54 protein-coding genes and 1 other annotated feature (2 of these 55 running past the window's edge) are annotated in these 56,307 nt (G+C 59.7%); of the genes, 26 read left to right on the forward strand and 28 right to left on the reverse strand.

The genetic code is table 11. The annotated features are described in order from the left end of the window. Window positions 1–151, reverse strand: partial view of a hypothetical protein gene (locus tag QRN60_RS05040; protein ID WP_020813537.1) — the beginning only. It extends 362 nt beyond the left edge of the window; the window shows 151 of its 513 coding nt (coding positions 1–151); it begins with the start codon at window positions 149–151; its stop codon lies beyond the left edge, outside the window. Beyond that, window positions 148–708, reverse strand: coding sequence for a CGNR zinc finger domain-containing protein (locus QRN60_RS05045; protein ID WP_020813538.1), 561 nt, complete (start codon window positions 706–708; stop codon window positions 148–150). The genes QRN60_RS05040 and QRN60_RS05045 overlap by 4 nt, the downstream gene beginning before the upstream one ends. A gap of 52 nt (window positions 709–760) precedes the next feature. Here QRN60_RS05045 and QRN60_RS05050 point away from each other — a divergent pair, with 52 nt between their 5' ends. Then, window positions 761–1,657: a branched-chain amino acid ABC transporter permease gene (locus tag QRN60_RS05050; RefSeq protein ID WP_129564847.1), complete on the forward strand. Its 897-nt coding sequence runs from the start codon at window positions 761–763 to the stop codon at window positions 1,655–1,657. A 608-nt stretch (window positions 1,658–2,265) separates the two neighbouring features. Here the strand turns inward: QRN60_RS05050 and QRN60_RS05055 are convergent. The 5 genes from QRN60_RS05055 to QRN60_RS05075 all read right to left on the reverse strand — a co-directional run bounded on the left by QRN60_RS05055 (window position 2,266) and on the right by QRN60_RS05075 (window position 6,501). After that, on the reverse strand, window positions 2,266–2,721 hold the full coding sequence (locus QRN60_RS05055) for a molybdenum cofactor biosynthesis protein MoaE (protein ID WP_107675351.1): 456 nt from the start codon (window positions 2,719–2,721) through the stop codon (window positions 2,266–2,268). 4 nt (window positions 2,722–2,725) lie between these two features. Then, window positions 2,726–2,980, reverse strand: a complete 255-nt coding sequence (gene moaD / locus QRN60_RS05060) for a molybdopterin converting factor subunit 1 (protein WP_031234579.1) — start codon at window positions 2,978–2,980, stop codon at window positions 2,726–2,728. Continuing rightward, complete coding sequence (gene pgsA / locus QRN60_RS05065; protein WP_003502124.1) at window positions 2,980–3,567, reverse strand: CDP-diacylglycerol--glycerol-3-phosphate 3-phosphatidyltransferase; 588 nt, start codon at window positions 3,565–3,567, stop codon at window positions 2,980–2,982. Before pgsA ends, moaD begins: the two co-directional genes overlap by 1 nt. Window positions 3,568–3,670: 103 nt before the next feature. Then, on the reverse strand, window positions 3,671–5,716 hold the full coding sequence (gene uvrC, locus QRN60_RS05070) for an excinuclease ABC subunit UvrC (RefSeq protein ID WP_060726133.1): 2,046 nt from the start codon (window positions 5,714–5,716) through the stop codon (window positions 3,671–3,673). After that, entirely contained in the window at window positions 5,713–6,501 is a 789-nt protein-coding gene (locus QRN60_RS05075) for an SDR family oxidoreductase (RefSeq protein WP_003502126.1), read from the reverse strand. The genes uvrC and QRN60_RS05075 overlap by 4 nt, the downstream gene beginning before the upstream one ends. 348 nt (window positions 6,502–6,849) lie before the next feature. Between QRN60_RS05075 and QRN60_RS05080 the strand changes: the two genes are divergently transcribed. After that, a complete protein-coding gene (locus tag QRN60_RS05080) occupies window positions 6,850–7,506 on the forward strand; it encodes an outer membrane protein (protein ID WP_003502127.1) in 657 nt (218 codons plus the stop codon). A 116-nt stretch (window positions 7,507–7,622) separates the two neighbouring features. Here QRN60_RS05080 and QRN60_RS05085 read toward each other — a convergent pair whose 3' ends face one another. Both QRN60_RS05085 and QRN60_RS05090 read right to left on the reverse strand, forming a co-directional pair. Further along, the gene (locus QRN60_RS05085) at window positions 7,623–8,219 is read right to left on the reverse strand and encodes a glutathione S-transferase (RefSeq protein WP_003502128.1); all 597 of its coding nucleotides are present in this window, start codon (window positions 8,217–8,219) and stop codon (window positions 7,623–7,625) included. A 112-nt stretch (window positions 8,220–8,331) separates the two neighbouring features. After that, on the reverse strand, window positions 8,332–9,090 hold the full coding sequence (locus tag QRN60_RS05090) for a ribonuclease T2 family protein (protein ID WP_129564846.1): 759 nt from the start codon (window positions 9,088–9,090) through the stop codon (window positions 8,332–8,334). Between the two features lie 187 nt (window positions 9,091–9,277). On the opposite strand from QRN60_RS05090, the gene QRN60_RS05095 reads away from it, so the two are divergent. Further along, window positions 9,278–10,225, forward strand: coding sequence for a lysylphosphatidylglycerol synthase domain-containing protein (locus QRN60_RS05095; RefSeq protein WP_080866056.1), 948 nt, complete (start codon window positions 9,278–9,280; stop codon window positions 10,223–10,225). A gap of 3 nt (window positions 10,226–10,228) precedes the next feature. Here QRN60_RS05095 and QRN60_RS05100 read toward each other — a convergent pair whose 3' ends face one another. Next, entirely contained in the window at window positions 10,229–11,092 is an 864-nt protein-coding gene (locus QRN60_RS05100; RefSeq protein WP_111792513.1) for a 23S rRNA (adenine(2030)-N(6))-methyltransferase RlmJ, read from the reverse strand. A 41-nt stretch (window positions 11,093–11,133) separates the two neighbouring features. Here QRN60_RS05100 and QRN60_RS05105 point away from each other — a divergent pair, with 41 nt between their 5' ends. After that, the gene (locus tag QRN60_RS05105) at window positions 11,134–13,356 is read left to right on the forward strand and encodes a molybdopterin-containing oxidoreductase family protein (RefSeq protein WP_003502137.1); all 2,223 of its coding nucleotides are present in this window, start codon (window positions 11,134–11,136) and stop codon (window positions 13,354–13,356) included. Between the two features lie 55 nt (window positions 13,357–13,411). Then, the gene (locus tag QRN60_RS05110) at window positions 13,412–14,029 is read left to right on the forward strand and encodes an NUDIX domain-containing protein (protein ID WP_060724048.1); all 618 of its coding nucleotides are present in this window, start codon (window positions 13,412–13,414) and stop codon (window positions 14,027–14,029) included. Window positions 14,030–14,036: 7 nt separating this feature from the next. On the opposite strand, the gene QRN60_RS05115 is transcribed toward QRN60_RS05110, so the two are convergent. The 6 genes from QRN60_RS05115 to QRN60_RS05140 all read right to left on the reverse strand — a co-directional run bounded on the left by QRN60_RS05115 (window position 14,037) and on the right by QRN60_RS05140 (window position 18,515). Continuing rightward, window positions 14,037–14,435 (reverse strand): type II toxin-antitoxin system VapC family toxin, encoded by a 399-nt coding sequence (locus QRN60_RS05115; protein WP_111792512.1) that lies wholly within the window; start codon window positions 14,433–14,435, stop codon window positions 14,037–14,039. Further along, window positions 14,435–14,674 (reverse strand): type II toxin-antitoxin system Phd/YefM family antitoxin, encoded by a 240-nt coding sequence (locus QRN60_RS05120; protein WP_165000581.1) that lies wholly within the window; start codon window positions 14,672–14,674, stop codon window positions 14,435–14,437. The genes QRN60_RS05115 and QRN60_RS05120 overlap by 1 nt, the downstream gene beginning before the upstream one ends. A gap of 111 nt (window positions 14,675–14,785) precedes the next feature. Beyond that, entirely contained in the window at window positions 14,786–15,721 is a 936-nt protein-coding gene (locus QRN60_RS05125; protein ID WP_003502145.1) for an omptin family outer membrane protease, read from the reverse strand. Window positions 15,722–15,852: 131 nt separating this feature from the next. After that, the gene (purN, locus tag QRN60_RS05130) at window positions 15,853–16,527 is read right to left on the reverse strand and encodes a phosphoribosylglycinamide formyltransferase (RefSeq protein WP_003502154.1); all 675 of its coding nucleotides are present in this window, start codon (window positions 16,525–16,527) and stop codon (window positions 15,853–15,855) included. After that, on the reverse strand, window positions 16,524–17,597 hold the full coding sequence (gene purM / locus QRN60_RS05135) for a phosphoribosylformylglycinamidine cyclo-ligase (protein WP_129564845.1): 1,074 nt from the start codon (window positions 17,595–17,597) through the stop codon (window positions 16,524–16,526). The genes purN and purM overlap by 4 nt, the downstream gene beginning before the upstream one ends. Window positions 17,598–17,720: 123 nt before the next feature. Then, complete coding sequence (locus QRN60_RS05140) at window positions 17,721–18,515, reverse strand: class I SAM-dependent DNA methyltransferase (protein WP_112977988.1); 795 nt, start codon at window positions 18,513–18,515, stop codon at window positions 17,721–17,723. A 242-nt stretch (window positions 18,516–18,757) separates the two neighbouring features. On the opposite strand from QRN60_RS05140, the gene QRN60_RS05145 reads away from it, so the two are divergent. From QRN60_RS05145 to ppx, 4 genes are read left to right on the forward strand one after another with little or no spacing between them, the layout of a single operon-like run. Further along, on the forward strand, window positions 18,758–19,915 hold the full coding sequence (locus tag QRN60_RS05145) for an AI-2E family transporter (protein WP_035212361.1): 1,158 nt from the start codon (window positions 18,758–18,760) through the stop codon (window positions 19,913–19,915). A 2-nt stretch (window positions 19,916–19,917) separates the two neighbouring features. Further along, complete coding sequence (hdaA, locus tag QRN60_RS05150) at window positions 19,918–20,646, forward strand: DnaA regulatory inactivator HdaA (RefSeq protein ID WP_129564844.1); 729 nt, start codon at window positions 19,918–19,920, stop codon at window positions 20,644–20,646. After that, the gene (locus QRN60_RS05155) at window positions 20,643–22,946 is read left to right on the forward strand and encodes an RNA degradosome polyphosphate kinase (RefSeq protein ID WP_404977916.1); all 2,304 of its coding nucleotides are present in this window, start codon (window positions 20,643–20,645) and stop codon (window positions 22,944–22,946) included. The genes hdaA and QRN60_RS05155 overlap by 4 nt, the downstream gene beginning before the upstream one ends. Beyond that, window positions 22,943–24,466, forward strand: a complete 1,524-nt coding sequence (gene ppx / locus QRN60_RS05160; RefSeq protein WP_111780896.1) for an exopolyphosphatase — start codon at window positions 22,943–22,945, stop codon at window positions 24,464–24,466. Before QRN60_RS05155 ends, ppx begins: the two co-directional genes overlap by 4 nt. A gap of 31 nt (window positions 24,467–24,497) precedes the next feature. Here ppx and QRN60_RS05165 read toward each other — a convergent pair whose 3' ends face one another. From QRN60_RS05165 to QRN60_RS05200, 8 genes are all read right to left on the reverse strand, one after another. Continuing rightward, window positions 24,498–25,130 (reverse strand): DapH/DapD/GlmU-related protein, encoded by a 633-nt coding sequence (locus QRN60_RS05165; protein ID WP_111792507.1) that lies wholly within the window; start codon window positions 25,128–25,130, stop codon window positions 24,498–24,500. Window positions 25,131–25,280: 150 nt separating this feature from the next. After that, complete coding sequence (locus tag QRN60_RS05170) at window positions 25,281–25,628, reverse strand: hypothetical protein (protein WP_003502168.1); 348 nt, start codon at window positions 25,626–25,628, stop codon at window positions 25,281–25,283. 171 nt (window positions 25,629–25,799) lie between these two features. Further along, window positions 25,800–26,147 carry a YunG family protein gene (locus tag QRN60_RS05175; protein ID WP_129564842.1) on the reverse strand — a complete coding sequence of 116 codons (348 nt, stop codon included), beginning with the start codon at window positions 26,145–26,147 and terminating at the stop codon, window positions 25,800–25,802. Between the two features lie 138 nt (window positions 26,148–26,285). Then, window positions 26,286–27,644: an esterase-like activity of phytase family protein gene (locus QRN60_RS05180; RefSeq protein WP_111780894.1), complete on the reverse strand. Its 1,359-nt coding sequence runs from the start codon at window positions 27,642–27,644 to the stop codon at window positions 26,286–26,288. Between the two features lie 154 nt (window positions 27,645–27,798). Further along, a complete protein-coding gene (locus tag QRN60_RS05185) occupies window positions 27,799–28,827 on the reverse strand; it encodes an adenylate/guanylate cyclase domain-containing protein (protein WP_003502174.1) in 1,029 nt (342 codons plus the stop codon). A 184-nt stretch (window positions 28,828–29,011) separates the two neighbouring features. Beyond that, window positions 29,012–29,617, reverse strand: a complete 606-nt coding sequence (locus tag QRN60_RS05190; RefSeq protein WP_162690389.1) for a hypothetical protein — start codon at window positions 29,615–29,617, stop codon at window positions 29,012–29,014. An 81-nt stretch (window positions 29,618–29,698) separates the two neighbouring features. Then, a complete protein-coding gene (gene rnd / locus QRN60_RS05195; RefSeq protein ID WP_003502177.1) occupies window positions 29,699–30,859 on the reverse strand; it encodes a ribonuclease D in 1,161 nt (386 codons plus the stop codon). Window positions 30,860–30,941: 82 nt separating this feature from the next. Further along, a complete protein-coding gene (locus tag QRN60_RS05200; RefSeq protein WP_020810429.1) occupies window positions 30,942–32,213 on the reverse strand; it encodes an MFS transporter in 1,272 nt (423 codons plus the stop codon). Between the two features lie 191 nt (window positions 32,214–32,404). On the opposite strand from QRN60_RS05200, the gene aspS reads away from it, so the two are divergent. From aspS to QRN60_RS05220, 4 genes are all read left to right on the forward strand, one after another. Continuing rightward, the gene (aspS, locus tag QRN60_RS05205) at window positions 32,405–34,192 is read left to right on the forward strand and encodes an aspartate--tRNA ligase (RefSeq protein ID WP_129564841.1); all 1,788 of its coding nucleotides are present in this window, start codon (window positions 32,405–32,407) and stop codon (window positions 34,190–34,192) included. A gap of 1 nt (window position 34,193) precedes the next feature. Continuing rightward, the gene (locus tag QRN60_RS05210; RefSeq protein ID WP_003502188.1) at window positions 34,194–34,670 is read left to right on the forward strand and encodes an FUSC family protein; all 477 of its coding nucleotides are present in this window, start codon (window positions 34,194–34,196) and stop codon (window positions 34,668–34,670) included. Window positions 34,671–34,773: 103 nt separating this feature from the next. Continuing rightward, window positions 34,774–36,879 (forward strand): methyl-accepting chemotaxis protein, encoded by a 2,106-nt coding sequence (locus tag QRN60_RS05215; protein WP_129564840.1) that lies wholly within the window; start codon window positions 34,774–34,776, stop codon window positions 36,877–36,879. Between the two features lie 77 nt (window positions 36,880–36,956). Continuing rightward, window positions 36,957–37,012, forward strand: a sequence feature (sul1 is cis-regulatory element that is thought to sense ions involved in sulfur or methionine metabolism; They are found in Alphaproteobacteria). Window positions 37,013–37,086: 74 nt separating this feature from the next. Continuing rightward, window positions 37,087–38,568: a SulP family inorganic anion transporter gene (locus QRN60_RS05220; RefSeq protein WP_111834288.1), complete on the forward strand. Its 1,482-nt coding sequence runs from the start codon at window positions 37,087–37,089 to the stop codon at window positions 38,566–38,568. 40 nt (window positions 38,569–38,608) lie between these two features. On the opposite strand, the gene QRN60_RS05225 is transcribed toward QRN60_RS05220, so the two are convergent. After that, window positions 38,609–39,799, reverse strand: coding sequence for an aq_1923 C-terminal domain (locus QRN60_RS05225; RefSeq protein WP_003502195.1), 1,191 nt, complete (start codon window positions 39,797–39,799; stop codon window positions 38,609–38,611). 229 nt (window positions 39,800–40,028) lie between these two features. Here QRN60_RS05225 and parC point away from each other — a divergent pair, with 229 nt between their 5' ends. Next, entirely contained in the window at window positions 40,029–42,281 is a 2,253-nt protein-coding gene (parC, locus tag QRN60_RS05230) for a DNA topoisomerase IV subunit A (protein WP_129564839.1), read from the forward strand. 97 nt (window positions 42,282–42,378) lie between these two features. On the opposite strand, the gene QRN60_RS05235 is transcribed toward parC, so the two are convergent. From QRN60_RS05235 to hemB, 3 genes are all read right to left on the reverse strand, one after another. After that, a complete protein-coding gene (locus tag QRN60_RS05235; protein WP_003502198.1) occupies window positions 42,379–43,137 on the reverse strand; it encodes an arginyltransferase in 759 nt (252 codons plus the stop codon). A gap of 177 nt (window positions 43,138–43,314) precedes the next feature. Then, entirely contained in the window at window positions 43,315–43,773 is a 459-nt protein-coding gene (locus QRN60_RS05240) for an RDD family protein (protein ID WP_129564838.1), read from the reverse strand. 97 nt (window positions 43,774–43,870) lie between these two features. Further along, on the reverse strand, window positions 43,871–44,884 hold the full coding sequence (gene hemB / locus QRN60_RS05245) for a porphobilinogen synthase (RefSeq protein ID WP_087743753.1): 1,014 nt from the start codon (window positions 44,882–44,884) through the stop codon (window positions 43,871–43,873). Between the two features lie 174 nt (window positions 44,885–45,058). Here hemB and QRN60_RS05250 point away from each other — a divergent pair, with 174 nt between their 5' ends. From QRN60_RS05250 to QRN60_RS05305, 12 genes are all read left to right on the forward strand, one after another. After that, window positions 45,059–45,496, forward strand: a complete 438-nt coding sequence (locus QRN60_RS05250; RefSeq protein WP_003502204.1) for a DUF6163 family protein — start codon at window positions 45,059–45,061, stop codon at window positions 45,494–45,496. 234 nt (window positions 45,497–45,730) lie between these two features. Beyond that, window positions 45,731–46,240: a transcriptional regulator LdtR gene (gene ldtR / locus QRN60_RS05255; RefSeq protein ID WP_026363448.1), complete on the forward strand. Its 510-nt coding sequence runs from the start codon at window positions 45,731–45,733 to the stop codon at window positions 46,238–46,240. A 374-nt stretch (window positions 46,241–46,614) separates the two neighbouring features. Then, window positions 46,615–47,946, forward strand: coding sequence for a L,D-transpeptidase family protein (locus tag QRN60_RS05260; protein WP_129564837.1), 1,332 nt, complete (start codon window positions 46,615–46,617; stop codon window positions 47,944–47,946). Between the two features lie 391 nt (window positions 47,947–48,337). Then, window positions 48,338–49,627 carry a serine hydroxymethyltransferase gene (gene glyA / locus QRN60_RS05265; RefSeq protein WP_003512506.1) on the forward strand — a complete coding sequence of 430 codons (1,290 nt, stop codon included), beginning with the start codon at window positions 48,338–48,340 and terminating at the stop codon, window positions 49,625–49,627. A gap of 12 nt (window positions 49,628–49,639) precedes the next feature. Further along, complete coding sequence (gene nrdR, locus QRN60_RS05270; protein ID WP_003502218.1) at window positions 49,640–50,119, forward strand: transcriptional regulator NrdR; 480 nt, start codon at window positions 49,640–49,642, stop codon at window positions 50,117–50,119. A 2-nt stretch (window positions 50,120–50,121) separates the two neighbouring features. Then, window positions 50,122–51,366 (forward strand): bifunctional diaminohydroxyphosphoribosylaminopyrimidine deaminase/5-amino-6-(5-phosphoribosylamino)uracil reductase RibD, encoded by a 1,245-nt coding sequence (gene ribD, locus QRN60_RS05275; RefSeq protein ID WP_060724064.1) that lies wholly within the window; start codon window positions 50,122–50,124, stop codon window positions 51,364–51,366. Continuing rightward, window positions 51,366–51,977 (forward strand): riboflavin synthase, encoded by a 612-nt coding sequence (locus QRN60_RS05280; protein WP_003502222.1) that lies wholly within the window; start codon window positions 51,366–51,368, stop codon window positions 51,975–51,977. Before ribD ends, QRN60_RS05280 begins: the two co-directional genes overlap by 1 nt. Before the next feature lie 203 nt (window positions 51,978–52,180). After that, window positions 52,181–52,813 (forward strand): LysE family translocator, encoded by a 633-nt coding sequence (locus QRN60_RS05285; RefSeq protein WP_020810359.1) that lies wholly within the window; start codon window positions 52,181–52,183, stop codon window positions 52,811–52,813. Between the two features lie 177 nt (window positions 52,814–52,990). Further along, window positions 52,991–53,437, forward strand: coding sequence for a 6,7-dimethyl-8-ribityllumazine synthase (gene ribH / locus QRN60_RS05290; RefSeq protein ID WP_003502225.1), 447 nt, complete (start codon window positions 52,991–52,993; stop codon window positions 53,435–53,437). 4 nt (window positions 53,438–53,441) lie between these two features. Next, window positions 53,442–53,939 (forward strand): transcription antitermination factor NusB, encoded by a 498-nt coding sequence (gene nusB / locus QRN60_RS05295; RefSeq protein ID WP_031233928.1) that lies wholly within the window; start codon window positions 53,442–53,444, stop codon window positions 53,937–53,939. A 21-nt stretch (window positions 53,940–53,960) separates the two neighbouring features. Next, complete coding sequence (locus QRN60_RS05300; RefSeq protein ID WP_003502229.1) at window positions 53,961–55,184, forward strand: MFS transporter; 1,224 nt, start codon at window positions 53,961–53,963, stop codon at window positions 55,182–55,184. Window positions 55,185–55,402: 218 nt separating this feature from the next. Next, window positions 55,403–56,307: the beginning of a sodium-translocating pyrophosphatase gene (locus QRN60_RS05305; RefSeq protein WP_087743764.1), read on the forward strand. It continues 1,234 nt past the right edge of the window; 905 of the gene's 2,139 nt are visible here — the first part of the coding sequence; it begins with the start codon at window positions 55,403–55,405; its stop codon lies off the right edge, out of view.

Below are 56,307 nucleotides of genomic sequence, written 5' to 3' on the forward strand. Positions count from 1 at the left end.
GGGTCACCAGATAGGTGGCGATGGCCACGCGGTAGTTAAACACAAACATCCGGCCGGAAATCTTCGCCACCTCACGCGGTTCGTCCCGTTGGCAGCCGGAAAGGGCGAGCATCCCTGCAATCGCCAGCAATGGAAGGGCGATTCCTTTCATGTCCGCGCCTCCTTTTTCCGGTGATAGTGCCGGTTGGCTTTCTGCCGGTTGCCGCACACCGCCATATCGCACCAGATGCGGCTCTTGTTCTTGCTGCGATCGATAAACAGCCAGCCGCAATTGCCGCAGATGCGCAGCCGTTCCTGCGTCTCGCCCGCAAGTAGCGAGAGGGCGGAATGGGCGGTGGCATTGCCGAGGCTTTCGGCAAGCGGAAACGTCCGCAGCGCCGTGCCGCAGGCGAAAAGAAGCCCGGCCAGTTTGCCGTCGCCATCGCCGCTGCCGCTGATGGACGTGCGGAAATAATCGTCGACAGCCTCGCGAAGCTCTAGAAAAATCGGCCGCCTTTCCGCTTCGGGGGCGATGAGCGTGGGAAACCTGTGGCGCTCCGCACCGAGCCTTGTCGCCGCTTCGGCAAAGGCAGCGATCTGCGCCGGCACAGCAAAACGGTCGACTGATTTTGCCGCCTCCGAGCGCAGGATCACGCTATTGGCGACATCCAGCGCCAATGCGCCGCCTGCGAAACGATGTTCTGTCCAGCGAAAGGTCATATCGCACATTATAACTGTCAAAACAGGTTTTAACAGTTATAATAATGGCGGGAGGACGCGCTTGGCCTATTTCCTGCAACAATTGCTGAATGCCGTGCCGGTCGCCTCGCTTTATGCGGTTCTGGCCTTTGGCTATGCCATCGCCTTTTCGGTCACCAGACGCGCCGATGTCACCTATGGCGCCATATTCGCCTTTGCCGGTCAGACCTGCCTGCTGTTTGCCGATTTCGGCTGGAACCGGCTGTGGCTGGTTCTGCCGGCAACACTTGCGCTCGGGGCAGGGGCGGGTGTGTTCGGTGGGCTATGGGCGGCGGGTTTTGTCGGCAGGGCGGTGATGCGGCCGCTGGCGAAAGCCTCTCCCAATGCGGTGACCGTCGCCTCGGTCGGCGTGCTGATCGCCCTCACGGAAAGCGCGAGGCTGGTCGCCGACACAAGGCAGTTATGGCTGCCGCCGCTTCTGTCTGAGCCGGTGCGTTTCTGGGCCGACGGGGGATTTGCCGTAACCCTGACACCGATGCAGATGCTGAACACGGCGGCGTTCTGCCTGCTCATTCTCGCGGGGTCGTTTTATCTCAGCCGTTCCGCATTCGGCAGGCGTTGGAAGGCGGTGTCGGACGATGCTTTTGCCGCCGCTTTATGCGGGGTGAATGCGGGCAGGATATTTCTGCTGTCCTATTGCGCGGCGGGCCTCATCGCCGCCATCGCCGGTGTGCTGGCCACTTTTTATTACGGCACCATGGATTTCGGGGCCGGTCTGGTCTTTGGACTGAAGGTGGTGCTGATTTCAGCGGCGGGCGGTTATGCCAGCCCGTTCATCTGCGGCCTTGGGGCCGCCGCCGTTGGTTTTGCGGAAACTTTCTGGGTCGGTTACGGCCCGGCCGCCTGGCGCGATGCAGCGGTTCTGGCGATGCTGGTTGGCTGGCTGATTGTCATGCGCAGCAATCGCGGCGTAATTTGATTGCCACACTTTGGGGGGCCGAAATTTAAAATCCCGGCCCCTTTTTCTATCAGGCCAACTGGGTAAGTTTCCAGATAACCGCTTTTCCAGCATAGGGCGGCATGATATTGCCGCGGGCTATAGGAGCTGTGGTCGACGGTGTTCCGATCACAGTCCAGACACCACTCTCAGGGCATTTCTGCCCAGTCGATGCAGTCGTTCCGATTGGCATAGCTGTTTCTCCTTTCTCCCGCCGACTTGACTTTTCAGTCACAAAAGAACAGCATGCCAAGGCTTACTCAAGCACTCGGACTCAGAGGCGGCGGGACCGCTTCGCTGTTCATCGGGCGAGTCGATTTCGACTCGACTCGTCCGAATTTCATATTCCTACCGAGCGCCCATCTGGTCAATTCTTGGTTCTTCGATGTTTTCCACATGTTAGTGGAAAACAGAACTGGCGAATCGTTGGCTCAGCAGATAATTAATTGCCGCATGTCTATATTTAGATGTCGCGGGTAAAATGTGACATATATGTTGTGTGCGCGCAAGACCGATTCTCGCTGCGTTACCATGCAATAAATCCTGTGAATAACTGTTATCCACAGCTTATGCACACGTTATTGGCTACTTTACCGCCACCTGTCCTTCGCCGTATCGTCGGTTGTCTTTGCTGCAACCCAGTCGCCCGTCGAGCCATCCTTGCCATGTTCCTTTTTCCAGAACGGAGCGGATGTCTTGAGATAGTCCATCACGAAATTGGCGCCGTCGAAGGCCGCCTGTCGATGAGACGAGGTTGCAATGACGAGGACGATATTTTCGCCGGTGGCGATCTTGCCGTGGCGATGGATGGCGGTGAGGCCAAGCAGGCCGAAACGCTCCATGGCAAGTTTGGCAATGCGGGTTATTTCCGCTTCCGCCATGCCGGGATAATGTTCTAGCTCCAGCGCCGCGAGTGTGCCGCCATCATCCCGGCAGAGCCCGGTGAAGGCCACCACCGCGCCGATGCTCCTGTCACTTTCCGTCAGCCGGCGGGTTTCTTCCGCAGCATCGAAATCCTGTGCCTGGACGCGGACTGTCGGCTGCATCCGCTCATCCCCCCGTCATCGGTGGGAAAATGCCGATCTCGCGTGCGCCGACAATGCTTTCGTCATGCTCGACATGTTCCTGATTGACGGCAACACGGATCACATTGGGAAACTCGAAGGCGGCTTCGTAATTTTCGCCGCGTGTCGCAAGCCAGGCGATCAGCTCGCCGGCCGTGGTGACGGAGGAGGGGATATCCAGCTCTTCTTCATCCGTGCCGATCTTCTCGCGCACCCAGGCGAAATAAACGATCCGTGCCATCATTCTTCGTCCACGATGTGCTTGAGGCCGGCCTTGAAATAATCATAACCGGTATACATGGTGAGTGCCGCGGCGAGCCAGAGAAGCGTAATTCCCATCTCGGTCGTGTAGGGTAGAACCTTGTCGCCCGCAGGACCCGCAAGCAGAAAGGCGATGGCCACCATCTGGATGGTGGTCTTCCATTTGGCGATGCGGGTAACGGGAACACTGACCTTCAGTGCTGCCAGATATTCGCGCAGGCCGGAGACCAGAATTTCACGGCAGAGAATGGTGATGGCCGCCCAGAGCGACCAGCCGGCAATGGTGCCATCAGCCGCCATCAGGAGCAGCACGGAGGCGACCAGCAGCTTGTCGGCAATCGGATCCAGCATGCGGCCGATATTCGACGTCTGGTTCCAGATACGCGCCAGATAACCATCGAGGAAATCGGTCAGCGAGGCGATGATGAACAGCCACAGAGCCGTCCAGCGCGCGAAATCCGAGCTTTCCAGCTTTCCTTCGATGAAAAAGCAAAGAACAATGACAGGAACCGCGAGGATGCGGCCATAGGTGAGAAGGTTGGGAATGCTGTATGCGCGCGAAGCCATGGGAAACCTGTCAGTCTAAGATCAGCTGCCTTGATGCCGCCGCTAGGGCATAGCGTCAACATGTGATTATGTTTTTTTAGCAGTTCGCCACGACGTCGCGGTATCAATCACTGCCGCTCTCGTGGAAGTGATTATAGATTTGTCGCGCCACCGTCTCGGAAATACCGCTGACAGCCATCAAATCGTTGAGACCGGCGCGGGAAACCGCCTTGGCCGTGCCGAAATGCTGCAGCAGGGAGCGTTTGCGGCCCGGCCCGATTCCCGAAATTTCATCCAGCGGATTGCGCACCATTTCCTTCTTGCGCCGCGCCCGGTGCGAGCCGATGGCAAAACGGTGCGCCTCGTCGCGCATGCGCTGGATGAAATAAAGCACGGGATCGCGCGGCGGCAGCGAGAAGTCGCTGCGCCCGTCCGCGAAGAAGCGTTCGCGGCCCGCTTCGCGGTCGACACCCTTGGCGACGCCGATGGCCGTCACACAGTCGCGAATGCCGAGTTCGTCGAGAATGGCGCGCACCGCCGTCATCTGGCCTTGGCCGCCGTCGATCAGGATCACATCCGGCCAGGCGGGGAAGGGCATGTCGGCCGCTTCCTCCGGTGTCGGTGTCCGTTCGCGGTCAGGCTTGCCTTCTTCCTTCAGGAGACGGGAAAAACGGCGGGTCATCACCTCGCGCATCATGCCGAAGTCATCGCCGGGGGTGATGTCGGTCGATTTGATGTTGAACTTGCGGTACTGGTTCTTCACGAAACCTTCCGGTCCCGCCACCACCATGCCGCCCACGGCATTGGTGCCCATGATATGCGAGTTGTCGTAAATCTCGATCCGTCGCGGCACATAGGAAAGGCCGAAGGTTTCCGCAAAACCCTTCAGCAGCCGCGCCTGGGACGAGGTTTCCGCCAGCTTGCGGCCATGCGCCTCGCGGGCATTGGCAAGCACGTGGTCGGTAATGTCCTTCTTCTCACCGCGTTGCGGCACGCTGATCGTGACCTTGTGCCCCGCCTTTTCACCGAGAGCGGCGGCCAGCAGTTCCTGCTCCTCCACCGTTTCGGAAAGCAGGATCTGTTTCGGCACGGGCTTGTCGTCGTAAAACTGCGCCAGAAATGCGTTGAGAATTTCCGAGCCGGGCAGGGAAGGATCGGCCTTCGGGAAATAGGCGCGGTTGCCCCAGTTCTGGCCGGTGCGGAAAAAGAATACCTGAATGCAGGAGATGCCGCCCTCATGGTGGATGGCGAAAACATCCGCTTCCTCGATGCCAGCCGGGTTGATGCCCTGATGGCTCTGGACATGGGAAAGTGCGGCCAGCCGGTCGCGATAGACGGCGGCGCGCTCGAAATCGAGGTCTTCGGCCGCCTCGTTCATCTGCCGCGCAATCGCGGTCTTGACGCTCTGGCTCTTGCCGGACAGGAAATCCTTGGCTTCCTTGACGAGTTCCGCATACCCCTGATCGCTGACCTCATGCGTGCAGGGGCCGGAACAGCGCTTGATCTGGTAAAGAAGACAGGGGCGCGTGCGGGTCTCGAACACGCTGTCGGTGCAGGTGCGGATCAAAAAGGCGCGCTGCAGTGAATTGATCGTGCGGCCGACCGCGCCAGCCGACGCAAAGGGGCCGAAATAGTCGCCCTTGCGCGCCCGGGCGCCACGGTGTTTGAAAATCGCCGGTGCGCGGTTGTCGGCGGTGATGAGAATATAGGGAAACGATTTGTCGTCTCGCAAAAGCACATTAAAGCGCGGCCGCAAACGCTTGATCAGATTCGCTTCCAGCAGAAGCGCTTCCGTCTCCGTGCGGGTGGTGACGAATTCCATATGGGTGGTGAAACGCACCATCTGGGCGATGCGGTTGGAATGCACGCGGCCCTGCGCGTAATTGCCGACGCGCTTCTTCAGCGAGCGCGCCTTGCCGACGTAAAGCACGTCGCCCGCATCGTTGAACATGCGATAGACACCCGGCGAGTTCGGCAGGTGTTTGACGAATTCGCCGATCAGATCCATGCCCTTCAGGCCGGATTCGTTTTTCCAGCCTGCATTCCAGTCCATGCCGGCAACGTCGCGCGGAGCCTCGGCCGCTTCCGGTGCGGCAAGGTTTGCATCGTCGTCTTCGTCGTCGGTTTCATCGAAGAGAATACCGCCATCAGGCAGCTTCTTTCCGTTCATTCATTTATCTCCGCCACGTCAGGGGTTTCCCAGCCGAGGTGCTGGCCGCCGTCGAGCGCGATCATTTGTCCGGTGACCGACGGCGTGTCGAAAAGAAAGCGAATCGTCCGCCCGAACTCATCCGGTGCGGGACCTCGCTTTAATATAAGGCCGTCGATCTGCGCCTGAAAGTCCTCGGGCGTCTGTCTTTCGCTTTTGAAGGTAGGACCCGGCCCGATGGCATTGACCCGCACGCGCGGTGCGAAGCTCTGCGCCATCGTCCGCGTGGCCGTCCACAGGGCGGATTTAGAAAGTGTGTAGGAATAAAAACGCGGCGTGAGGGCAAGCACGCGCTGGTCGATGATATTGACGATCAGCCCGGAATTGTCGGCAGGCAATTGTTCGACAAAGGCGGCGGCGATGAGTGAAGGGGCCCGCACATGCACGGCGAAATGCGCGTCGAAGATCGCGGGATCGGGTTTATCCGCCGAGTCGTCCAGAAAAACCGATGCATTATTGATAACGACGCCGATAGGTCCCAGCGCCGAAGAGGCCTGTTCGATGAGCCCAGAAGTGGGCCCGGACTGTGTCAGATCCGCCTGGACGGCAACGGCTTTGCCGCCTTTTTGCCTTATTTCGTTAGCGAATTCCTCGGCCTGCGCCATCGATTCATTGGCATGGACGGCGATCGCGAAGCCATGGGCGGCCAGATCGGTGGCGATTGCCCGCCCAAGCCGGCGGGCGGCCCCCGTTATCAAGACTGTCTTCGGTATATTTTCTTTCACGGCGGACCTGCATTTGCTCATCTCAGCCCTATTTGCTGGATATAAATGCAAATCGCAAGCTGTCCGTCAGCCCCAAAAGAATTGGGCGATTTTTTATTCACAATGCAATTTCGGTTTAATTTGAATATAACTAAGTTTAAAGGCGATCTATTGCTGGTTAGGCTTCTGTTAGGGTTAATAAAACCCTTGTGGCAATTAGGCAACGTCTAATTCTAGTCACGCCTCTGCCCCAAACAATTCACATTTTGGCTCTTTGATCTCCGCATTCTCCCATCAAGTTCAGTTTCCAGAGGGGCGATTAACCCGACGAATTATGCCGCGTCTGAAAACAATGTTTTGAGTGCAGAGCGGTCCTGAAAGGAGAATAGCATGCGTATTTTCGTAGCAACCCTTATGGCTTCGACCATGGCAGCCGCCGGCTTTTCGGCTGCTCACGCCGCTGACGCCGTAAATGAAGTGCCGCAGGCACCGGTGTCCTACGACCAGCCCGCACCGGTCAAGGATTGGTCCGGCGCTTACCTCGGTGGTACGGTCAACTATGACTGGGGCCGTTTCAGCTCCAGCAATGACGGCCGTGACGCCAAGGGCTTCGGCGGCGGTCTGTACGGTGGTTACAACATGCAGAGCGGCCAGATCGTTTACGGCGCCGAAGCAGACGTCAACCTCGGCGACGAGAAGGGTTCTGCCGGTACGGTTGCCGGTAACGCCATCGAAGGCAAGCAGGGCGTCAACGGCTCGCTGCGCGGCCGCGTTGGTTACGACATGAACCCGTTCCTGCTTTACGGTACGGCTGGTCTTGCTGTCTCCGACAACAAGGTACGTGACGCGACCTCCAAGGACAGCGCCACCGCTCTCGGTTACACCGTCGGTGCCGGTGTAGAAGCCATGGTGACCGACAACATCACCGCACGTCTGGAATATCGCTACAGCGACTACCAGAAGAAGGACTACGGTCTCGACTCCGGCGCGTTCTCGCGTGGTTTCGACGATCACTCGGTCAAGGCCGGTATCGGCGTCAAGTTCTGATCCTTTTCGGATCGGTTAAAGAAAAGCCGGGGTTTACGCCCCGGCTTTTTTGTTTTGCGGCATACCGCCGAAATAAATGCCCGGCGATCAGGCCGGGCATTGTTCTTTCGCTAACCTCAGGCGGCGGCCTTCATTTCCGTGTAGGCTTCGAAACGCTTGCCGAAGGTTTCAGGCCAAGCGGCCAGCGCATCGCGCCCTTCGGCCCATTCGCCGGCAAAACGCAGGTCGAGATAACCGATCATCGCCGCAAGGGCGAAATGGCCGCCATGCAGCTTCTTGCCGGTTTTGGGCAGGTTGGCGTTGAGGTAATCAAGTCCACGGGCCACCTTGCTCCACTGCTTGTCGATCCAGGGCTGATGGATCTTGTCTTCCGGGCGAAAACGGCGCTCGTAAACGATGGCAAGCAGGCAATCCATGATGCCGTCGCACAGCGCCTCCAGAATTTCTACATCCGTGCGCTTGCCGTTCTTTTTCGGGTAGAGCTTGCCGCCTGAAAGACGGTCGAGATAGTGCATGATCGCCACGCTGTCATAGACCGAGCCGCCTCCATCCAGAAGCAGGACGGGAATCTTGCCGAGCGGATTGTTGTCCATCAGCGTTGCGGGCTCGGCATTGGTGTCGACGCGTACCGAGGTGATGTCGATGCCGAGATGGCGGGCGGCCATGCGCACCTTGGCGGAGTAGGGGGAGGCAGGCGAGTAAAGCAGTTCCATGGTCAGGTCCTATGGGTTGTCGTCTGGGGACTGGAGTATTCAGTAAAACTGGATAGCGGTTTTATGTCTGGAAAATGTGTACAGACGAGAAATAGAGCGCATTCGACGCGCTCTAGCGAATGGGGATGATTTCTGCGGCGTTGGCGCGGCAGCCCTTGCGGTCAAGCTCGGGGCAATCGCGGAACGTCATGTCCCTGTTGAGGCAGATGCGCACTTCCTCAAGGCGTTTGCCGTCGCAGCTGATGGAGATGCCACGTTTCGACAGGCCCGGATTGGCGTCGGTGAAAGCGTTTTCTATGGCGTCGGCGGACAGTGTGGAGGCCGCGGCGCCCGAGGCGATCTTTTCCGGCAGCCGGACGGCCTCGAAGGCGGCCCGCGTTGCCGAGAAATAATCCCTCTGCGACAGGCCGGAGCAGGAGCCGTGCTTGCGCCACTGGTGGCCGATCAGGCCCATGGACGGCATGATATCGAACATACTGCGGCCGATCGCGTCAGGAACACGCTCAGGCTCGCTGCTTTGGCAGAATTCGGGATAGCCGTTTTCGTTCTGCGGCCAAAGCCCGTGCACGACGAAACCGTAACGCCTGTCGCTGCCGCATTGCTGACGGTTACCCGAGCCTTCGGAACTGGCGCAGAAGGCCGGAGACCAGGACAAGGAAAGCACGTAGAAATCGAAACCCGTTCCGCGAGGTGCCGGATTACTGCCCGTATTTCTCCGTGGTGTCTCTTGCTGCGGGCGTCCCGCGGATTGCGGTGAGGCTTGCGCCTGCTGATCGTTCACGGGTCCTTTCGGGGCGGGTTTTTCCTGTGCAAACCACAGCGCCGCAAGCGATAGAAGACCCAAGGCGATGAAACCTGCGTAACGTTTCATTCCGTGCACGTTCCCCGGAAACTGGACCAGTTCATACCGCCGTCGGGCGACGATCCGGTCTTACATAAATTTGTGAACGAGGCAAACCGGCAAAAAGGTTGAAAGCTTCGCCGCATAACGAATAGAGTCGAACGAATCTTCCGCAAAAGACGGAAACAGGGCTGGGGGTAATAGGCGGCATGACCGCATGAAATTCAAGAAATACATCTGGCCCGTCGTTGGTTTTGCGACGATCGGTTTTTCCGCCTGGTTGCTCTTTCACGAATTGCGTGGTCTGTCGCTCGATGATCTCTGGGACAGCCTGAAAGCCATTCGCGTGCGGGACTGGCTGTGTTCGGGTCTTGCGACCCTGCTGGCCTATGCCGCGCTTGCCGGTTACGACCGCATCGCCCTGCAGCATCTTGGCCGCAAGGTGAACTGGTTCTTCATCACGCTCACCTCTTTCACCACCTATGCGTTGTCCCACAATGTAGGGGCCTCGGTGTTTTCGGGAGCGGTGGTGCGATACAGGGCTTATACGTCCAAGGGACTGAGTGTCGCGGAAGTGGGCGTCCTCGTGGGGCTCTGCTCCTTCACCTTCCTCATCGGCACGATCATGCTCATCGGCATGGTGCTGCTTTACGAGCCCGACATCACCGAACGGTTTACCGGAATCCTGCCCGTCGAAGCCTCCACGACCACGGGCGTCCTGCTGCTCCTTGTTGTCGGGCTTTATGTTCTCGGCAGCCTGCTCAGGCTGAAGCCCCTGAAAATCGGCTCTTTCGTGCTGCCTTACCCCGCGCCGAAGCTTGTTGCGCAACAACTCGTCATCGGCCCAATCGAGTTGATCGGCGCGGCGGGCATCATCTATTTCGCGCTGCCGGAAGCCGGAAATCCCGGTTATATGGTTATTCTCGGCATATTTCTGGTTTCCTTCTCGGCGGCGCTCATCTCGCACGCGCCGGGCGGACTGGGGGTGCTGGAGCTGGTCTTCGTCACCGGCCTGCCGGATATGAACCCGGCGGATGTGATCGCGGCGCTGCTGGTCTTCCGGCTGTTCTATCTCATCATCCCCTTCATCATGGCGCTGTTCGTGATCCTGTTCTTCGAACGATCACAGCTTGCGGCGGCGCAGAAAAGGGAAGGGTTGAGATAGCCCTCAGTTTTCTTCCGGCTTTTCCTCGCCGCGCAGCCAGAACGCGCGCTGCGAGGCGAACCTGTCCTGCGCCAGCGTTGTCTTCAGGTAAGGCAGCAGCGTGTGCAACTCGTCCTTCAGCGTATAGGGCGGATTGACGATGATGAGGCCTGAGCCGCTCAGGCCGTCCAGCCGGTCGCTTCTGACTGACAGTTCCGCGCACAGCATCTTCGGAATGTCGAAGGATTGCAGCCGCTCATGGAAGTCCTTGATCGGCGCGCCTTTCTTCAGGGGATACCACAGGCAATAGGTGCCGGTGGAAAAACGCCGATAGGCCTTGTTCAGGCCATCGGCCAGACGCTGATATTCATTCTCAAGCTCGAACGGCGGATCAACGAGGATGAGGCCGCGCTTTTCCTTCGGCGGCAGATGCGCGCCGAGCGACAGCCAGCCATCCAGCTCGGTGACGCGAACCTGATAATCGCCCTCGAAGAGCCGTGCCAGAGCGCGGCTGTCATCCGGGTGCAGTTCCATGGCCGAAAGCCGGTCCTGCGGGCGAAACAGCATGCGTGCGAGTTTCGGCGAACCGGGATAAAATTTCACGCCGCCTTCCGGGTTCAGTTCCTTCACGGCGTCAAGATAGGGCTCCAGCAATTCGGCAATGGGGGCGGGCAGATCACCCTCCATCAGCTTGCCGATGCCGGTCTGCCATTCGCCCGTCTTCTGCGCCTCTTCCGAGGTCAGGTCGTAAAGACCGATGCCGGCATGGGTGTCCAGCACCCGAAATGCCTTGTCCTTGTTCTGCAGGTAGCGCACGAGGCGGGCAAGAACGGCATGTTTGAGGACATCCGCGAAATTGCCGGCGTGATAGATGTGGCGGTAGTTCATGGATATGTCTCGCTTGCGGCTTGTCGGGGTGAATGGTCAGGATGAATATTCTTGATGGACGTCACTTCGGCCTTTTTGCCGCATCGTTGATGCAATATACAAAAGACATGAACGTTGCGACCCCGATTTCCGCTGAAAAAGCCGCCCCGAAGCCCGAAGTCCGTATTGGACACACGGTCTGCCCGCATGACTGTCCGAGCGCCTGCGCGCTGGAGGTCGACATCAATGCCGATGGCCGGATCGGCCGCGTGCGCGGGGCCAACGCCAATACTTACACCGCCGGCGTGATCTGCGCCAAGGTGGCGCGTTATTCCGAGCGCATCTATCATCCCGGCCGATTGCTGACCCCGAAGCGCCGCAAGGGCGCGAAGGGCGCGGGCGACTGGCAGGAAATTTCCTGGGACGCGGCTCTGGACGAGGTGGCGGACGCTTTCGTCAAGGCTGAAGCGCGGTATGGTGCCGAAGCCATCTGGCCCTATTTCTACGCCGGCACCATGGGGCAGGTGCAGCGCGATTCCATTGAGCGGCTGCGCCACGCCAAGAAATATTCCGGCTTCTTCGGATCGATCTGCACCAACATGGCCTGGACCGGCTACGTGATGGGCACGGGCGCACTGCGTGGCCCCGATCCACGCGAAATCGCCAAGGCCGATGTCGTCGTCATCTGGGGCACCAACGCGGTCGCCACGCAGGTTAATGTCATGACCCATGCGGTGAAAGCCCGCAAGGAGCGCGGCGCGAAGATCGTCGTGGTCGATATCTACGACAATCCGACCATGAAACAGGCGGATATGCGCCTCGTTGTCCGCCCCGGCACGGACGCGGCGCTCGCCTGCGCCGTGATGCACATCGCCTTCCGCGACGGTTACGCCGATCGTGATTATATGGCGCGTTTCGCCGATGATCCGGCCGGGCTTGAGGCGCATCTGAAGGCGAAGACGCCGCAATGGGCATCGGAAATCACCGGTCTTTCCGTCGACGAGATCGAGGATTTCGCCCGGCTGGTCGGCACCACGAAAAAGACCTTCTTCCGGCTTGGATATGGTTTTGCCCGCCAGCGCAACGGCGCTGTCGCCATGCATGCGGCCCTTTCCATCGCCACCGTCCTCGGCTCCTGGCAATATGAGGGCGGCGGCGCTTTCCACAATAATGGCGATATCTTCCGGCTCAACAAGTCGGAGCTGATGGGCAGTTCTTATGCCGACCCCGAGGTGCGCCAGCTCGACCAGTCGCAGATCGGCCGCGTGCTGACGGGGGACGCGGAAGCGCTGCGCCACGGCGGCCCGGTGATGGCGCTGCTGATCCAGAACACCAATCCCGTCAATGTCGCGCCCGAACAGCGGCTGGTGAAACAGGGTTTCCTGCGCGACGATCTCTTCGTCGCCGTGCATGAGCAATTCATGACCGAAACGGCTGAGGTGGCCGATATCGTGCTGCCTGCCACGATGTTCCTTGAACATGACGACATCTACCGCGCCGGCGGCCAGAACCACATTCTGCTTGGTCCGAAACTGGTGGAGCCGCCCGAAACGGTGCGCACCAATCTCTTTGTCATCGAAGAACTGGCGAAACGTCTCGATGTCGACCATATGCCGGGCTTTGGCCTTTCGGCCCGTGATCATGTCGACCGTATGCTCAAAGTCAGCGGCTGGGGCGATTTCGACACGCTGGCGGAAGAAAAATGGATCGATGCGCAGCCCTCCTTCGAGGTGGCGCACTATCTCGAAGGTTTCGGTTACGGTGACGGCAAATTCCGTTTTAGCCCCGAATGGGCGACCGGGCCATCTCCGAACAAGCCGCCGAAAAACATCGGCGTCATGGGGCCGGTCTCGCAATTTCCGAAATTCCCGGATCAGGTCGACGTCATCGAAACCGTGGATGGCGATCATCCGTTCCGGCTGGCGACATCGCCGGCGCGGAATTTCCTGAACTCCACCTTCGCGGAAACGAAGACCTCCGTGCAGAAGGAAGGCCGCCCGGAATTGATGATCTGTCCCGAGGATGCCGCCACCAGCGGTATCGCCGATGGCGACGTCGTCCGCATCGGCAATGGCCGCGGTGAAGTGCGGCTCCACGCGAAAATCGTGGAGGGAGCAAGACCGGGTGTGCTGATTGCCGAAGGGCTGTGGCCCAACAAGGCGCATCTGGATGGCGAGGGCATCAATGTGCTGACCGGCGCCGATGCCGTTGCGCCTTATGGCGGCGCGGCATTCCACGACAACAAGGTGTGGCTCCGCCGCGAAGATGAGAGCCGCGAGGCTTGATATCGCGCCGCAACACGGGCAGGCTGAAATCCCACGACAGGCAAGGACATATCCGGTGACACAGACGCAGGCGAAAAACGTTCCGGCCGACACGGACGCGGGCAGAATCCGGCTGGTGGAAAAGGAAACGGTGTGGAAGGGCTTCGTGCATATGCAGAAGCTCGTTTTCGACCAGCGCATGCCTGATGGTAAAACGATCCGCATTGTCCGGGAAGTCCACGACCACGGCAGCGCGGCCGCCATTCTCCTTTACGACCCGAAGCGCGACAGCGTGGTGCTGGTTCGCCAGTTTCGCCCCGCCGCCTTCGTGAACGGCGATCCAAGCTTCATGATCGAAGTGCCGGCAGGGCTCCTCGATGATGACGATGCGGCGCATGCCATCCGCCGTGAGGCAATGGAAGAATCCGGCTACGCGGTCGAAAAGGTCGATTACCTCTTCGATATGTATGCCAGCCCCGGCACGCTGACGGAAAAGGTCAGCCTCTTCGTTGCCCGTATCGATCTCGACGTGCAGGCCGGCAGCGGCGGCGGGCTGGAGGACGAAGGCGAGGATCTGGAGGTTCTGACCTACGGACTGGACGAGGCCTTCGCGATGATCGCATCGGGTGAAATCACCGATTCCAAGACGATCATTCTCCTGCAATGGGCGATGTTGAACCGCGCCCGGCTTTGACCAAATCCTAAACGAACTCGACGTTTTCCAGCTTTGCGGCAGCCGCGAGCTTCCTGTTTTGTGTTGCCAGAGGCGCGTTGCGCGAAATCGCGAGCGACAGATAGGCGGCGTCATAAGCGGAAAGGGCGTGTTTTTGCGCCAGGCGAATGATCGACACATGATCGGCGCTTGATGAAAGCGTAATCGGCAGGCTGGCAAAACGCATTAGAATTGCAAAGATGTCATCCGCTGAAATACGCTTTCGGCGTTCGGCCGAAAGTAGTATGTTGCGCAGCTCGTGCGACAGAAGATCGGGTGCGAAAGCGTCCTGTGTTTCCAGCCGCGCAAGAGCCTCTTCGGCAACTGCGCCGTCCTCGTCAGGCAGGAACCACGCCGCTACAACCGAGGCGTCCACAACGATGGCCATTACCCGCGGCCTTCCTCTTTCCACGTTCTGATTTCATCTGCCGTCGTCTTGGTTCTTTGCGACCGCTCTGCGCGTATCGCGGCGATGAGCCTTTGGCGGGATTGGTTGTCTATCGCCTTGACGAGGCGCGCCACAGGCTCATTTCCACGCGCAATAACGACCTCTTCTCCCGCCTCGACCTTGGCCAGAAGCTCCGAAAGGTGTGTTTTGGCTTCACCGACTTTGATCGTAATCGTCATGGCAGCCATGGCCTCGCTCATATCCCGATCATATTAAGAGCGCCACGGAAGTTGGTCAAGTGGTTGGCCAAGTGCGTCGGATCGATCTCTTTTCGACTGTCGCCCTCGAAATCAGAAGCGCCCTTTGACGCCCATCCCCACGAAAATCGACTGCAAGTCACCGCCGCCGGCATTCTTTTCCGATGACAGGTTGCCTGCGCCCGCACCGCTATAGTGGGTGTCTCCGCGTCCGAGGCTGGTATAGTCATACGCGCCGTCGAGATAGATCGAGGCATTCTCGGTCAGGTCATAGGCGACGCCCGCTTTCACCCCGAACATACCGGCAACGTCGAATTTGTCGGTGAAGCGCATATCGCGCAGCCAGTGATCGTCCGTCGCCTTGCCGTAGACCATGGCGCCACCTTCGAGGCCAACGTTGAGCGACCAGTTGCCGAACCTCTGGCCGCCCGTCAGGTTGCCGTAGAAGACAGGGATTTGCTGGCGATAGGTGATTCCCTTGAGGCCATCCTTGAATTTGCCCGAGAGATCACGGGGGGAGAAAACGCTGTAAACGGCGTTGCCGCCATAGGCCGACCATTGCACATCCGTATAACGAAAGCCGACGCCGGCGCTGAGATATTGCTGCGGATCGTCCAGCAACATGCGATTGAGTTCGAGGTTTCCCGAAAAATAATGGTCGAGCCGCGTGTCGTCATGCTGAGAACGGTGGCTCCAATTGTCCTTGGAGCTGTCTCTGGAAAAAGGCCAGACCCAGTCATAGTCGGTCATGTAGCCATCGCCTTCAAAGCCGACGCGGCCTTCCGCCTTGACGCGCCAGCCGGGCGCAAGTTCAAGCCCGAGCGAGCCGCGCAATGCCACGGCGTTTTTGGTTTCCCATTCGAGTTCGCTCAGCTTGCGGCCACCGATATGGACGGTTTCCGTTGCTCGAAGATTGAGAACACCGGCATCAACTGAGGCTGTAATGCCACTTTGCTCAGCCGCGACAGGCAGGCTGGCGCCCGCCAGCAGAACAACCGAAAGCGGCAGGGAAAATCTCGAAAATGGCATAATCGCTCCTGAATGACCGGAGGACCCGAAATAAGGGCCGCTGCGAGCATTAAAGGTGATTATGGTAAATGATCGGTTTATTTTTGCAAAAATACCAATTCAGGTATTTTTGTACTTTAGGAATAACTCTATCAGGAGGCGGAAATGAGGTTGGAATACTCAGTTCTACTTTCACTGCCGGTGAAGACCGCCTTGCCGTCTTCCATTCGCACCTTGCCTTCGGCAAGCTGCTTCAGGGTCAGCGGATAGAGCTGGTGCTCTACGGTCAGGATCCGTGCCGCGAGGGTGTCGGCCGTATCGCCGAAAACAACCGGTACCGCACCCTGCGCGATGGTCGGGCCTTCATCCATGCCTTCGGTGACGAAATGCACGGTGCAGCCGGAAATCTTCATGCCGCTGTCGATGGCGCGCTGATGGGTGTGCAGGCCGGGGAAAAGCGGCAGAAGGGAAGGGTGGATATTGATGATGCGGCCTTCATAGGGGGCAATGAAATCCCCCGATATCAGTCGCATGTAACCGGCAAGGCAGATGATATCAGGCGCAATCTCGCCAAGTGCGGCCAGTATGGCGCCCTCATGCTCCGCCTTGCTGGGATAAGTCTTGCGTTCGAAGACCAGCGTCGGAATACCGAGATCCCGTGCCTTTTCCAGCCCGCCCGCAGATGCCTTGTCCGAAATCACGCAGACGATTTCCGCCGGAAAATCCACCGCCTGGCAGGCCTTGGCCAGCGACACCATGTTGGAGCCGCTGCCGGAAATGAAAACGACGACGCGTTTGCGGCCGGACGAGAAGGCGGCGCTCATCATAGGCCGAGAGTGCCCTTGTAGATCGTACCGTGTGCACCTTCTTCACGGGCGACCATGCGGCCGAGCGGGAAAACGGTTTCACCTTCCGCCGTCAGGGCGTCGGTGACCTTCTCGGCATTTTCAGCCGAAACGACCACAATCATGCCGACGCCGCAATTGAAGGTGCGCAGCATTTCCTTCGGCTCGACGCCGCCGGTTTTTGCGAGCCACGAGAAGACGGCCGGAACCTTGATCGCGTTGAGATCAATCTCGGCGGCGAGATGCTTGGGCAGAACGCGCGGAATGTTTTCGGGGAAACCACCGCCGGTGATGTGTGCCAGCGCCTTCAGTGCGCCGGTCTCGCGGATCGCCTTCAAAAGCGGCTTCACATAGATGCGGGTCGGCGTCAGCAGCGCTTCGCCAAGCTTCTTGCCATCCGCGAAGGGGGCAGGGGCGTCCCAGCCAAGACCGGAAACCGATACGATCTTGCGTACCAGCGAAAAGCCGTTCGAATGAACACCGGAGGAAGAGAGCCCGAGAATGACGTCGCCTTCGGAAATATCGCCAGCGGGCAGAAGCTGTCCGCGTTCGGCAGCACCTACGGCAAAACCCGCGAGATCGTAGTCGCCATCGGAATACATGCCGGGCATTTCAGCGGTTTCTCCGCCGATCAGCGCGCAGCCGGATTCGCGGCAACCGGCGGCAATGCCGGAAACGATGGCGGCGCCCTGATCCGGGTCCAGCTTGCCGGTTGCGAAATAATCGAGGAAGAACAGCGGTTCTGCGCCTTGGACAACGAGATCGTTGACGCACATGGCGACGAGATCAATGCCGACGGTGTCGTGGTAGTCAGCGTCGATGGCGATCTTCAGCTTGGTGCCGACGCCGTCATTGGCGGCCACCAGAACCGGATCGGTGAAGCCTGCGGCCTTCAGATCGAACAGGCCGCCGAAGCCGCCGATTTCGCCATCCGCGCCGGGACGCCGCGTCGAACGCACCGCCGGTTTGATCTTTTCGACCATCAGGTTGCCGGCGTCGATATCCACACCTGCATCACTATAGGTAAGACCGTTCTTGCCCGACTGGCTCATGGCTCTCGTCTCCGCTGGTTCCTTTGGCGTCGCCATTCGCACGGGACGGGGCCTGATGCAAGGGTTTGAGTGGCAAAAGCTCCGGTTTTTAACGGCTTTGGCGGGGCTTGCCGGATTGAGTGCTCACGATGGCTGCGGAGCGGCGCGACAGACGAGATTGAGCAGGCCGTCATTGGAGGTATCGGAATTTTCCTCTATCGGCCGACCGTTTTCGCCATAACGCGCGACGATCTCAAAGCCTGCCGCTTCCAGTTGCCGGGTCTGGGCGGCAAGGTCGATGAAATAAAACAGGCCGCTCCAGCGGTGCGCCTGATCCGCGAGAATTGCATATTCCGGCGTCCGCCTTGTCTGAGGCTGCAGGCGCAGATAGTTGATCCAGCTTTGCGGATGCAGCGAATTCACCACCTCGCGCGGGTGCCAGGAACGCCGATGCAGCGGCATGCCGCCAGCCCGCTTCCATTGCCGATTATGAAACGAAAAGATGAAGTAACCGCCCGGTGACAGAATGCTTCGGACGGCATTGATGATGGCAAGCCGGTCCTCATGGCCGAAGGCGCTTAAGATGGCGAGCGCGCCGAGCACGCAATCGAAACGCCCCGCGCCGAATTGGTCGATCGCCCGCACATCCATGTCCAGAAACGTGGCAGCGGGAAAATTGCGCCGCGCAAGCGCAAGCATGGGCTGCGAGCGGTCGATACCGATATATTCACCCACCAGCGGCAGAAGCGGCTTCGTCGTTCGGCCGGTGCCGACGCCGAGATCCAGCAGCCGCTTGCCCGCATAGGCATGGCGGAACTGATCGAGAATGATGCGTTCAGCGGGGTAAAGCTGCTGATTGTCGTACCATTCGGCAACTTCGGGATTATCGAAGAGACCGGCATTATAGTCCGCGATGCCATTTTCACTGGTACTTTGCATCGTGCCTCCGGCCACCGGGCGTGAAGGGGCGACGCTGGCCCGCCCGGCAATATTTGATAGTTGTCTAATATTTTCCGCCGGTCAACCTGCCGTTGCGAGGGGTTGACCGGAAATGAGGGATTTTATCGCTGTGCGGGCAGTCTCCTTCTGCGGTCGCGCCAAAGCGCCGGTCTTGACCATGTGCACATGCCCATCCTATCTCCATCATGGGCAGTGACGGTACGGCGACAAAGGATAAACGGATGCAACCCCATGTGAGTGGTATGAACCTGCGTCGGCAGGTGTTTTTCTGGATCGGCGTGCTTGCCGTCTTTATCCTTTTCCTGATGGTCTTCAGCTCCATTCTCCTGCCTTTCGTGGCGGGCATGGCGCTTGCCTATTTTCTCGATCCGGTGGCCGACTGGCTGGAGCGGCGCGGTTTGAGCCGGTTGATGGCGACCGTCGTCATCCTCGTCTCCTTCGTGCTGATCTTCGCGCTGTCGCTCATCATCATCATTCCGCTGATTGCCGCTCAGGCCTCGGAATTCATCACGCGCATTCCGCAATATATTTCGTCGCTGCAGCAGCTGATCGCCGGCGCGGATACCAACCTCCTGCCGGATTGGGTGAGCAGCCAGATCAACTCGGTAAAGGAGAACTTTTCAAAGCTCCTGACGGAGGGCGCGGGCTTCATCGGCACGCTTTTGACGCAGATATGGAACTCCGGCAAATCGCTGGTCGATGTCATGTCGCTGCTGGTCGTCACGCCCGTCGTCGCCTTCTACCTCCTGCTCGACTGGGACCGGATGATCGACAAGGTCGACAGCTGGATACCGCGCGACTATGTCCATACCGTCCGCCAGATCGCCCGCGACATGGACAAGACCATTGCCGGTTTCGTGCGCGGGCAGGGGTCGCTCTGCATCATTCTCGGGGTTTATTACGCCGTCGGCCTGTCGCTGGTGGGCTTGAATTTCGGTCTGCTGATCGGCCTTTTTTCGGGTCTCATCAGCTTCGTTCCCTATATCGGATCCATGGTCGGCCTCATCCTCGCCGTCGGCGTCGCCATCGTGCAATTCTGGCCGGACTATATTTATGTCTTTCTGACGCTCGTCGTGTTCTTTTCCGGCCAGTTCATCGAAGGCAACATCCTGCAGCCGAAGCTTGTCGGCAAAAGCGTCGGCCTGCATCCGGTCTGGCTGATGTTCGCCCTCTTCGCTTTCGGTGCGCTTTTCGGTTTCGTCGGGCTTCTCGTGGCGGTGCCGGCTGCGGCGGCGGTCGGCGTGCTTGTCCGCTTCGCCTTGTCGCGGTATCTTGAAAGCGATCTTTACCATGGGCATGCCGCCAACCTTCCCTGGGACACAAATACTGCCCCGGAAGAAGGGGAAACATCCTCCGGCAAGGTTGACTCTCAGAGCTGACGATGACTGACCAAATCAAAACCGACAATGCCCGGTCGAAGGCCGAGCAGCTGCCGCTCGCATTCTCGCACCAGTCCGCTTCCGGCAGGGACGATCTCCTCGTCTCCGCCTCGCTTGCGGCTGCCGTCAGCCTCATCGATGAGTGGCCGAACTGGCGCTCGCCCGTCGTCGTGCTCGCCGGGCCGCCGGGCTCGGGAAAATCGCATCTCGCCAATATCTGGAAAAATATCAGCGACGCGCGAGACATTCACCCCGAAGCCGGCGCGGATGCCGCGCGCGCGACCGAAACGGGACCGGTTCTTTTCGAAGATGCCGACCGGCGCGGTTTCGACGAGACCGAGCTCTTCCATGTCATCAACAGCGTGCGCCAGCATGGCACGACGCTTTTGATGACCAGCCGGCAATGGCCGGCGGCATGGCCGGTGACGCTGCCGGACCTGCGCTCTCGCCTGAAAGCCGTGACGGTGGTGGAAACCGGTGAACCGGACGAAGGGCTGCTTGCGCAGGTGCTGGTGAAACTCTTCGCCGACCGGCAGCTTTACATGGATGACAAACTCATAGGTTACATCGTCAATAGAATGGAGCGTTCGCTCGATACGGCGCAGACGATCGTGGACCGGATCGACCGGCTGGCGCTTGCGCGTGGAACGAGAATTACACGTCCGCTGGTAGCTGAGGTCCTCAATGCGATGGACAATGCGAGAGCGGATAGCGGACTGGACGTCGATTGACTGTCACAGTTCCGTCGTCAAACTGTTATACGGGCAAGAAGGACGATCGCGCGATGCAGCAGGATCACGGGACGGAAATAGGTCAGGGGATGGAACAGGGAATGGACGCTATCGCGCAGGACGACTTCAACAAGGTTCAGCCGGTGACTGAGGGCGAGAGCCTTTGGGACAGCCCGGCGCGTTTCATCAACCGCGAATTTTCCTGGCTCCAGTTCAATCGCCGCGTTCTCGAGGAAACGCTGAACACGGATCACCCGCTTCTGGAGCGTCTGCGTTTCCTTTCCATCTCGGCCGCCAATCTCGATGAATTCTTCATGGTCCGCGTCGCCGGTCTTGAAGGCCAGGTACGTCAGAAGATCACCGTCAAGACGCCCGACGGCAAGACGCCGGCCGAGCAGCTCGAAGATATTCTGAAGGAAATCGACAATCTGCAGATGGAGCAGCAGGCTTCGCTTGCCGTTCTGCAGCAATATCTCGCCAAGGAAGAAATCTTCATCGTCCGGCCTGCCGCACTCTCCGAAGCGGATCGGACCTGGCTGGGCACGGAATTCGAAGAACGTATCTTCCCGGTGCTGACGCCGCTGTCCATCGACCCTGCGCACCCATTCCCCTTCATTCCGAACCTCGGTTTCTCGATGGGCCTGCAGCTCGACAGTGTCAACGGCCGCGAGCCGATGACGGCGTTGTTGCGTCTTCCGACCGCGCTCGACCGCTTCGTTCGTTTGCCGGATGAGAAAAGCGCCATCCGCTACATCACGCTTGAAGATGTGGTCGGCCTGTTCATTCACCGGCTTTACCCGGGCTATACCGTCAGAGGTTTCGGCACGTTCCGCATCATCCGCGACAGCGATATCGAGGTGGAAGAAGAGGCGGAAGATCTGGTCCGTTTCTTTGAAAGCGCGCTGAAGCGCCGCCGCCGCGGTTCGGTGATCCGCATCGAGACCGACAGCGAAATGCCGCAGTCGCTGCGCCAGTTCGTGGTGCATGAGCTTGGCGTGCCTGATAATCGCGTCGCCGTTCTGCCCGGCCTTCTCGCGCTCAACACCATTTCGGAAATCGTCCGCGCGCCGCGCGACGACCTGAAATTCGAGCCTTATAACGCCCGTTTCCCCGAGCGCGTGCGCGAACATGCCGGCGATTGCCTTGCCGCCATCCGCGAAAAGGACATGGTGGTTCACCACCCCTATGAAAGCTTCGACGTGGTCGTGCAGTTCCTGCTGCAGGCCGCGCGCGATCCCGAAGTGCTCGCCATCAAGCAGACGCTTTACCGCACCTCCAATGACAGCCCGATCGTTCGCGCGCTGATCGATGCGGCGGAAGCCGGTAAATCCGTCACCGCGCTGGTGGAGTTGAAGGCGCGTTTCGACGAAGAGGCGAACATCCGCTGGGCGCGCGACCTGGAGCGCGCCGGCGTGCAGGTCGTGTTCGGCTTCATCGAACTCAAGACCCATGCCAAGATGTCGATGGTGGTGCGTCGCGAGGACGGCAAGCTCAGAACCTATTGCCACCTCGGCACCGGCAACTATCACCCGATCACGGCCAAGATTTACACCGACCTGTCCTTCTTCACCTGCAACCCGAAGATCGCCCACGACATGGCGAATATCTTCAACTTCATCACGGGTTACGGCGAGCCGGAAGAGGGCATGAAGCTGGCGATTTCGCCCTATACGCTGCGCGCACGTATCGTAAAGCACATTAATGAAGAGATCGAGCACGCCAAGCGCGGTGCGCCGGCGGCGATCTGGATGAAGATGAATTCGCTGGTCGACCCTGAAATCATCGATTCCCTTTACCGCGCAAGTGCTGCGGGCGTGGAGGTCGATCTCGTTGTACGCGGCATCTGCTGCCTGCGCCCGCAGGTGCCCGGCCTGTCGGATAATATTCGCGTCAAATCCATCGTCGGCCGCTTCCTCGAACACAGCCGCATCTTCTGCTTCGGCAATGGTTTCGGCCTGCCGTCGGACAAGGCGCTGGTCTATATCGGCTCGGCCGACATGATGCCGCGCAACCTTGATCGGCGCGTGGAAACGCTTGTCCCGCTCACCAATCCCACGGTGCACGAGCAGGTTCTTTCACAGATTATGCTGGGCAATCTCATTGACAACCAGCAGAGCTACGAGATACTTGCGGACGGAACGTCGAGGCGCATCGAGGTGCGTAAAGGCGAAGAACCGTTCAACGCGCAGCACTATTTCATGACCAATCCCAGCCTTTCCGGACGTGGTGAAGCCCTGAAATCCAGTGCGCCCAAATTGATTGCCGGGTTGATTTCGTCCCGCAAGAAACAGGCTGAATGACTCGATCAGAAGCACAGGGGCGGCTGACCGGCCTTGCCCCCGTTTCCGTCATAGATATTGGTTCGAACTCCGTTCGTCTTGTTGTATATGAAGGTCTTTCCCGCGCGCCCGCGGTGCTGTTCAACGAAAAGGTCCTGTGCGGCCTTGGCAAGGGACTGGCGCTGACGGGTCGCATGCATGAGGAAGGCGTCAGCCGGGCGCTGATGGCGCTCAGGCGTTTTCATGTACTTTCCGAGCAGGCGCAGGCGCAGAAGCTTTATGTGCTGGCGACGGCGGCGGCGCGTGAAGCGGAAAACGGCCCGGATTTCATCCGTGAGGCCGAAACCATTCTCGGCTGCGAGATCGAGGTGCTCTCAGGCGAAAAGGAAGCGCTTTATTCCGCCTATGGCGTGATCAGCGGTTTCCATGATCCAGACGGCATTGCGGGTGACCTCGGTGGCGGTTCGCTCGAACTCATCGACATCAAGGGCAAGAGCTGCGGCCAGGGCATCACCCTGCCGCTCGGTGGCTTGCGGCTGTCGGAACAGTCGGATGGTTCGCTGGAAAAGGCGACGACCATCGCCAGAAAACATGTCAAATCCTTTGCGAAGCTATTGGCGGCGGGCGAGGGGCGCACCTTCTATGCAGTCGGCGGCACCTGGCGAAACATTGCCAAGCTGCACATGGAAATATCAGGCTATCCGCTGCACATGATGCAGGGTTATGAATTGCCGCTCGAGGAAATGCTGAATTTTCTCGAGGAGGTCATCGTCTCCCGGGACAGCAAGGACCCGGCCTGGCAGGCGGTTTCCAAGAACCGCCGTTCGCTTCTGCCGTTTGGCGCCATCGCCATGCGCGAAGTTCTGAAGGCGATGAAACCGGCAAAGATCGCCTTCTCGGCGCAGGGTGTGCGCGAAGGTTATCTCTATTCGCTGTTGACGGAAGCCGAGCGCGAATCCGATCCGTTGCTGGTCGCGGCCGATGAGCTTGCCATTCTGCGCGCCCGCTCGCCGGAACATGCGCGCGAACTGGCGGATTGGAGCGGCCGCACCTTTCCGGTTTTCGGCGTCGACGAGACGGAAGAGGAAAGCCGTTACCGACAGGCGGCCTGCCTTCTCGCCGATATCAGCTGGCGTGCCCATCCGGATTATCGTGGCCTGCAGGCGCTCAACATCATCGCCCATTCCTCCTTCGTGGCGATCACCCATCCCGGCCGCGCCTATATTGCGCTCGCCAATTATTATCGCTTCGAGGGTCTGAACGACAACGGCACCACCGAGCCGCTCGCGGCAATGGCAGGCGACCGGTTGCAGGAACTTGGCAAGTTGCTCGGCGGCCTGCTGCGCGTGGTTTATCTTTTCTCGGCCTCGATGCCCGGTGTCGTTGACCACCTGAAATTCCGCAAGTCCGACAATCCGGATCTTGATCTCGAATTCGTGGTGCCGCACGATTATTGCGATTTCGCCGGCGAGCGGCTGGACGGGCGTTTGCAGCAGCTGGCGAAGCTGACCGGCAAGCGGCTGGCATTCGTGTTCGAGTAAAGAACGGGAACGATCTGTTTTGCGGCGCAGGCTAGGACCAGCGCTCGCAAAAGGCTTCGATATCGTTCGACTGAAAGTCGGAAAGCCGCGCCATGATCGTTTCGAATGGCCAGTCCCACCAGGCGATGGACGTAAGCTTTTCCGCGATGGATCGCGAAAACCGCTCGCGGATGATTTTCGCGGGCACACCGCCGACAATGGTGTAGGGCGGCACATCCTTGGTGACGACGGCGCCGGCGGCGAGCACTGCCCCGTCCCCGACCGTTACGCCTGGCAGGACGATAACCCCGTGACCAATCCAGACATCGTGGCCGATAATGGCGCGATCCTGCTTGCGCTGGTCGAAAAAGGTGTCATCGCGCACGGCATCGGCAGAATAATATTCCGGGCAATAACTGAAACGATGCATGGATGGCCGATCCATCGGATGGTTCGGCGCGCCTATCCTGACCTCTGCAGCGATGGCGCAGAACTTTCCGATTATTGCGTCACCCACCATGCAGCGGGGTCCAAGATAGGAGTAATTCCCGAGTTCGACATTGTGCAGGGAGGTATCCGCCAGAATTTCGCAGCACTCGCCGACGTCCGAATCCCTTATGCTTGCCGTCGCATGGATGACGGTTTCCGCGATTTTCGGGCGCTTGATCTGTGTGGTCGAATCCATTCCAGCCTCCGGATTTGCGCCTGCTTAACCGGGGATGATGAAAGGCCTGTGACGACGGCCAAAGCGGTTCAATAAAGCCAGCTGCTCACTCGTAAATGCGCATCATGTGGTTTGCGTGGGAGAGCGAAATCCTGTTTTTACGGGCGTATGTCACTCATTGGAGATATTGGCGGCGGGATCTCGTTTCTTCCAGTAGTGTTCGGTGATGTTTTGAGCGTTTCGAATGATGTGACCAGCGATTTCAGGGTCTCCGCCCTCGAATGTTTCCGGATCGGCGCCGCATAACAGCAGGAAGAGCTGCTGATGAGCGACAGCGACAAAATAATCGCTGGGCGGTGGCTGCATGTCTGAATCGACAGCCTGGAATGCCTCGGCGACCTCTTTGCTGGCGCGCTCAAGCGCTGCGTGAATGGTGGCCATCATTGCCGCTTCCTTGCGCTGCAATATGTCCTGAACCTGCCGCTCCGCCGGTGTCAGAACCGGGCAACTCTCGCTCATCGAATGTCTCTCCTGTCGGTGCAACCATTTCGCTGAGCGATATTATCGCATGGATTGTGTCCGCTTTACGGGAAAGATTGAAATGATGGTGCTGAAGCATGGCGCAATGATTGACCACATACCGGGTTCGCGGGCGAAACGGCAATGGGCTGGCACTGCTTTGCAAACGGCTCAGCCGTGCCCCAGTGCTTTCCGGATGCAGGCGCTGAGATAGGCATATTGCAGGGGCGTTATCGTCGCCATGGCTTCCGTGCGGCTGGCAAGTCTGTCCTGGTAACCGACAGGAATATCGAACTGGCTGAAGGTGAAATCCCAGCGGGTGCCTTCAAGGATATTGTAAAAATGGTCGGCGCCGCTGACGGCGGTTTTGGCAAGCTCGCCGCCGAAAATATCCTGCACCACCAGCGCGGTGACGATGCCTTGTCCTCTGGCGGGGTTTTCGCGTGACCAGAGGCTGCTGGTCTCACCCGACCAGCTTTTCTTCAGGGCGTAATAAAGTCTCTCTGCATGGTCCTGCATCAAACGTCTTCTTTTCCGCAAGCATGTTTCGGTTGGAATACGAGAATCGGAACGGAGCGCCATGCAGACCATCTGGTCTACCGGGCGCTCCGTCCGGATCATTTGCAGCTGCCAGGGCGATTGGCAGCGGCCGTGGTCTTACTTCGCGTCGAGCAGGTCCTTGACCTCAAGCAGGACGAACTCGTTGTCGTCAGCCTTGTCCAGAGCACGGCCGGCCGAGAAGGGCAGGTTGTTGTCGTTGCCGACGATGATATGCGTGGCATCGACGCGATCGACATTCTCGATAGTGACGAAAGGCATGTCGTAATAGCCATTGCCGCCACCCTGACGCTTCTTGTTGTCCGGGTCGGAGATTTTCAGAAGATCGATATAACCGATCTTGCGCGCGGCCTTGCCGACATTGGCGTCATTGAATTCGATCTTGTAGATGCGCTTCACCTTGGAAGGCACGGCAAAGCAGTTTGCTTCCGGCTTCTTCGGGTCGGCGCAGGCCTTGTCGGCGGTGCCGGCGCCATTGTCACGCTCGATGACCAGCGCGGTGCTGTCATCCAGCATGTTGAAGTCACCGATGGCTTCGCCGCCCTGCGCCAGCGGATAGAGCCACGTGCGGCCGGTCCATTCCTTCTTGGCGGTATCGAGCTCGATGATGCGCAGTGCGGTCGCGCCGTCTTCGGTCTTCTCCACCTGGCCGTCAGCCATGTAAAGCGGGCCTTCCAGCAGGCCGTAGAGCTTGGAGCCGTCCTTGGAGAGCGCCATGCCTTCATAACCGCCCGAGCGCTTCAGGTTGAAGGCCGCCATCTTCTGCGTGGGGTTGCCGGGCAGGGCGAGAGTGGGGTGATCGGGAGACTTCACCTCGATGTCGCCGGCCTTGGTGGAGATCACGTCGGTCAGCTTGCCGTCACGGGTGAATTTCAGGATGTAAGGACCGAATTCCTCGCCGACCCAGAAACCATCGGCAACGGGCTGAATGGATTCGACGTCGAAATCGGCGCCCGTCAGGTAACGCTTGCTCGAACCTTCGAGAACGATGGGGAAAGGCGCCTTCATGTCGGGATCGGAGAGGAACACGGTTTCAAGCGCGTTGACCTTGCCGGCGTCCCAGTCGAACTTCAGATGGTGAAGCATCAGCATGGCGTCGCTGGAATTGAGCTTGGAGCCAAAGCCATTGTCGGAAAGGCTCCAGAAGCTGCCGTCGGGCATGGCCTTGATGCCGGAAAAACCCTGCATCGGCTGGCCGTTGAACGGCATGGAAAGGTCGGTCAGGCGCACGCCATCCTTGCCGGGCACGGTGCCGAGACCTTCGGCGCGCTTGCGATCAGCGGTCGTGAACTTGGCGGAGGTCTTGAGATGTTCAGGCGCGTCAGCAGGTGCTGCGATGATGGTATTGGCCTGCAGGATGGCGTGGGAGACCAGCTTTGCCGGAAATTCCTGTTCCGCCGCATGCGACGCGGAGGCGAGCGCAAGAATGGCGCAGGATGCAAAAAGAATGTGCTTCATGATGGAGACCCCTCTCAATACCTGTTGAAGATAGGATTGAGGCGATAGGGTCGTCGCATGACAGGCAGGTGATTGCCGTTTGAAGCTTTGATGAATTTTGATGACGGCCGTAGCGGTAAATGGAACGGCGCGGCATTTTGCAGCCGTTTACCCCTCAAACCACAGGGGGCTGGTATTGGCTTAGTGTGCAGACGCCCAGCGTCTGGCCACGACCTTTCACGGCATGTTCGCCCAGATATTCGCTGCGAACGCCTTTCGGAAGCACCAGCTGATGAGCGAGGTCTGCCGATATGAGCACCGGATGACCGAGCATCTTGCTGAGCGATTCGAGACGCGATGTGGTGTTCACGGTATCGCCGAAATAGGTGATCTTGTGATGATCGACGCCGATTTCCGCCGTGATGACCGGCCCGCCATGGATGGCGAAGCGCAGGCGCGGCACTTCGCCGAAGCGGGAGAGCCACATGTCCCGGTTGCTTTCAACCGTCGCCTGAATATCGAATACGCAGCGCACGCAGGCCGCCCGCCTGATCGCCATGTGATAGGGCCAGGTGATGATGGCGGCGTCGCCAATATAATCGTCGATGACACCGCCGTGTTTTCTGACCGGCGCGGCATAACTTGCGAAAATTTCGCCGAGAAACTCCTGGGCTTTCAGGTCGCCATGGGTTTCGGCAAAGGAGGTGGAACCGACGAGATCGATGAAGATGAAGACGCGGTCTTCGCTGACGGGGCGACGATAGCGACCGAGAATGAGATCGATGAAGATATCGCGGCCGAGAAGCTCGCGCACGCGCATGATGAAGACGATGATGCCGCAGACGATGAGGGTAAAGATCAGCGTCTGCACTTCGGCGTGCACCGCCCGTTTCCAGGTGCCGGGAAATATCCCGCTCAACCACAGGATGGTGCCGCCAAGCCCGAATCCGCAAAAGACGAGGATGGCGTATATGATGAGGCCAACGGCGATATAGGCGGGTGTCGGCAAAGCGCTGACCTGCCGCGACAGGCCGGGCATGATGTAACCGCGTTCAAAAGCGAGAATCGGTGCGCAGGCGAAGAGCGCATAAGTCGCGCCGATCAGTGCGCCGCCGCCATATTCCAGAAAGGCGTAGGCCACGCCGCTGCCGGCCACGGCAACGAACAGCACCACGTAATCCAGAATGGGCAGCAATTTTTTCATGTCGGTTCTTGATCTCGGGAAGGGGAGGCCCCGCGCTCCCATCGGGCGAAGCTTCTGTTCAGGTCATATGCGACATTAGTGTGGAAAAAGCGCTGCAAAAAGTGAGCAATCGGTAAGGTTGCATGAAGGATTGGTAAGGCTGTTGCGCCGTTGCAGCAAAATCGGCACCGCCGCCGCTCTACGTCTAATAGGATGTTCTGTAATAGACGGTTTCAAGCGGGGATTGCGGCCTGTCGTCCGGCGAGCGGTTCGACCATTTGAGGGGAAAGGCGGCAAAACGCAGCTTGTTACCGTCGATCCATGCCCGGTCGAACAGGGTTTCGCCCTTGCGGGCGAAGGCGATGGCGGCGCAGGTGCGGCCGTCGACATCGAAGGGAATGTTGTCCTTCCAGCCGCTCAAGCCGCAGCCCATGCCTTTCGGGTCGCGATTATAGTGGTCAACGACGTCGCCGTCATTCGGCGTCATGGTGATGGCGGTGACGGTATGGGCAAAGAGCAGGCTGTCCTGATCTTTCAGGCCGCCATCCAGCGTGCCTTCATAACGTACCTGCACCGTGGGCTGCTGGCAGCCGCTGCGGGCATAGATCTGCGAGACTGCGTGCATGCGATTGTCGCGAATGGTGATGCGGGTGACGATGCCATGTCGGTCGTTCTTGCCGATCTTAAGGCAGTCGGTCGTCCATTCGCCCTGAAGATCGACCTTCTCTTCGGCGGCCCGGGCGGGAAGAGAGGGAAGAATGCCGGCCGCCGTAAAAAGGGCGGCGAGCAGCAGAGTGTGGGCAGGTTTCATGGCAATACCCTCAAATCGCGCGACCATCGGTTAAGAGATGGGACGCGATGCGGGCAAAATTGGGGAGAAAGCGGCGGGCGATTACGCCTCGCTTGCCGCAACCTCCACCGCCTCGACCTTCTTGCCGGCGAAACGCAATGCCACTTCGCCATTGATGAGCTTCAAGGCTACATCGCCGAAGAGTTCTCGCCGCCAGCCGGTCAGCGCCGCAACGGTCGCCTTCTCGCCTTCGGAGGCGATCTTGTCCAGATCGTCGCTGTTGGCGATGACCTTGGCGGCGACGCCGTGCTTATCTGCGGTGAGCTTCAGGAGAACCTTGAGCAGCTCCACGGCAGCGCCGGAACCTTCCGGTGCATGGCTGTGGCGCGGCGCCTTCGGCATTTCCTCTTTCGGAAGCGCTAGCGCTGCATTCACGGTCTCGATGATGGCGGTGCCGGAGGCGGATCGTTCCCAGCCCTTGGGGATGGTGCGCAGACGCGACAGCGCCTCGGCATCCTTCGGCTGCTGCTGGGCGATTTCGAAGATCGCATCGTCTTTCAGGACGCGCGAACGCGGCACGTTGCGCGAACGCGCTTCACGCTCGCGCCAGGCGGCGACGAATTTGAGGATGGCGAGTTCCGTCGGCTTGCGCAGGCGCGATTTCAACCGCAGCCATGCATCGTCGGGATGCATGTCATAGGTGTCGCGCGATTCCAGAATGTCCATCTCTTCGGTCAGCCACAGCGAGCGACCTTCGCGCTCCAGCTGCGCCTTCAGCGCCAGATAGACATCGCGCAGATGCGTCACGTCGGCGAGCGCGTAGTCCAGCTGCTTTTCGGTCAGCGGACGGCGGCTCCAGTCGGTGAAACGCGAGGATTTGTCGATCTGCACATTCTTGATCTTCTGAACCAGCTGGTCGTAGGAGATCGAATCGCCGAAACCGCAGACCATGGCGGCGACCTGCGTATCGAAGATCGGATGGGGAATGAGCCCGCCGAGATGGTAGATGATTTCGATATCCTGCCGCGCGGCATGGAAAACCTTCACGACATCAGGATTGGCCATCAGTTCGAACAGCGGGGTGAGATCGATACCTTTTGCGAGCGGATCGACCAGCACCTCAAGCGTCGGGCTTGCCATCTGCACGAGGCAGAGTTCCGGCCAGAAGGTGGTTTCGCGCAGAAACTCGGTGTCGATGGTAATGAATTCCGATTTCGCCAGTTCCGTGCAGGCTTCGGCGAGGGCGGCAGTCGTTTCAATCATTGCAAATGGCCACTCGTGAAAATTATCCGTCTTACTTTCCCTTTGCCGGGCGCATGTCAATACAAAGCCCGCTTTTGAAGGCTCATGGATCGTTTTTCTCGGGCGGATTTGGCTCCGGCCCATCGTTTTTGGGCGGCGGGGGCGCGGCGAGCTTCTGGAAATAGGCGGATGTGCGCAAGAGCGAGCGGAACCGCCAGTTTCTTTCCTCCACCGGAACACCTTCGCGCACCTGCAGCCGGTAGATGGTGTAGGCGATGAAAACGATCTGGATCGCGGCCGTATAGCTGAACAACGCCTTCGGCCCGAACTGGTCGATCAGCACGGAAGCGAGCAGCGGCCCGACGGTTGCGCCCACCGACCAGAAGAACAAAAGCCCGGCGGAAACCATCGCATGTTCGCCCTCTTTCGCATGGTCGTTGCCGTGCGCGGAGCTGAGGGAATAGAGCGGCAACGCAAAGGCGCCGAAGATGAAGACGCCGATGATGTTGCTCCATTCGTCCGTGCCTGCGAAGAAGGCGAGGAACAGGCCGACGATAACAGAACCGGCGGTAGTGGCGAGAATGATGATGCGGCGATCATAACGGTCGGAATAGACGCCGAGCGGATATTGCAGCACCACGCCGCCGATGATGCCCGCACTCATGAAGGTGGCGATGGCGGTAACGGACAAGCCGATCTGTTCGGCATAGATCGGGCCGATATTACGGAACGCCGCCATGCTGAGGCCGACGGCCACGCAGCCGACGACGGCGAGCGGCGAGATGCGCCAGACCGCGAAAAGATTGAAGGGAATCTGTTTCGGCGGCGCGGGATTGGATTTGTCGGCAATCGAGATCGGCACCAGCGACAGGGTGAGCGCCATGGCGATCAGTGAGAATACGATGGGCCCGTCGATGCCGGCGACGGGAATGATATATTGGGCGAGCGTCACGGAGCCGAGATCAACGAAACGATAGATGGAGAGCGTGCGGGCGCGATTGGAATTCGTCACCTGCGCGTTGATCCAGCTTTCGATCGCGGCGAAAAGACAGGCGACCGCGATGCCGATCACAAAACGCATCGCCAGCCAGAAGAGCGGATGGGTGATGAGCGGCATGGCGATCGATGCGGCTGATGCAACGGCCGCCATGGTGGCAAAGGTGCGGATGTGGCCGATCTTGCGCAGCAGGCGCGTCACCGAAATGCAGCCAAGCGCGAAACCGAGGCTGTAGGCGGCGCTGATGAGGCCGATGGTGCTGGCCGAAAATCCTTCGGAGAGGCCGCGCAGCGCGATATAGGTTCCCTGCAGGCCGTTGCCGCCGATCAGAATGCCGGCGGTGACGAGAAGTGGGATAAGAGGTCTGATCTGGCTCATTGCGGGCCGACTCGGTTTGGCGGGCTGGATTAGTCCTATCTAAAGCGAAGGCAGGGGAAAGGACAGGCTGAAGGCGACATTGTTGCGCTTTGCCTTGACAAATCAGGCTGGCCATGCGCTTTTCCGGCAAATTTCGACAGTGCCGCCCATCTGGCCTCCAACGGGCCCACGACACGTTCCAGGATATAAAAATGCATCGTTACCGCAGCCACACCTGTGCCGCTCTCCGCAAGTCCGACGTCGGCGAAACCGTTCGCCTTTCCGGTTGGGTTCATCGCGTGCGAGATCATGGCGGCGTTCTCTTTATCGACCTTCGCGACCACTACGGCATTACCCAGGTCGTGGCCGACCCCGATAGCCCGGCCTTCAAGGTTGCCGAGACGGTGCGCGGTGAATGGGTGATCCGCATTGACGGTCTCGTCAAGGCGCGGTCCGAAGACACCATCAACAAGGGCATGGCCACTGGCGAGATCGAGCTTTATGCGCAGGAGATCGAGGTTCTTGGTGTTGCCAAGGAACTGCCGCTGCCGGTCTTCGGTGAGCCGGAATATCCGGAAGATGTTCGCCTGAAGTACCGCTTCCTCGACCTGCGCCGCGAAACCCTGCACAGGAACATCGTCAAGCGCACGCAGATCATCTCCGCCATGCGTACCGGCATGGGCGATATGGGCTTTGCCGAATATACGACGCCGATCCTTACCGCATCCTCGCCGGAAGGCGCGCGCGATTTCCTCGTTCCCTCGCGCATCCACGAAGGCAAGTTCTTCGCGCTGCCGCAGGCGCCGCAGCAGTACAAGCAGCTTCTGATGGTGGCCGGTTTCGACCGCTACTTCCAGATCGCGCCGTGCTTCCGCGATGAAGACCCGCGTGCCGACCGTCTCCCGGGCGAATTCTACCAGCTCGACGTCGAAATGAGCTTCGTGACCCAGGAAGATGTCTGGACCACGATGGAACCGATGATGACGGCCGTGTTCGAGAAGTTTGCCGAAGGCAAGCCTGTCACCAAGCAGTGGCCGCGCATTCCCTATGACGAGGCGATCCGCAAATACGGTTCCGACAAGCCCGACCTGCGCAACCCGATCGTCATGGAAGCTGTGACCGAACATTTCGACGGTTCGGGCTTCAAGGTCTTCGCCAACATGATCGCCTCCAACCCCAAGGTTCAGGTCTGGGCGATCCCGGCCAAAACCGGTGGTTCGCGCGCTTTCTGCGACCGCATGAACGCCTGGGCGCAGAGCCAGGGCCAGCCTGGCCTCGGCTACATCTTCTGGAAGGAAGAAGACGGCAAGATTGCCGGCTCCGGCCCGCTTGCGAAGAACATTGGCGAGGAACGCACCGAGGCGCTGCGTCAGCAGCTCGGCCTTGAGGCGGGCGATGCCTGCTTCTTCGTTGCCGGTGATCCCGCCAAGTTCTACAAGTTCGCCGGCGAGGCGCGCACCCGCGCCGCTGACGAGCTGAACCTGATTGATCGCGACCGTTTCGAAATGTGCTGGATCGTCGATTTCCCCTTCTTCGAATATAACGAAGAAGAAAAGAAGATTGACTTCGCCCACAACCCCTTCTCCATGCCGCAGGGTGGCATGGAAGCGCTGGAGGGCCAGGATCCGCTCTCCATCAAGGCATTCCAGTATGACGCGGTCTGCAACGGCTTCGAAATCGCCTCCGGTTCGATCCGTAACCAGTCGCCCGAGCTGATGGTCAAGGCTTTCGAAAAGGTTGGCCTGTCGCAGAGCGACGTGGGAGAGCGCTTCGGCGGTCTCTACCGCGCCTTCCAGTACGGTGCGCCTCCCCATGGCGGTTGCGCCTTCGGCATCGACCGTGTGGTCATGCTTCTGGTTGGTGCGAAGAACCTGCGCGAAATCACGCTGTTCCCGATGAACCAGCAGGCGCAGGACCTGCTGATGAACGCGCCGTCGCCGGCAACGCCGACGCAGCTTCGTGAACTGGCGCTGCGCGTCGTTCCGTCCAAGAAGGACTGATATGTTGAAGACGCTGCTCGACCGGGTTCGTGCAGCCTTCACCCGTGCATTGGCGGCCGCGCTTGCGGCCGCTTTTGCGTTCTGGGTCGCGCATCGCTGGCTCGGCCATCCGCAGCCCGTCTTTGCCGCAATAAGCGCGCTGATCTGCCTGTCCCCCGGCATTCCAAGCCATGTCCGTCAGGGGCTTGGGCTGATGGTCGGCGTCACCATCGGCATCCTCGTCGGGGAGGTCGCTCTTCTCGTCCCGCATGACTTCGCCGAAATCCGGCTCGCCTCGGCGACCTTCATCGCGATGATCCTCGCCACCATGTTCGGCCTGCCGGCGGTGGTGCCGATACAGGCCGGGGCTTCGGCCATGCTCGTTCTTTTGATGGGACCGCAGGTTGCCGGTTTTGTCCGTTTTGTCGATGTGATCGTGGGCGTGGCGACGGGTGTGGTCGTTGCGCTGGTATTCTTTCGCGAGCGGCTGAAGCTCTAGCGATCTTGTCATAAAACCTTAATTAAACTGACAAATCCGGTAGAGGAGTTCTTAAGCCTTCTCGATCATTCATCCCATCGTGAAATCTGCAAACGAGGGTTGAATGTTTTCGCTGGTCTCGACGTTCAAAATTGCGCATCGCGTATCCATGCTGGCCCTGGCTGCTCTGTGCGGGATCGCCGTCATCGCGGGCATGCTGCTCTGGCAAGGACACATGGAGGCGCGTTATCGCGTCGCTGAAGAGACGCTGACCGAGCGCGACGGTGTGCTGGCGGCGCTGGAGGACGGTTTGCATGAAAGCCGTCTTCACCAGAGAGACTTCCTGCTGACCCGCGATATGAAATCCGTCGGGCAGTTTGACCAGACGATGGACCAGATCCGGCAGTCATTGAGCCATCTTGAAGGCAGCGCGACATCGCAGGCCCGTACGCGGCTCGAAGCGCTCGCTGAGGGCGCGGTAGTCTATTCCGATAGCATGAAGGCCCTAGTCGCCAAGAACAGGGAGCTGGGCCTAACCCCCGCGGAAGGTCTCGAAGGCGCCATGCGCAATGGCGTGCATTCCATCGAGAAACTCGTCGACGTCGTCGCCAATGCGGAAATCCGCGCCAGCATGCTGATGATGCGACGGCACGAGAAGGATTTCATCCTGCGGCGCGAAGCGGCCTATGTGACGAAACATGCGGCGGAAGTGGAAACCTTCAAGGCGCTGGTGAAGCTGGAATACCGGCCGGGCGCCGAGCGTCAGCGCATCATGGATGCACTGGAAATATATACCGCCTCGTTCCGCTTTTACGCCGCCGCCGTGCTGGAGGAGGAGAAGGCGCGCGAAACTGTCGCCTCCGCCTATAGTGCCCTGTTGCCTGTCGTCGCCGAAATCTCCACCAATTACCGGCAGGAGCGGGACGCAAGCGCTCTCGCGAACAGCGCTGCGGCGGAAAGAACGGTTTCGATCGTCGTCGCTCTTATCGCCCTGACCGTGGTAAGTCTTTTTGCCGGGGTCTACCTCATCGGCCGCTCGATCACCCGCCCGGCGACCGCGATCACGGGGGCTATGCGTCGTCTGGCCGAAGGTGAAACCGAATTTGCCGTTCCCGGTCTGCAGCGTGGGGATGAGTTCGGCGCCATGGCGCATGCGCTGGAAATCTTCCGACAGGCCGCTATCGCAAAGATCGAACTGGAGGCACAGGCGCACGCAGCCCGGCAGCAGGCCGAAGCCGAAAAGGTGCGGTTCCAGCTTGCGGCGGAATCCGAAGCGCAGGCGCGGCTGATGCAGGCGACCACGGGGCTTGCGGCGGCGCTTCGCCGCCTCGCAGGCGGCGATCTTTCCTTCGAGCTGAACGAGCCTTTTGCCCCGGATTTCGAGGCGTTGCGCCATGATCTCAACCAGACGATCCGCCAGCTGGATGCCGCCATGTCCGGCGTCGTGCAGTCGAGCGTGGTCATTGACGGCGGCAGCCAGGAAATCAGTCAGAGCGCTGCCGATCTTGCCCGCCGTACCGAGCAGCAGGCCGCCTCACTGGAGGAAACCGCTGCCGCGCTGGATGAATTGACGGCGAATATCCGCATCTCGGCGGAGCGCGCCGTGGAAGCCCGCGCAGTCGCCCATTCGGCCGACAAGGATGCCAACCGCACGGCCAATCTCGTCGTTGACACAGTAAGCGCGATGGAAAAGATCGAGCAATCCTCCGGCAAGATCGGCAATATCATTGGCGTTATCGACGAGATCGCCTTCCAGACCAACCTTCTTGCCCTCAATGCCGGGGTGGAGGCTGCGCGCGCGGGTGAGGCGGGACGCGGTTTCGCCGTCGTTGCGCAGGAGGTGAGGGAACTCGCACAGCGCTCGGCAAGGGCCGCTGCCGAAATCAAGGCGCTTATCCAGACCTCCGGTACAGAGGTGAAGGAGGGCGCGCGCTTCGTGCGGGAAACGGGTGCTGCCCTGTCGCGCATCGGCGGCTCGGTGAAGACGATCAACGGCCATATCGAAGCCATTGCCGCTGCCACGCACGAGCAGTCACTGGGCCTTGCCGAAATCAACACCGCCGTCAACCATCTGGATCAGGGCACACAGCAGAACGCCGCCATGGTCGAGGAAAACAATGCCGCGAGCGCCATGCTGGCGGGCGAGACCGCGCGTCTCAAGGAACTGGTTCATCAGTTCCGGCTGAGCGACGTGGAGGCGAGGGGCTATGGCGGGCGCGAAGCGGCCTGAGACGCGACAGCAGTCATCGAAAAGCGGGCGCGCAACTTGCGGCCCGCTTTTTTGCCGTTTATAGCTGGGCCACTCACCACGGACCCGGTGAAATTCCGGGTGGCTCTTCTGGCCGCCGATCCGCCAGATAACGCAAAGCACCGACATTCGTTTTCAATCTACCGGACACGGTTCCGGCCGGTGCGTCATTCTTTGCGAAAAAATCAGATGAACAGATTTCAGACTTACAGACGTGAGTGGTTTTCCAATATTCGCGGCGATGTTCTTTCCGGCATTGTCGTGGCGCTTGCCCTCATTCCCGAAGCCATCGGCTTTTCCGTCATCGCCGGTGTCGACCCCAAAGTGGGGCTGTTCGCCTCCTTCGCCATTGCCTGCGTTTCTGCTTTCACCGGTGGCCGTCCGGGCATGATCTCAGCGGCAACCGCCGCGACAGCCGTCCTGATGGTTACGCTCGTCAAGGAACACGGGCTGCAATATCTCTTCGCCGCCACCATCCTCATGGGCGTGCTGCAAATCCTGGCGGGTCTTGTGAAACTCGGCCGGGTGATGCGCTTCGTCTCGCGCTCGGTCATGACCGGCTTCGTCAATGCGCTGGCGATCCTGATTTTCATGGCGCAATTGCCTGAGCTGATCGGCGTGCCGGTCGAAACCTACGTCATGATCGCCGCCGGCCTTGCGATCATCTATCTTTTCCCCCTGGTCACGAAGATCATTCCGTCACCGCTGGTCGCCATCGTCGTTCTCACCTGTGTTGCCGTCTTCTCTGGCATGGATATCCGCACGGTCGGCGATCTCGGTGAGTTGCCCTCGACGCTGCCGATATTCGCCCTGCCGCAGGTGCCGCTGACCTTCGAGACGCTGCAGATCATCTTTCCCTATTCCGTGGCGCTCGCCGCCGTCGGTCTCCTGGAATCGCTGCTGACGGCGCAGATTGTCGACGACATGACGGATACGGGCAGCAACAAGAGCCAGGAATGCATCGGGCAGGGGACGAGCAACATCGCCTCCGCCCTCATCGGCGGCATGGGCGGCTGCGCCATGATCGGCCAGTCCGTCATCAATGTCCGCTCCGGCGGCAGGGGCCGGCTCTCCACCTTCGTGGCGGGCGCTTTCCTGCTGTTCCTCATTCTGGTGCTTGATGATCTCGTGCGCATCATCCCGATGGCAGCCCTGGTGGCGGTGATGATCATGGTCTCCATCGGCACATTCTCGTGGCGCTCCATCCTTGATCTTAGACGCAACCCGCCATCATCGAGCATCGTCATGCTGGTGACGGTCGGCACGGTGCTTGCCACCCATGATCTCGCAAAAGGCGTGCTGGCCGGCGTGCTTCTCTCCGGCGTATTTTTTGCGGGCAAGGTGTCGAAACTCTTCCACGTCCGGCCGGAGCTTTCTGCCGATGGCCGCGAGCGGATTTATCGCGTCGATGGCCAGATTTTCTTCGCCTCGACCGAAAGCTTCATCGCCGCCTTCGATTTCGCCGATGAGGTGGACGCCGTGACGATTGATGTCACCGAGGCGCATCTGTGGGATATTTCGGCAGTTGGTGCGCTGGACAAGGTGGTTCTGAAATTCCGCAAGACCGGCAAGAAGGTCGAGGTGATCGGTGTCAACGAGGCTAGCGCCCACATGATCGACCGCTTTGCCCTGCACGATAAACAGGACGGCGCTGCCGCACCGCTGCACTGAGCGCAAAAAAAAGCCCCGGCAAGACCGGGGCTTTTTGGTTTTATTCGTTTGCCGTCACCGTGACGCCGAGCATTTTCGGCAGGGTGTTCGGCGCGCCCATTGCGGCGCCCATGATCATCGGGAAAGGAACCGGCTTCTCCGGCTCTGCCGTGATCGAGAGGTTCTTCGGATTGTCGATATAGGCGTTGATGGCCGCCGACACCATGTTCTGCAGCTCTGGAACGTTGAGCGAAGCCATCATGATCGGCGCCATGCCCTTGATGGTCTGGGCAAGCTGGTCGCTCGTCATGCCCTGCTGGCTTGCCGCATAGTCGATGGCGCGCTTGGTGATGCTGGCGTCTTCGAAGCTGATTTCGGCGTTGATGAAGGAAAGCTGCTGCATCAGGCCGAGCATGGCGAGGCTTGCTGCCTGGTCCGCCTGTTCCTTGTTCGGATTGGCGGCCTGCGCCTTTACCGTCTCCTGCATCGACTTGATGAAGTCGAGCGTGTAGCCGGAGAAACCAAACGACATGTTGAGACGGCCGACATTGTCGAGGTCGATGGCGTATTCCTCGACGTCGACGGTGCCGGAGGCAACTTCCCAGCTGCCGCTCATGGTCATGTTGCCGGAAAGCGCCTGCAGATTGAGCTTTTCAATCGCGTCCTTGGTGGCCGGATCGGTGGCTTCGCTGAGATCGGCCTTGAAGCCGGAGGCGTCGAGTTCGAAACCGATCGAGTTCTTGTCGTCGCTGACGGACATCGTCGCGCTGCTTTCCTCAAGCGAGAAAGCCGGCTTGCCGTCGATGGCAACGGAAATCGGACCGCTATGGGCTTCATCGTAGAACATCAGGGCGTCGACGGTGCCGGTGGTCGCATCGCCCGGAATGACGAGGCCGGACATGTAGATGTCGCTCGCCTTGATCTCAACCTTGTCCTGCTTGTAGTCGATATTATCGAAACGGGCGTTCTTGATCTTGTAGCCGCCGTTGTTTTCCTCGACGCCTTCGAGCGACACATTGCCAACGGGGATCTTCTTGGCAGGATCGGCGACGGAGTTGAAGGTCACGCTGTTCAGCGTCACCGTCGTGCCGTTGACGGCGACGGAACCGGCGGCGATCTCGCCTCCCTGCGCGGCATAGGCTGCGTTGATTTTCTTCAGCACATCCCCGCCATCCAGCGCGAAAGCCGGTGCCGAAAGCGTAAGAAGCGCGGCGCTCGCGAAAAGAACCTGCCGGGTGGATTTCAGTCTCATGATGTTTCTTCCCTCAACGTACGGCTGTGCACCGTGTCCGAATTCGAATGGTGATACTTATATTCGCGATTATTCAAAGGTCTATAGGATTTAGATCGATTCCCATGACGGCGGCATTGCGGCATTTGCAACGCGGTTAACAAAAAATCGCATGAAAGGGGTGCTTTCATCCACAGGGCACACCCCTGAATTTCTTGCCGGGAATCGGCATTTCCGCTAGTCAAGCACCATGGGAAAAAATCTTGTACCTCCGTCCGGCGGAGACGATAACATTCATCCAGTCGATTTGAAGGCGGCGCTTGAAGAGCGCTACCTCGCTTACGCCCTGTCCACGATCATGCATCGTGCGCTGCCGGATGTGCGCGACGGCCTGAAGCCGGTTCACCGCCGCATCATCCACGCCATGAGCGAAATGGGCATCCGCCCCAACTCGGCCTTCAAGAAATGCGCCCGTATCGTCGGCGACGTGATCGGTAAATTCCACCCGCATGGCGACCAGTCGGTCTACGATGCGCTGGTGCGCCTCGCGCAGGATTTCTCGCAGCGTTATCCGATTGTCGACGGGCAGGGCAATTTCGGCAATATCGATGGCGACGGCGCCGCCGCCTATCGTTACACCGAAGCGCGTATGACCGATGTGGCGGCGCTGCTGCTGGAGGGCATCGGTGAGGATGCGGTGGATTTCCGCGCCACCTATAATGAGGAAGACGAAGAGCCGGTTGTCCTGCCGGGCGCCTTCCCCAATCTGCTTGCCAACGGTGCCTCAGGCATCGCCGTCGGCATGGCGACATCGATCCCGCCGCACAACGCCCACGAACTTTGCGACGCGGCGCTCCATCTCATCAAGCATCCCGATGCGACGGTTGAAAAGCTGGTGGAATTCATTCCCGGCCCTGACCTGCCGACCGGTGGCGTGATCATCGAAAGCCGCGAGAATATTCTCGATGCCTATAAGACCGGGCGCGGTGGTTTCCGCGTGCGCGCCAAATGGGAAACGGAAGACCTCGGACGTGGTGGCTATCAGATCGTCATCACCGAAATACCGTTCCAGGTGCAGAAATCGCGGCTGATCGAAAAGATCGCCGAGCTGCTGCTCGCCCGCAAACTGCCGCTGCTCGAGGATGTCAGAGACGAATCCGCCGAAGACGTGCGCATCGTGCTGGTGCCGAAGAGCCGCACCGTCGATGCGACGCTGTTGATGGAATCGCTGTTCCGCCTCTCCGACCTTGAAAGCCGCCTGCCGCTCAACATGAACGTGCTGTCGCTCGGCAAGGTGCCGAAGGTGATGGCGTTGAACGAGGTGCTGAGCGAATGGCTGGCGCACCGCAAGGACGTGCTGGTCCGCCGCTCCCGCCACCGTCTCGCCGCCATCGACCGCAGGCTCGAGATTCTCGGCGGCCTGCTGGTCGCCTATCTCAATCTCGACGAGGTGATCCGCATCATCCGCGAGGAAGACGAGCCGAAACAGGTGATGATGGCGAAGTGGTCGCTCACCGACAATCAGGCCGAAGCCATCCTCAACATGCGTCTGCGCAATCTGCGCAAGCTCGAGGAATTCGAAATCCGCAAGGAGTTCGACGAACTCAGCAGCGAGAAGGCCGAAATCGAGTCGCTGCTCGCCTCCGATGATAAGCAGTGGCAGACCGTCGCCTGGGAAATCGGCGAGGTCAAAAAGAAGTATGCCAAGGCTACCGAGATCGGCCGTCGCCGCACGCAGTTCGCGGATGCCCCGGATGCCGATATCGAGGCCATCCAGCAGGCGATGATCGAGAAGGAACCGGTCACCATCGTCATCTCGCAGAAGGGCTGGATCAGGGCGCTGAAGGGTCACATGTCCGATACGTCGGCCCTGACCTTCAAGGAAGGCGACGGACCCAAGATCGCCTTCCCGGCGCAGACGACGGACAAACTGCTGCTGCTGACGACAGGCGGCAAGGCGTATACGCTCGGCGCTGACAAGCTGCCGGGCGGGCGCGGTCATGGCGAGCCGATCCGCATCATGGTCGATATGGAGAACGATCAGGACATCCTGACCGCCTTCGTGCATGATCCGTCGCGCAAGCTTCTGCTCGTCTCCACCGCCGGTAATGGCTTCATCGTGCCCGAGAGCGAAATGGTCGCCAATACCCGCAAGGGCAAGCAGATCATGAATGTCTCCATGCCTGACGAAGCGAAGCTCGCCGTGCCGGTCACGGGCGACCATGTCGCCGTCGTTGGCGAAAACCGCAAGCTTCTTGCCTTCCCGCTGTCGCAGGTGCCGGAAATGTCACGCGGCAAGGGCGTGCGCCTGCAGCGCTACAAGGATGGCGGTGTCGTCGACGTGAAATGTTTCGCGGTTGCAGAGGGCCTGAGCTGGTCCGACACGGCCGGACGTCTGTTCACCAAGGTCGGCGAGGAACTGCGCGAATGGCTGGCCGACCGCGCCACCGTTGGCCGCACCGTACCGAAGGGTTTTCCGCGTAGCGGGAAATTTGGTGGGTAATATCTGAAAGACGTCCTCGGAGATTGTCTGGGGGCGTCTTTCCCGCCTTTGTCTCGCTGTCCAAGCCGAACATGTGCTTCAGGACTCGGCGAACCCATTATTCTCCTTCGGGATGGTAAACCTCCCACCCACGCGGCGTCAGATGCTCCTGCGGATGATAGCGGGTCTTGTACCCCATCTTTTCCGAACCATCGACCCAGTAGCCGAGATAGACATGCGGCAGGCCGAGCGCGCGCGTGCGGGTGATGTGATCGATGATCATGAAAGTGCCGAGCGAGCGTTTTTCGAGATCGGGATTGAAGAAGGAATAGACCATCGACAGACCGTCGCTCATCACGTCGCTGAGCGCCACCGCCAGAAGTTCGCCGCGCTTGCTGGAATCGATGCCGGAGCCGGGTTCGCGCACGCGGTATTCGATGATGCGGGTGTTGACATGCGTGTCTTCCACCATGATCGCGTAGTCCAGCGCCGACATGTCGGACATGCCGCCGGACTGGTGGCGGTGGTCGAGATAGCGGCGAAATAGCGCGAATTGTTCGGTGGAGGGCTCGGCGGCGTGCACCGTGGCCACGACATCCCGATTGGCGGCAAGTACACGCCGCATCGATTTCGTCGGCTGGAACTGTTCGGTGAGGATGCGTACGGAGACGCAGGCGCGGCAGTTTTCGCAGGCCGGGCGATAGGCGATGTTCTGCGAGCGCCTGAAACCGCCCTGGGTCAGAAGATCGTTCATTTCCGAAGCGCGCGGGCCGACCAGATGGGTGAAGACCTTCCGCTCCATCTGGTTCGGCAGATAGGGGCAGGTGGCCGGCGCCGTAAGATAGAATTGAGGAGAGGGCGTCGCCTGCGTGTTCATCGAACCGTGATCGCCTCCTGCGTCTGTTATGAAAGCGCGCCGCGATTTCACGGGGTTGGCGGCGGCGCTTCAAGCGACATGCATAATGTCACAGAATGGCAAAATGACGGAAAACGTCAACTGCGGGATGAGGTATTTGACGCGATGAAAGCCACGTTTCCGTGGCTTTCATCGATATCAGCGCATTCTGACGATAACGGTGCCGAGCAGGAAGTCATGAACGAGGCGCGAGCGCTCGGTAAACAGGCCTGCAAGCAGGATCAGCGGCGTCAAAACCGAGTTGATGACCCAGAAAAGCACGATATGCACCGTCGACAGCAGGAAATCGATTCGCCGCCCGTCCATGCGCGCCATCGCGATCCCCATCGCCCGCATGCCGGGAGTGGCCTGCGACGGGCCGCCAAGCGTCATGCCGAAATAAAGCACCGCAACGATGACGAACAGCGCCGGGTAAAGGAAGAATCCCAGGCCAAGCGTGATCACGCCGAGAAAGAAGACGATGACCGCGGCCGGGATGCACAGAAGCAGAACGATCGCGTAATCGATCACGAACGCGAAGACGCGCCGGCTCAGGACGCCGCTATAGGCGCGCCAGTCATCCGGTGCGGCATAGGTGGGGTTCTGGTCGAGGCTCATCGGTCGTTTTCTCCTGAGAGGGTATGACAGCGCGGCATGAGTGCCGTGTCAGCAGACAATATGGGAAGAAAACGACCGAATACAATAAGCGCCGGCCTCAGCCCTTTGCCAGTTTGCGTGCGGCCTCCATGGCGAAATAGGTGAGAACACCATCGCAGCCCGCACGCTTGAAACAGAGAAGCGTTTCCATCATCACCCGCTCGCCGTCGATCCAGCCATTCATGGCCGCAGCCTTGATCTGGGTATATTCGCCGGACACCTGATAGGCGAAGGTCGGCAGGCCGAAATTCTCCTTCAGCCGCCAGCAGATGTCGAGATAGGGCAGGCCGGGTTTGACCATCAGCATGTCGGCGCCTTCCTCAACGTCGAGTGCTGCGTCGCGGATCGCCTCCATGCTATTGGCTGGGCTGATGTAATAGCTCGCCTTGTCACCCTTCAGCAGGCCGGCGGTGGAGATGGCCTCGCGATAGGGGCCATAATAGCCGGAGGAAAATTTCGTCGCATAGGACATGATGCCGACATTCTGGTGTCCGGCGGCGTCGAGCCCCCGGCGGATGGCGCCGATGCGCCCATCCATCATCTCCGACGGGGAGATAATGTCCGAACCGGCATCCGCCTGCAGGATGGCTGCCTTGACAACCTGTTCGACCGTTTCGTCATTGACGATCTCGTCGCCGCGCAGAATGCCGTCATGCCCGTGGCTGGTGAAGGGATCGAGCGCGACATCGGTGATCAAGCCGATATTTGGCACGGCTTTTTTGACGGCGGCGGTCGCCTGATTGATAAGATTGTTTGCTTCGAGCGCGTTCGAGCCGGTCTCGTCCCGCAGCTCCATCTCGATATTCGGGAAGGTCGCGATGGCGGGAATGCCGAGATCGGCGGCTTCCTTTGCCGCTTCCACCAGCCGGTCGACGCTCATGCGGTTGACGCCGGGCATGGCGGGAATGGGCTCGAGAATATTGCTGCCCGGCACGATGAATACCGGCCAGATGAGGTCGTCAACGGTCAGGTGGTTTTCCTGAACCAGACGGCGCGTCCAATCCGCCTTGCGATTGCGCCGCATGCGGCGATGGCCGGTGATCTCGTCGACCAGATGCGTTTTGTCCTGCATGTCAGAATGTCCTTCGGTCAAATTTCGAAAGCTGCATATCATGAAGCGTGGGCCATGCGAATGCGACAATCTTCCCTCATTGAGGCACAGCGCCGGCGATCATGCTTTGACAAGGCAGATGGCGGAATTCAATATGGACTGGTCGCCCGCCCATCGAGACCGTATCTTCCGGCCATGGAACCTGATTCTCAACCTCTGCCGAAGCGTCCGCTTGCCGAAATCCTCTTTCTGGTCTTCATGAGACTGGTTGCGGTTTCCTGTTTCTGGTTCGGCCTGCAATATTGGGCGATGCTGACGGGCTATTCGCTTGGCGGCCATGGGCGCTTCGATATGCTGAACCTGCCCTGGCGGGTGGCGGGCAGTGCGCTGGCGGTTATTTTCCCGGTTGCGGCGCTGGGTCTCTGGCTCGGCGCCTCCTGGGGTGCCGTCATGTGGGTCATGGGCGCGGGCGCGCAGATCGCCATGTATAAGGTTTGGCCGCATATCTTCGGTGCCAACACGCTCGTACCCGTGATGCACGGCCTGGTGGCAACCATTTATATACTATTTCTGGTCGCTTTCTGGCTGGATCAGCGCCAAAATGAAGAGCGCGCAAGAATTGATTTACCATAAGAATAAAGCAATTCGGCCCGATTTCGGGCCTGATTTTATCGCTAAGTCATTGATTTATAATGATTGGCTGTGAGCCGTTCCCGCTTCGCCACAAGTTCGGCCCCTTTGGGAAAATGCAGGTAACCATTTGTTAATCGTAGCTTTTAAGTAGAATTTTATGCGCATTGATTAGGTTCTCACTCAAGGCGGGAGACAAACAAACACACCGCCAAACAAAACAGTGAGGCAGTCATGATCAATAGCAAAGTTAAGCCCCAGGCCGTTGTTGCCGATGCACATGAAGATACCATCCGCTCGCTCTACATGGAGTCGCTGCACCTGGTGGAACGTCTCCACCGCCGCCTCCTCGATGTCATCAAGGACGAGTTCGACCGCCAGGGTCGTGATGACGTCAACGCCGTTCAGGCACTGCTGCTGTTCAACATCGGCAATTCCGAACTGACGGCCGGCGAGCTGCGTTCGCGTGGTTATTACCTCGGCTCGAACGTCTCCTATAACGTCAAGAAGCTGGTCGACCTCGGTCTCATCAACCACCAGCGCTCGCGTGTCGACCGCCGCTCGGTCCGCATCAGCCTGACGGAAAAGGGCCAGGAAATCGCCGAAACGGTTGCCCGCCTTTATGAACGCCACGTCGGTTCGATCGAAAAGGTCGGCGGCATCGGCACCGGCGAGTTCTCCGAAATGAACAAGCTGCTGCAGCGCCTTGATCGCTTCTGGAACGACTCGATCGCTTACCGCCTGTAATACCGCGACGGTTTCACTGTTTAAGCCGGGGGCATCCTTTGCTCCCGGCTTGCGGATTCCGCAGGTCACCCGCCACGCATTTTACCTGTCAAGTCCGCCCCTTCATCCGGCCTTCGCCCTGTTTTGCAGGCGAACACAGCTTCGTGAGAAGAGGGCCGTGACACGAATCGGCCATATTGATATGGGAGGCGCAAAGGCATAGGAGCCGGCGGTTTCTCCTGCTGTCGTGGCAAGCCTCGACTGCTGTGCCAGACACCAGCGCCAAGATCATGGCGTATCGAGCATTACCGGCCGGCAGACACGTTGTACGTGTTTGTTAATCATATTGATTTAGGCATCGTTGAGGATGCCGAAGAGAGTGGCTGGTAGGTAGAATGACAAAGAAATCCGTTTCCGATTCCGTATCGCGCCGCGCGCTTCTGCGTTCGGCCGTTTCCGTTGGTGCTGCAGCACTTGCCGCGCCGGCCTTTGCGCAGAACGCGCTTAACGATCTCATGGGCTCTTCGCGCCGCGGCAACTGGGATGACCAGTTCGACGCCAATTCATCGCGTTCGGCCGTGGGTGTCGTTTCAAACAATCCGGTTCTCGGACGCGAAGCACCTGTCTATATGCAGCAGGCGATCATGCAATATCAGCAGATCGTGCAGAATGGCGGCTGGCCGGAAGTGCCTGCGTCCCAGCAGCGCCTCCAGATCGGCGTCTCCGATCCTTCCGTACAGGCGCTGCGCCAGCGACTGATGGTATCCGGCGATCTGCCGCGCGAAGCCGGCATTTCCAGTGCCTTTGACTCTTACGTTGATGGCGCACTGAAGCGTTTCCAGGCCCGTCATGGCCTTCCGGCTGACGGTGTCAGCGGCGAATATACCACGAAGGCGCTCAATGTTTCCGCGCAGATCCGTCTGGCGCAACTGCAGACCAACCTCGTGCGCATCCAGTCCATGTCGGGTGATCTCGGCCAGCGTCACCTGATGGTGAATATCCCGGCCGCCGCCATCGAAGCGGTTGAGAATGAGCGCGTCGTCCTGCGCAACACCGCCGTCGTCGGTCGCGCCAGCCGCCCGACGCACGTCATCAATTCCAAGATTTACGAAGTCATCCTCAACCCTTACTGGACAGCGCCGCGCTCGATCGTCGAAAAGGACATCGTGCCGCTGATGCAGAAGGACCCGACCTATCTGGAGCGGAACAACATCCGCCTCATCGACGGCAAGGGACAGGAAGTTTCGCCGACGGCGGTCGACTGGTTTGCGCCAAAGGCACCGAACCTGATGTTCCGCCAGGACCCCGGCAAGATCAACGCCATGTCCTCGACGAAGATCAACTTCCACAATCCGAACAACGAATATATGCACGACACGCCGCAGCAGGGTCTGTTCAACAAGCTGATGCGGTTCGAATCGTCCGGCTGCGTGCGCGTACAGAACGTGCGCGACCTCACAAGCTGGCTGCTGCGCGACACGCCCGGCTGGTCGCGTCAGGAAATGGAACGCGTCATCGCCACCCGCGTCAACACACCGATCAAGCTGGCGCAGGAAGTGCCTGTCTATTTCGTCTACATCACCGCATGGTCGGCGAAGGACGGCGTGGTGCAGTTCCGCGACGACATCTATGAAAAGGACGGCAACGCCGAACTGGCGCTGAACACCACGAGCGGCATGGAGCAGCCGGCCGGCGCTGTCGACGACGACCTGTTGCCGCGCAACTGATCCGGCTTTGCTGTCAGTTTCTTACCCCGAATGAAGGCCGCGCTTCGCCGGGTGCGGCGTAGCCCTCATACGCCGTCACCCCCGGAGCTGATCCGGGGTCCAGTGCGATCAAGTCCTTGATCGCGAGAGAGTCCTTTCACGGCGCAGACGCGCCGTGGCTGGATGCCGGATCTAGTCCGGCATGACGGGAGGAAAGCTTGTCGCCTTTCCTCACAGGTCTGATCCTCCCCGCTGCGTGCGGCTTTCTCTCCTCTCACCGCTACTTTTAAAAAACAACTGTCGTTTTTTGTCGCAACGTCGCAGTTTGACGGGCAAATCTCGCTGCCCGTATTGCTCTTGACCGGGCAGGGCGCTAAGACGCCATCGCATTACTGTTTCAGGAGCCTTCACCATGTCGAACACAGATGCTTTCTTCTCCCGTCCGCTTGCCGAAGTCGATCCGGATATTTTCGGCGCGATCGAGAAGGAACTGGGTCGCCAGCGCCACGAGATCGAACTGATCGCCTCGGAAAACATCGTTTCCCGCGCTGTGCTTGAAGCGCAGGGTTCGATCATGACCAACAAATATGCCGAAGGTTATCCGGGCAAGCGTTATTACGGCGGCTGCCAGTTCGTAGACATTGCTGAAGAGCTTGCCATCGAGCGCGCCAAGAAGCTGTTCGGCGTCAACTTCGCCAACGTCCAGCCAAATTCCGGTTCGCAGATGAACCAGGCCGTGTTCCTCGCGCTGCTCCAGCCGGGCGACACCTTCATGGGTCTCGACCTGAACTCCGGAGGCCATCTGACGCACGGTTCGCCGGTCAACATGTCCGGCAAGTGGTTCAACGTCGTGTCTTACGGTGTGCGCGAAGGTGACAACCTGCTCGACATGGACGAGGTGGAGCGCAAGGCCAAGGAAACCCGGCCGAAGCTTATCCTTGCCGGCGGCACCGCCTATTCCCGTATCTGGGACTGGAAGCGCTTCCGCGAGATCGCCGATGAAGTCGGCGCCTATCTGATGGTCGATATGGCCCACATCGCTGGTCTCGTTGCCGGTGGCCAGCATCCGTCGCCGTTCCCGCATTGCCACGTTGCCACCACGACGACGCACAAGTCGTTGCGCGGCCCGCGTGGCGGCATGATCCTCACCAATGACGAGGATCTGGCCAAGAAGTTCAACTCCGCCGTTTTCCCCGGCCTGCAGGGCGGTCCGCTGATGCACGTCATCGCCGCAAAGGCAGTTGCCTTCGGTGAAGCTTTGCAGCCGGAATTCAAGGATTACGCCGCACAGGTCGTCAAGAACGCCAAGGCGCTTGCCGAAACGCTGATCGAAGGTGGTCTTGATGTCGTCTCCGGCGGCACTGACAACCACCTGATGCTGGTTGACCTTCGCAAGAAGAACGCCACCGGCAAGCGTGCTGAAGCAGCTCTCGGTCGCGCCTACGTCACCTGCAACAAGAACGGCATTCCTTTCGATCCGGAAAAGCCTTTCGTCACCTCGGGTGTGCGTCTCGGCACGCCGGCCGGCACGACGCGCGGTTTCAAGGAAGCGGAATTCCGCGAAATCGGCAAGCTGATCGTCGAGGTTCTCGATGGTCTGAAGGTCGCCAATTCGGATGAGGGCAACGCTGCTGTTGAAGCTGCGGTGCGTGAAAAGGTCGTCGGCCTGACGGACCGTTTCCCGATGTATCCGTACATGTAAGGAAAAGAGACGATGCGCTGCCCATTCTGCGGTTCCGAAGACACACAGGTCAAGGACTCGCGTCCGGCGGAGGACAATACCTCCATCCGCCGGCGGCGCATCTGCCCGGATTGCGGCGGCCGCTTCACGACCTATGAGCGCGTGCAATTGCGCGAGCTGATGGTCATTAAGAAAAGCGGCCGCAAGCTGCCTTTCGACCGGGAAAAGCTGGTGCGGTCCTTCGAGATCGCGCTGCGCAAGCGCCCGGTTGACCGCGACCGGATCGAGCGGGCCGTCTCCGGCATCGCCCGCCGTCTGGAAAGTTCCGGCGAGACGGAAATTCCCTCGGAAGAAATCGGCCTGCAGGTTCTGGAAGCGCTGAAAAGCCTCGATGATGTGGCCTTCGTGCGTTACGCCTCGGTTTATCGCGATTTCAGCCACGCCGAGGATTTCGAGAACGTGATCGCCGAAATCAACGCCAAGATCGCCCGTGATACGGACGGTGGAGCATAGACGTGACGAGCCGTGCCGATGACGAAAGATTCATGGCGCGGGCCATCGAGGTTTCGCTTCGCCACCAGGGGCAGACGCTGACCAACCCCTCGGTCGGCTGCGTTCTCGTAAAAGACGGAAAAATCATCGCTGAAGCGGTCACCGCCGTGGGCGGTCGTCCCCATGCCGAACGGCAGGCGCTGGAAATCGCCGGCGAGGCGGCCCGTGGCGCCACCGCCTATGTAACGCTCGAACCCTGTTCCCATTGGGGCAAGACCCCGCCCTGCGCCAATGCGCTGGTTGAATACGGCGTTGCCCGTGTCGTGGTGGCGGTGGATGATCCGGATGAGCGCGTTTCCGGCCGTGGTTATACGATATTGCGCGACGCCGGTATCGTGGTGGAAACCGGACTGCTGCGCGCCGAGGGCCAGCGCGCGCTTGCCGGTTACCTCACACGCCAGATGAAAAAACGCCCGCATGTGATTCTGAAGCTTGCAATTTCCGCCGACGGCATGATTGGCAGAGAAGGCGAGGGGCAGATTGCGATTACCGGTCGCGAGTCGCGCCATGCCGTGCATGAACTCCGCGCGCGCTGCGATTGCATTCTCGTTGGTATTCGTACCGCTATTGCGGATGATCCGGAACTGACGGTGCGCATTGCCGGTTTGGAGCAGCGTTCGCCGGTGCGGATCGTGCTGGATCGGCAGTTTGAGTTGCCTTTGACGTCGAAGCTGGTGAAGACGGCGCGGGAGGTTCCGGTGATTGTCGCGGCGATACCCCCCTCTGCCCTGCCGGGCATCTCCCCCTCAAGGTGGGAGATCGATGGAGCGCCGCTTCCCCCTGCATCGACGGGCAGAGAGGGTGAACCGAAGGCGCGATTTGAGCGAGCGGACAGCCCCTTGCCGATCTCCCCCCTTGAGGGGGAGATGCCCGGCAGGGCAGAGGGGGGTAACCCCGATCGCCGACGCCAACAACTCACCGACGCCGGCGTCCAGATCCTCGAAGCCTCCACGCTCGAAAACCTCCTCCACATCCTCGCCGAAAGCGGCATGTCGGAACTTCTGGTCGAAGGCGGCGCCTTTGCCGCAAAATCATTCCTTGAAGCCGGGCTGGTGGACCGTATCATGCTGTTCGAAAGCCCGGTTGTGATCGGTGAAGGCGGGATTGAAACGCCGCTCAACCGTGCCGATATCACGGGCGATTATGCGCTGATCAGCGAAACCGCCTATGGGCCGGATCGCTGCTTCGATTATGAAAGGCCGATTTGATGTTTACCGGAATTGTCACCGACGTCGGAACCGTTTCCGAGCTGGAAGCCCTGGCTGAAGGCATTCGTCTGCGGGTGGCGACGAATTACGATCCCAAGACCATCGATATGGGTGCGTCCATCTCCCATGGCGGCGTGTGCCTGACGGTGACGAGGCTGCCTGATGATGGCAGCAACGAGCGCTGGTACGAAGTCGAGGCCTGGGAAGAGGCGCTGCGCCTGACGACGATCGCCAGCTGGCAGAAGGGTACTCACGTCAATCTCGAGCGGGCGCTCAAGATCGGCGACGAGCTTGGCGGCCACATCGTCTCCGGCCATGTCGACGGCAAGGCGGAAATATTGGCTGTCGAACCGGAAGGTGAGGCGGTGCGTATCCGCCTGCGCGCCCCGGAGCATCTGGCGAAATTTGTGGCGCCTAAGGGTTCCATTGCGCTCGATGGCACCTCGCTGACCGTCAACGCCGTCGAAGGCACGGATTTTGACGTTCTGCTGATCCGCCATACGCTCACCGTCACCACCTGGGGCGAACGTCAGCCGGGCGATTTCGTCAATTTCGAGGTCGACACCATGGCGCGTTATGCCGCAAGGCTTGCGGAATTTCCGTCGGCGTAAACCGAAAAGGTGACTCGGCGGGTTATTGTGCCCGCTGACGCCTCCTCCTCCCGTCATTCCGACTCAAAGCCGGCATGACGGAACGGAAGCGACGAGTACGCCAAATCGCATAATGGTCGCTGCCTTGCTTCCGATGAAGCTCAAAACACTATAAGACATCTCTTCAGCCGTTTTCATCCAAACGGGGGTAGGGGACATACATCATGCCGTCTTTTGAACTGCTGACAGCCTTTTTTGTAACCACCGCTTTGTTCGCCTACATCCCCGGTCCGGCCATGCTTTATGCGGCGGCGCAGACCATGGCGCGCGGCCGGTTTGCCGGGCTGATGGCGGTGCTTGGCATCCATGTCGGCTGCTATTTCCACATTTTTGCCTCTGCGGCGGGGCTTTCGGTGCTGTTTCAGGCCGTTCCCTGGCTCTATCTCGCCGTGAAGCTCTGCGGCGCGCTTTATCTCGTATGGCTCGGTTTTTCGATGCTGCGCAGCAAGCTTGAAGGTGAGGCGGTCAATCTGACCATCGAGCCGAAGTCGGCGCGCCGCGCCTTTATCGACAGCATCATCGTCGATGTGCTCAATCCGAAGACCGCGCTGTTCTTTCTGGCCTTTCTGCCGCAATTCGTCGATCCGGCAGCAGCCTTTCCGGTCTGGCTGCAATTGCTGATCCTCGGCATCGCCGTCAATTTCATTTTTTCCTCGGCAGATCTGGTCGGCGTGCTTCTGGCAGGAGCGATGGTCGGGCGTTTGAAGCGTTCCAGCGCGGTTCAGGTGCTTGTCCGCCGCGCTGCCGGAACGGTGCTGATGGGGCTCGGCGTCCATCTGGCCTTCCAGAAAACCTGATTCTCGGGAAGCCGCGCCGGGAGGTGCAAAACCCGGCCAAATGCCCTGCAGAAGCGGTCCCTTGCGCCACTGACATATGAAATTACTTGCCAAAAACAGTCAGCCGTGGTTTGACCGCCGCAAAAGCCGGTATGATCCGGCGTTAAGCTTTTCGGGAAAATCCCCAGGAACCCTCACATGTCCAAACCTCATCTTCTTATCGTGGAAGCACGTTTTTACGACGATATGGCCGATGCTCTTCTCGAAGGCGCGAAATTCGCACTCGATGAAGCCGGCGCCACCTATGACGTCATCACCGTTCCCGGCGCGCTGGAAATCCCTGCCGCCATCGCCATGGCGCTTGACGGTGCAGACAATGACGGCACCGAATATGACGGTTTTGTCGCGCTTGGCATGGTCATTCGCGGTGAGACCTACCACTTCGACATCGTCGCCAACGAATCCTCCCGCGCGCTGATGGACCTCGCGGTCAGCGAATCGCTGCCGATCGGCAACGGCATCCTCACCGTCGAGAATGACGAGCAGGCCTGGGCGCGTGTACGCCGTTCCGACAAGGACAAGGGCGGTTTCGCCGCCCGCGCGGCGCTGACCATGATCAAGCTGAAGAAAAAACTGGGTGGCTGAACGCATGTCGAATGTTGATAATGGCGGCGAACCGCGCCAGCCTTCGGTAAAGCCCGCCAACCAGCGCGGCGCGGCCCGCCTTGCGGCCGTGCAGGCGCTTTACCAGATGGATGTCGGCGGAACCGGCGTGATGGAAGTCGTCGCCGAATATGAGGCGCATCGTCTCGGCCAGGAAGTCGATGGCGATACCTACCTGAAGGCTGACCCTTCGTGGTTCCGTTCGATCGTCGCCGGCGTGGTGCGCGATCAGACGAAGATCGACCCGCTGGTGCGCTCCGCCCTTCTGGAAGACTGGCCGCTGTCGCGTCTCGATGCCACCGTGCGCGCCATCCTGCGTGCCGGCGCTTTCGAGATTCTCGAGCGCAAGGACGTGCCGGTCGCCGTCATCGTCACGGAATATGTTGAAATCGCCCGTGCTTTCTTCGAGCATGACGAGCCCAAGCTGGTGAATGCGGTTCTGGACCGCATTGCCAAACAGGTGCGCGGCGAGGCAAAACGCTGAAGTAAAACAGGTGAGGAAGAGATGAGCGCAGTTTCCGTCCCCGGACTTGAAGTTCAACTGGACGAGGCGAAGCGCAACGTCTTCCTTCTCACCATGGCGCAGGCGATCATGGGATCGGCCGCGCCCTTGAGCTTTTCGGTCGGCGCGCTTGCCGGTTATCAGCTGCTCGGTGCGGACAAGTCACTGGCGACCGCGCCGCTCACCGGCTTTAATATCGGTGTCGCGCTCGGCGCGATCTGCGTGGCGGCCGCCTCCCGCTTTCTTGGCCGCAAGGCAGGCTTCATGGTCGGCGCGCTGATGTGCTCCATCGGCGGCGGCATTGCTGCGGTGGCGCTCTTCCGGTCGGATTTCTGGCTGTTTGCCGTCGGCCTGCTGCTGATTGGCATTTCCGGCGGTTTCACGCAGAAAATCCGCTTCGCCGCAGCCGATGCCTCGCCATCCTTCTACAAGCCGAAGGCGATCTCCTGGATTCTGGCTGGCGGCATTATTTCCGCCATCGTCGGGCCGCAACTCGCCATCTTCGGCAAGGATTTGCTTGCGCCGGTTACCTTTGCCGGCGCTTTTCTGGCCCTCGTTCCGCTCGGCCTCGTTTCGATTGCCATTCTGGCGTTTCTGAAATTGCCCGACCCCAAGGCTGCCACCGCCCATGTCGAATCGGTAAGGCCGCTTTCGGAGATTGTCCGCACGCAGCGTTTCGTCACCGGCATGATCTGCGGTATCGGCTCTTATGCGTTGATGACCTTCATGATGACGGGCGCACCGCTTGCCATGGTGATCGGCTGCGGTTTCCCGACCGAACTCGCCACGCTCGGCATCCAGTGGCATGTGCTGGCCATGTTCGGCCCGAGCTTCTTCACCGGCATGCTGATTTCCCGATTCGGCGCGGAAAAAATCGTTGCTTCCGGCCTCATCGTGCTGATGGCCTGCGCCATTGTCGCCCATATGGGCATAGAGCTGTGGAATTTCTGGGCGGCGCTCATTCTGCTTGGCCTCGGCTGGAATTTCGGTTTCATCGGCGCAACCGCCATCATCACGTCAAGCTACCGCCCGCATGAGGCGGACAAGGTGCAGGGCTTCCATGATATCGTGCTCTTCGGCACGGTGGCGTTGTCGTCCTTCTCTTCAGGCAAGGTGTTTACGGCCTGGGGCTGGTCGGTGATGAACCTCGTCATCTGGCCGGTTGCCGGGCTTTGCCTCCTGCTCGTCCTGTCGCTCATCCTCACGAAGCAAAAAAAAGCCGCCTGAGTTCTGCGCTGCTCTCTACGCCTTTCAAGTTTCAGGCAAATTTGTGGGCTTGACGCGGCACCTTGCGCCAACGCAATCTCCGCTCCGAGGACATTTTTCCTTGGGAGGGGAACAAATGCCCAAGACGGGATTTGGGACAGGCCGTCCGCATCTCCCTGCACAAGGTTTCGCCGCGCCGGGGAGGGAGTGAGACCCGGCCTTTTGGGAGGTAAGTGCGCATGACCGTAATACCCATAGTAATTTTATGTGGGGTCCTGTCCGTGGTTTACGCGGTGTGGACGACCAAGAGCGTTCTCGATGCCGATCAGGGCAACGAGCGTATGCGTGAAATAGCAGGTTTTATCCGTGAAGGTGCGCAGGCTTATCTCACCCGTCAATATCTCACCATCGCCGTCGTCGGATTGATCGTCGCTGTTCTTGCCTGGTATCTGCTATCGGCCATGGCGGCCATCGGCTTCCTCATCGGCGCGGTGCTTTCGGGCGCGGCCGGTTTCGTCGGCATGCATGTGTCGGTGCGCGCCAATCTGCGCACCGCGCAGGCGGCGTCCCACAGCCTTTCCGCCGGTCTCGATATCGCCTTCAAGTCGGGCGCCATCACCGGCATGCTGGTCGCAGGTCTCGCGCTGCTCGGCGTCTCCATCTATTATTACATCCTGACCTCGGTGATGGGCCATCCGGCCGGATCGCGTGAAGTGATCGATGCGCTGGTGTCCCTCGGTTTCGGCGCATCGCTGATTTCCATCTTCGCCCGTCTCGGCGGCGGCATCTTCACCAAGGGTGCGGATGTCGGCGGCGATCTCGTAGGCAAGGTCGAGGCCGGCATTCCCGAGGACGACCCGCGCAACCCGGCAACGATCGCCGACAATGTCGGCGACAACGTCGGCGACTGCGCCGGCATGGCGGCAGACCTCTTCGAGACCTATGCCGTCTCTGTCGTCGCGACCATGGTTCTTGCCGCAATCTTTTTTGCGGGAACGCCGATACTGGAAAGCGCCATGGTCTATCCGCTGGCGATTTGCGGCGCGTGTATCCTGACCTCGATTGCCGGCACCTTCTTCGTCAAGCTCGGCACCAACAATTCCATCATGGGCGCGCTCTACAAAGGGCTCATCGCCACCGGTGT

Source organism: Agrobacterium sp. CFBP2214 (assembly GCF_030209895.1).
GTDB classification, from domain to species: Bacteria; Pseudomonadota; Alphaproteobacteria; order Rhizobiales; family Rhizobiaceae; genus Agrobacterium; species Agrobacterium radiobacter.

What these genes read in the sequence shown, in the direction of transcription:
- QRN60_RS05045 (WP_020813538.1), bottom strand. Translation starts at nt 708, where the DNA reads ATGTGCGATATGACCTTTCGCTGGACAGAACATCGTTTCGCAGGCGGC.
- QRN60_RS05055 (WP_107675351.1), bottom strand. Translation starts at nt 2,721, where the DNA reads ATGCAGCCGACAGTCCGCGTCCAGGCACAGGATTTCGATGCTGCGGAA.
- moaD (WP_031234579.1), bottom strand. Translation starts at nt 2,980, where the DNA reads ATGGCACGGATCGTTTATTTCGCCTGGGTGCGCGAGAAGATCGGCACG.
- pgsA (WP_003502124.1), bottom strand. Translation starts at nt 3,567, where the DNA reads ATGGCTTCGCGCGCATACAGCATTCCCAACCTTCTCACCTATGGCCGC.
- uvrC (WP_060726133.1), bottom strand. Translation starts at nt 5,716, where the DNA reads ATGAACGGAAAGAAGCTGCCTGATGGCGGTATTCTCTTCGATGAAACC.
- QRN60_RS05075 (WP_003502126.1), bottom strand. Translation starts at nt 6,501, where the DNA reads ATGAGCAAATGCAGGTCCGCCGTGAAAGAAAATATACCGAAGACAGTC.
- QRN60_RS05080 (WP_003502127.1), top strand. Translation starts at nt 6,850, where the DNA reads ATGCGTATTTTCGTAGCAACCCTTATGGCTTCGACCATGGCAGCCGCC.
- QRN60_RS05085 (WP_003502128.1), bottom strand. Translation starts at nt 8,219, where the DNA reads ATGGAACTGCTTTACTCGCCTGCCTCCCCCTACTCCGCCAAGGTGCGC.
- QRN60_RS05090 (WP_129564846.1), bottom strand. Translation starts at nt 9,090, where the DNA reads ATGAAACGTTACGCAGGTTTCATCGCCTTGGGTCTTCTATCGCTTGCG.
- QRN60_RS05095 (WP_080866056.1), top strand. Translation starts at nt 9,278, where the DNA reads ATGAAATTCAAGAAATACATCTGGCCCGTCGTTGGTTTTGCGACGATC.
- QRN60_RS05100 (WP_111792513.1), bottom strand. Translation starts at nt 11,092, where the DNA reads ATGAACTACCGCCACATCTATCACGCCGGCAATTTCGCGGATGTCCTC.
- QRN60_RS05105 (WP_003502137.1), top strand. Translation starts at nt 11,134, where the DNA reads ATGAATATTCTTGATGGACGTCACTTCGGCCTTTTTGCCGCATCGTTG.
- QRN60_RS05115 (WP_111792512.1), bottom strand. Translation starts at nt 14,435, where the DNA reads ATGGCCATCGTTGTGGACGCCTCGGTTGTAGCGGCGTGGTTCCTGCCT.
- QRN60_RS05120 (WP_165000581.1), bottom strand. Translation starts at nt 14,674, where the DNA reads ATGACGATTACGATCAAAGTCGGTGAAGCCAAAACACACCTTTCGGAG.
- QRN60_RS05125 (WP_003502145.1), bottom strand. Translation starts at nt 15,721, where the DNA reads ATGCCATTTTCGAGATTTTCCCTGCCGCTTTCGGTTGTTCTGCTGGCG.
- purN (WP_003502154.1), bottom strand. Translation starts at nt 16,527, where the DNA reads ATGATGAGCGCCGCCTTCTCGTCCGGCCGCAAACGCGTCGTCGTTTTC.
- purM (WP_129564845.1), bottom strand. Translation starts at nt 17,597, where the DNA reads ATGAGCCAGTCGGGCAAGAACGGTCTTACCTATAGTGATGCAGGTGTG.
- QRN60_RS05140 (WP_112977988.1), bottom strand. Translation starts at nt 18,515, where the DNA reads ATGCAAAGTACCAGTGAAAATGGCATCGCGGACTATAATGCCGGTCTC.
- QRN60_RS05145 (WP_035212361.1), top strand. Translation starts at nt 18,758, where the DNA reads ATGCAACCCCATGTGAGTGGTATGAACCTGCGTCGGCAGGTGTTTTTC.
- hdaA (WP_129564844.1), top strand. Translation starts at nt 19,918, where the DNA reads ATGACTGACCAAATCAAAACCGACAATGCCCGGTCGAAGGCCGAGCAG.
- ppx (WP_111780896.1), top strand. Translation starts at nt 22,943, where the DNA reads ATGACTCGATCAGAAGCACAGGGGCGGCTGACCGGCCTTGCCCCCGTT.
- QRN60_RS05165 (WP_111792507.1), bottom strand. Translation starts at nt 25,130, where the DNA reads ATGGATTCGACCACACAGATCAAGCGCCCGAAAATCGCGGAAACCGTC.
- QRN60_RS05170 (WP_003502168.1), bottom strand. Translation starts at nt 25,628, where the DNA reads ATGAGCGAGAGTTGCCCGGTTCTGACACCGGCGGAGCGGCAGGTTCAG.
- QRN60_RS05175 (WP_129564842.1), bottom strand. Translation starts at nt 26,147, where the DNA reads ATGCAGGACCATGCAGAGAGACTTTATTACGCCCTGAAGAAAAGCTGG.
- QRN60_RS05180 (WP_111780894.1), bottom strand. Translation starts at nt 27,644, where the DNA reads ATGAAGCACATTCTTTTTGCATCCTGCGCCATTCTTGCGCTCGCCTCC.
- QRN60_RS05185 (WP_003502174.1), bottom strand. Translation starts at nt 28,827, where the DNA reads ATGAAAAAATTGCTGCCCATTCTGGATTACGTGGTGCTGTTCGTTGCC.
- QRN60_RS05190 (WP_162690389.1), bottom strand. Translation starts at nt 29,617, where the DNA reads ATGAAACCTGCCCACACTCTGCTGCTCGCCGCCCTTTTTACGGCGGCC.
- rnd (WP_003502177.1), bottom strand. Translation starts at nt 30,859, where the DNA reads ATGATTGAAACGACTGCCGCCCTCGCCGAAGCCTGCACGGAACTGGCG.
- QRN60_RS05200 (WP_020810429.1), bottom strand. Translation starts at nt 32,213, where the DNA reads ATGAGCCAGATCAGACCTCTTATCCCACTTCTCGTCACCGCCGGCATT.
- aspS (WP_129564841.1), top strand. Translation starts at nt 32,405, where the DNA reads ATGCATCGTTACCGCAGCCACACCTGTGCCGCTCTCCGCAAGTCCGAC.
- QRN60_RS05210 (WP_003502188.1), top strand. Translation starts at nt 34,194, where the DNA reads ATGTTGAAGACGCTGCTCGACCGGGTTCGTGCAGCCTTCACCCGTGCA.
- QRN60_RS05215 (WP_129564840.1), top strand. Translation starts at nt 34,774, where the DNA reads ATGTTTTCGCTGGTCTCGACGTTCAAAATTGCGCATCGCGTATCCATG.
- QRN60_RS05220 (WP_111834288.1), top strand. Translation starts at nt 37,087, where the DNA reads ATGAACAGATTTCAGACTTACAGACGTGAGTGGTTTTCCAATATTCGC.
- QRN60_RS05225 (WP_003502195.1), bottom strand. Translation starts at nt 39,799, where the DNA reads ATGAGACTGAAATCCACCCGGCAGGTTCTTTTCGCGAGCGCCGCGCTT.
- parC (WP_129564839.1), top strand. Translation starts at nt 40,029, where the DNA reads ATGGGAAAAAATCTTGTACCTCCGTCCGGCGGAGACGATAACATTCAT.
- QRN60_RS05235 (WP_003502198.1), bottom strand. Translation starts at nt 43,137, where the DNA reads ATGAACACGCAGGCGACGCCCTCTCCTCAATTCTATCTTACGGCGCCG.
- QRN60_RS05240 (WP_129564838.1), bottom strand. Translation starts at nt 43,773, where the DNA reads ATGAGCCTCGACCAGAACCCCACCTATGCCGCACCGGATGACTGGCGC.
- hemB (WP_087743753.1), bottom strand. Translation starts at nt 44,884, where the DNA reads ATGCAGGACAAAACGCATCTGGTCGACGAGATCACCGGCCATCGCCGC.
- QRN60_RS05250 (WP_003502204.1), top strand. Translation starts at nt 45,059, where the DNA reads ATGGAACCTGATTCTCAACCTCTGCCGAAGCGTCCGCTTGCCGAAATC.
- QRN60_RS05260 (WP_129564837.1), top strand. Translation starts at nt 46,615, where the DNA reads ATGACAAAGAAATCCGTTTCCGATTCCGTATCGCGCCGCGCGCTTCTG.
- glyA (WP_003512506.1), top strand. Translation starts at nt 48,338, where the DNA reads ATGTCGAACACAGATGCTTTCTTCTCCCGTCCGCTTGCCGAAGTCGAT.
- nrdR (WP_003502218.1), top strand. Translation starts at nt 49,640, where the DNA reads ATGCGCTGCCCATTCTGCGGTTCCGAAGACACACAGGTCAAGGACTCG.
- QRN60_RS05280 (WP_003502222.1), top strand. Translation starts at nt 51,366, where the DNA reads ATGTTTACCGGAATTGTCACCGACGTCGGAACCGTTTCCGAGCTGGAA.
- QRN60_RS05285 (WP_020810359.1), top strand. Translation starts at nt 52,181, where the DNA reads ATGCCGTCTTTTGAACTGCTGACAGCCTTTTTTGTAACCACCGCTTTG.
- ribH (WP_003502225.1), top strand. Translation starts at nt 52,991, where the DNA reads ATGTCCAAACCTCATCTTCTTATCGTGGAAGCACGTTTTTACGACGAT.
- nusB (WP_031233928.1), top strand. Translation starts at nt 53,442, where the DNA reads ATGTCGAATGTTGATAATGGCGGCGAACCGCGCCAGCCTTCGGTAAAG.
- QRN60_RS05300 (WP_003502229.1), top strand. Translation starts at nt 53,961, where the DNA reads ATGAGCGCAGTTTCCGTCCCCGGACTTGAAGTTCAACTGGACGAGGCG.